Here is a 55,754-nt window from a genome sequence, read left to right on the forward strand (position 1 = left end):
GGCAACGAGCCCCCAGACGAGGCAGTCGAGGAGCGAGCCGGCATAGCGCACCGCCGCCGAGAGCGGGATCGAATAGCCGAGCAGGCTTCCCCCGAGCGCCAGCGCGGCGGCGAGGTTGCCCTCGCGCACCAGGGCGATCTCCCGATGCGCCGTCGCGGTGAGGTAGGTGACGAGGTAGAGGGCGGTGAGGCCGAGGGAGACGACGAAGTAGGCAAGAAAGGCCGGCAGGCCCGAGATCGTCGTCAATCGGATTCCCTCTCAGGTCAGACCAAGCGGCTCTGCTCGATCGCGGCGGCGATGAAGCCCTTGAACAGCGGATGCGGCTCGAAGGGGCGCGACTTCAACTCCGGGTGGAACTGCACGCCGATGAACCACGGATGACCCTCGTGTTCGACCGTTTCGGGCAGGAGGCCGTCCGGCGAGGTGCCGGAGAAGCGCAGACCCTTGGCTTCGAGGCACTCGCGATAGGCCATGTTGACCTCGTAGCGGTGCCGGTGGCGCTCCGAGATCTCGGTATCGCCGTACATCTGCGCGATCTTCGTGCCCTCGGCCAAAGTCGCCTTGTAGGCGCCGAGGCGCATCGTGCCGCCGAGGTCGCTCTCCGCCGCGCGCCGCTCCAGCTCGTTGCCGCGCATCCACTCGGTGAGCAGGCCGACCACCGGCTCCCGGGTCTCGCCGAACTCGGTGGAGTTGGCATCCGTGATGCCGGCGAGCGAGCGCGCCGCCTCGATCACCGCCATCTGCATGCCGAAGCAGATGCCGAAATACGGGATGTTGCGCTCCCGCGCGTAGCGGGCCGCGCGGATCTTGCCCTCCGCGCCGCGCTGGCCGAAGCCGCCGGGCACGAGGATGCCGTGAAGCCCTTCGAGGAAGGGCGCCGGGTCCTCGCGCTCGAACACCTCCGCCTCGATCCATTCGAGATTGACGCGCACGTTGTTGGCGATGCCGCCGTGGGTCAGCGCCTCGGTGAGCGACTTGTAGGCGTCCTTCAGCCCCGTGTACTTGCCGACGATGGCGATGGTGACCTCGCCCTCGGGGTTGCGCACCCGCTCGAGGATGTTCTGCCAGCGCTCGAGCTTCGGCTCTCCCTCGGGCTCCATCTGGAAATGCGCCAGGATCTCCCGGTCGAGACCCGCCTCGCGGTAGGAGAGCGGCACGGCGTAGATCGTGTCGACGTCGCGCGCCTCGATGACCGCGCTCTCCCGCACGTTGCAGAACAGGCCGAGCTTGCGCCGCTCGTCGACCGGGATCGGCCGGTCGCAGCGGCAGAGCAGGATGTCGGGCTGGATGCCGATGGAGCGCAGCTCCTTCACGGAGTGCTGGGTCGGCTTGGTCTTCAGTTCGCCGGCCGAGGGGATGTAGGGCAGGAGCGTCAGATGCAGGTAGCAGACGCTGCCGCGCGGGCGTTCCTGGCCGATCTGGCGGATCGCCTCGAAGAAGGGCAGGCCCTCGATGTCGCCGACCGTGCCGCCGATCTCGACCAGCACGAAGTCGTAATCGTCGTTGCCGTCGAGCACGAACGCCTTGATGGCGTTGGTGACGTGCGGGATCACCTGGATCGTGGCGCCGAGATAGTCGCCGCGGCGCTCCTTGGTGATGATGTCGAGATAGATCCGGCCCGTGGTCACGTTGTCGGCGCGGGAGGCCGGCAGGCCGGTGAAGCGCTCGTAATGGCCGAGATCGAGGTCGGTCTCGGCGCCGTCGTCGGTGACGAACACCTCGCCGTGCTGGGTCGGGCTCATCGTGCCCGGATCGACGTTGAGATAGGGGTCGAGCTTGCGCAGGCGGACGCGGTAGCCGCGGGCCTGGAGCAGAGCGGCGAGTGCTGCTGAGGCGAGCCCCTTGCCGAGAGAGGAAACCACGCCGCCGGTGATGAAGACGTACCGCGTCATGGGCTTTGGTCCATAAAGGGGCTCAAGCGATTCGCCAAACCGCAACGGATGCCGCACCCCGCCGGCCACGCGGGAGGCTGCACGGGGTCAAGCCCCTCATGCCGTTGAAGAATTCAAGTCTCTTCCTCACGGCCGATGCGCCGGCCGCAAGGGTCTTATCCGCAGATTGTGCAGCTCAGCCGTCCCGCCTCAGCGCGACTGCGGCGCCTCGGGGGTCGCCGGCGCGGCCGGCGGTGCGCTCGGGGCGGGCGTCGCCGGGGTGGCGGGCGCATCGGTCGGTACCGAGGCCGGCTGGCCGCCCGACGGAGCGCCCTGGCCCGCGCCACCGCTGCGCAGCGTGTCGAGCAGGTTGTCGGCGTTCACCGGCTTCTGGGTCTGGGTCTGGCCCTGCGGCGTGCCGGCCTCGTCGAGGATCGAGCGGGGGGCGGCGCTGCGGTGGGCGAGGATCGCCAGCGCGATGCTGGTGGTGAAGAACAGGGCCGCCAGGATCGCGGTCGCGCGGGTGAGCGCGTTGGCCTGACCGCGGCCGGTCATGAAGCCGGAGACGCCGCCGCTTCCGCCGCCGCCGAGCCCGAGCCCGCCCTCCGAGCGCTGCAGCAGCACCACGGCGATGAGCGCCAGCACGATGATGAGGTGGACGACGATGAGGACGGTCTGCATAGCGATTCCGGTGCCCGCTCGCGCGGGCGCTGTCGGTGTGCCGGATAGGGGCGGCGCGCGAAAGCAGCGCGCCCGCGTATCCGCTGCACGAAGTGGGGGCTCCTACACCGTTTGCCCACCCGCGCCAACCGGCCTTCGCGCCGCCGGGCGGGACAAAGGCCGTCCGTTCGCCGCGCGCTCGACAGAAAGGCCCCGCGATAAACGCGTACTGAGCAGGGTGATGGCATGGTCATGGGGGCTCGGCCCGTGCAAGGAGTCGGGGATGAGCGATTTCCAGCATGAAGCCGGGCGGCTTGCCGCCTTCATCGACCGCGCCGACCGCGAGGAGATGGCCGCCGTCCAGAACGATCTCCTGCGGATCGCCCTGGAACGGCCCGATCCGGCGGGACGAGCCAAGGCCATGGAGGAGGTGCAGGCCGCTCTCGCCGACCGGATCCGCCCCGAGGGGATGAGCCCGCTGCAGCAGGCCTTCTACGTCGCCGTGCTCTCGATGATCGAGCGGACCAAGGAGGCCGTGGCCAAGGCGCCGGCCCGCTCCGAATAAGCACGGCCCGGACGGCCCACCCCATGGCCCCGGACCGGCAGGCCCTCCTCGTCGTCGATGTTCAGGCGAGCTTCCCGGTGCCCGAGGCGATCGTCGCGGGCATCGCGGCCCTGAGCCGGAGGCTGCATACGGTCGCGACCGTCGAGCGCCACGACGAGGCCGTGACACCGTTCGCGCGGCAGCTCGGCTGGAGGCCGCCGGTCGATGCGAACCCGTTGGTTCCGGCCGACCGGGTCTTCGTCAAGCACGGCTACCTGCCGCCGCCCGCGCTGATCGACCATTTCAGGGCGCGCGGGATCGAACGGGTCCTCGTCTGCGGCGTGCAGGCCGAGACCTGCTGCCTTGCCGCCGGCTTCCTGTTGTTCGATGCGGGCTTGCATCCGACGCTGCTGCGCTGGCTCAGCGTCGGTTCGTCGCTCGACCGGTCGGGCGACCTCGGCGCCGCGCTTTGGCGGCACCATTTCGGCAGCGTGTTGGAGGAGCCCGACGCGCTGGGGCTTACATCCGAGCCCCTGCCCTATCCCTCGTAGGCGCGGCAGATCCCCAAAAAGTCCTCCGCCACGAGGCTGGCGCCGCCGACGAGCGCGCCGTCGACGTTCTCCACCGCCATCAATTCGCGGGCGTTCGAGGGCTTCACCGAGCCGCCGTAGAGGATGCGGATCTTGTGTGCCTCCTCGCCGACGAGCTTGTCGAGCATCTCGCGCAGGGAGGCGTGGACCTCGGCGATCTCCTTCGCCGTCGGCGTGCGGCCCGAGCCGATCGCCCAGACCGGCTCGTAGGCGATCACCGTGTCGTCGCCGGTGGCGCCCTTCGGCAGGCCGATGGCGAGCTGCGCGCGGACGATGTCGAGCGCCCGGCCCTGCTGGCGCTCCTCCATGGTCTCGCCGACGCAGATGATGCCGCGCAGGCCGGCGCGGCGGGCGCCCAGTGCCTTGGCGTGGACGCCGTCATCGGTCTCGTAATGGTAGGCACGCCGTTCGGAATGGCCGACGATGACGTAGGTCGCGCCGAGATCGGCGAACATCTCCGCCGAGATCGAGCCGGTGAAGGCGCCGCTCGGACGGGCATGCAGGTTCTGGCCGCCGATGGCGACGGGCGAGCCGTAGACCGCGGCGACGCAGGAGGAGATCAGGGTCGCGGGCGGACAGATCAGCACGTCGATCTTGTCCGTAAGCGCGGGTGGGAGCCCGTCGCGGATCGCCTCGACGGTCGGAACCGAGGAGCGCAGACCGTTCATCTTCCAGTTGCCGGCAACCAGCGGACGGCGTCCCTCGCTTGCCATGGCGTCCCGGTTCTCCGTGTCTCGGTGGAAGGCTGCAACGTTGTCGGCGCACCTAGCAGAGCAAGCTTGGGCGCGCAAACGACCTTTGGGACATCGCCCCCCGGCCGTCGGCGTGCCATCGACATGCCCTTTGCGCCGCCGCCCCGATCGTCTATCGCGGGGCTCGAATTTGTTCCCCGGTTCCCGAAAGGAGCCGCGGACCGTAGAGATTTAGGCCCGGGCGTCCGATGCTCCAGTCCATTCGCAGCGCCAGCCAGCATTGGCTCGGCAAGGTCGTGCTGACGGTGATCTTCACCTTCCTGATCGCCGGCGTGGCGATCTTCGGTGTGGAGGAGTTTTTCCGCGGCGGTTCGAGCACGACGGTCGCCACCGTCGGCAAGACGCCGATCTCAGCCGAGGAGGTGCGCACCGCCTACCAGAACCAGCTGCAGCGCTATCAGGCGCAGCTCAAGCGGACCCTGACGCCCGACCAGGCGCGGGCGATGGGGCTGGAGCGGCAGGTGCTGGCCCAGCTCATCACCGAGGCGGCGCTCGACCAGAAGACCGCGGATCTCGGGCTCGCGGTCTCCGATGCGGCGGTGCTGCGGGCGATCCAGGACGAGCCGAGCTTCAAGAACGCCAACGGCAGCTTCGACCGTGCCCTGTTCTTCCAGACGCTCCAGCGCGCCGGCCTGAACGAGGCGATGTTCGTGCGCGAGCAGCGCTCGGTCATCGCCCGCCTGCAACTGGCCGACGCCATCGTCGCCGAACTGCCGGTGCCGCAGGCCATGCGCGAGGCGGTGCACCGCTACTCCACCGAGCGCCGCGACGCCGCCGTGCTGACGCTGGCGCCCTCCGTCGCGGGCGAGATCCCGGCGCCGACCGAGGAGGAGCTGAGCGCCTACTACGACAACAACAAGGCGTCCTTCCGCGCCCCCGAATACCGCAGCCTCAATTTGCTGGTGCTCGACCCCGCGGCGCTGGCCAAGCCCGACGAGGTCTCCGAGGAGGAGGCGCGCAAGGTCTACGACGCCAATCACAGCCGGTTCGGCAAGCCGGAGCGGCGCACGATCCAGCAGATCAGCTTCCCCGACGAGGCCGCCGCCAAGGAGGCGCGGGCCAAGATCGAGAGCGGCGAGACGCCATTCGAGACGGTGGCCGCCGCGCGCGGGCTCGACCCGAAGCAGCTCGACCTCGGCACCCTGACGAAGGCCGAATTGTTCGATCCGGCGGTGGGCGACGCCGCCTTCGCCCTGGAGCAGGGCAAGGTGAGCGAGCCGGTGAAGGGCCGCTTCGGCACCGTGCTCCTGCGCGTGACAGCGATCGAGCCCGGCACGGTCAAGCCGTTCGACGAGGTGAAGGACGAGATCCGCCGTGAAATCGCGCTCAAGCGCGTGCGTGACGGCGGCTTCGACAAGGTTCAAGACGCGATCGAAGATGCCCGCGCCTCGGCCAAGCCGCTCGCCGAGATCGCCAAGGACCAGGGCCTGACGCTGCTGTCCATCCCGGCGGTGGACGCCCAGGGCAACGATCCGTCCGGCCAGCCGGTCGCCGGCATCCCGGACAAGGAGACGACGCTGCCGGCCGCCTTCCGTGCCGATGTCGGCAACGACACCGAGGTGCTGCGCACCAAGACCGGCGGGGCGATCTGGTACGACGTCGTCAAGATCGACCCCTCGCACGAGAAGCCGTTGGCGGAGGTCCGCGACGAGGCGGTGAAGGGCTGGACGAGGGCCGAGGTCGAGAAGCGCCTCGTCGCCAAGTCCAAGGAGCTGACCGAGCGCCTGGAGAAGGGCGAGGCGATCGAGACCCTCGCGCAGGAGGCCGGCCTGCCGCTGAAGACGGTCGGCGAGATCGCCCGAAACCAGACCAAGGACGATCTCTCGAGCGAGATCGTCGAGCGCATCTTCGCGACGCCCGTCGGCAAGGCGGCCTCGGCCCCCGCGGGCGAAGGCCGCGCGGTGTTCAAGGTGACGGCGGCCACGATGCCGGCCTTCGTGCCCGGCACGCCGAGCGACACGCAGCTCGTGGCTTCGCTGCGCACGGCGATCGCCGACGACGTGCTGGCCGAGTTCATCGCCGAGGTGCAGAAGAGCGCGGGCGTGAACGTGAACCAGACCGCCCTGCGCCGGGCGCTCGGCGGCGAGTACTGAGGCGTCCCATGACCGAGCCTGGCATGACCGAGCCTGTGCACGAGGCGGTGGCGCGCGCCTACGAGGCCGGCCGGGCGAGCCTGCTCGGCCTGACCCTGGTGGCCGATCTGGAGACGCCGGTCGCGGCCTTTCTGAAGCTCAAGGCGGGCCATGCCGGCCCGGGCTTCCTGCTCGAATCGGTCGAGGGCGGCGCCGTGCGCGGGCGCTACTCGATGATCGGCCTCGACCCCGACCTGATCTGGCGCTGCCGCGACGGGCGCCCGGAGATCGCCCGCGACGCCGGCCTCACGGAGTTCGTGTCCGACGACCGGGCGCCGCTGGCCTCTCTGCGCGCCCTCATCGCCGAGAGCGCGGTGGGCGACGATGCCGAGAGCGCCGCGCTGCCGCCGATGGCGGCCGGCCTGTTCGGCTATCTCGGCTACGACATGGTCCGCGCCATGGAACGGCTGCCCGAGCCCAATCCCGATCCGCTCGGGGTGCCGGACGCGATCCTGATGCGACCGCGGGTCATGGTGGTGTTCGATGCGGTGGCCGACGCGCTGACGGTCGTGACGCCCCTGCGCCCGACCGAGGGCGTGAGCGCACGCGCGGCGCTGGAAGCCGCTCAAGGCCGCCTCGACCGTGTCGCGGAGATCCTCGAAGGGCCCCTGCCGGTCGAGGCGCGCCTCGACGTGTCGAGCCTCCCCCTGCCCTCCCCGGTCTCGAACACCGAGCCGGAGGCGTTCCTCGGCATGGTGGCCAAGGCCAAGGAGTACATCGTCGCGGGCGACATCTTTCAGGTGGTGCTGTCGCAGCGCTTCGAGGCGCCCTTCACCCTGCCGGCCTTCGCGCTCTACCGCTCCTTGCGCCGCACCAATCCGGCACCGTTCCTGTGCTACCTCGATTTCGAGGCGTTCCAGGTCGTCTGCTCGAGCCCCGAGATCCTCGTGCGCGTGCGCGAGGGCAAGGTGACGATCCGCCCGATCGCCGGCACCCGCCGCCGCGGCGCCAATCCGGCCGAGGACCGGGCGCTCGCAGACGAACTCCTCGCCGACCCGAAGGAGCGCTCCGAGCACCTGATGCTGCTCGACCTCGGCCGCAACGATGTCGGCCGCGTCTCGAAGATCGGCAGCGTCACGGTCACGGACTCGTTCTTCCTCGAATACTATTCCCAGGTCATGCACATCGTCTCGAACGTCGAGGGCGACCTCGACCCGAGTCACGACGCGCTCTCGGCGCTCGCCGCGGGGTTTCCCGCCGGCACCGTCTCGGGCGCGCCGAAGGTGCGGGCGATGGAGATCATCGACGAACTGGAACGCGAGAAGCGCGGGCCTTACGGCGGCTGCATCGGCTATTTCGGGGCGCGGGGCGAGATGGACACCTGCATCGTCCTGCGCACCGCCATCGTGAAGGACGGCCGCATGCACGTGCAGGCGGGCGCCGGCATCGTCTACGACTCCGATCCGCATTCCGAGCAGCAGGAATGCGTGAACAAGGCCAAGGCTTTGTTCCGCGCGGCAGAGGATGCGGTGCAGTTCGCGAGCCGGGCGAAGCGCGGGCAATAGGCGCTCCGGCCGGGACCACGTCGTCGGCCTCAGGCCGTCTTCACGTCCGCGAGGAAGCTCGCGACGGTGCGGCTGAGCCCTTCGGAATCCCGGGCGAGCTGGCGGGCCGCTCCGAGAACCTGCGTCGCCGCCGCCCCGGTCTCGCCCGCGCCCTGGCGCATGCCGTCGGCGCTGCCGGTGACGTGTTCGGTGCCGCGCGCCGCCTCCTGAACGTTTCGGGTGATCTCGCGGGTCGCAGCCTCCTGCTCCTCCATGGCCGCCGCGATACTGGCCGAGACCTGCTCCAGGCTGGCGATCTGCCGGCCGATGGCGCGGATCGCGGTGACGGCCGCCTTGGTCGCGTCCTGAATCGCGCCGATCTGAGTGGAGACTTCCTCGGTCGCTTGGCCGGTCCGGGCCGCAAGCTCCTTCACCTCCGTGGCGACGACCGCGAAGCCACGGCCGGCCTCCCCCGCGCGAGCGGCCTCGATCGTGGCGTTGAGCGCCAGCAGGTTCGTTTGTCCCGCGATCCCCGAGATCATGGCCACCACCGTGCCAATGCGCTCGGCCGTGTCGCTCAGGGTGCGGATCGTGGCATCGGCTTCCCCGACGCGATCGACCGCCGCCCCGATCAGGCTGATGGACTGGACCACCTGGGTGGTGATCTCCGCGATCGAGGCCGATAACTCCTCGGCAGAGGCGGCGACGGTCTGGACGTTGGCCGCGGTCTGCGTCGCGGTCGAGGACACCGCCATCGCCTGCGTCGTCGTCTGGTCGGCGATCCCGCTCATCGAGCGGGCGGTCACCTCCATGTCGGCGGCGGCCGTGTTGAGGCCGCTGGTCATCCGCGTGGCGTCGGCCTCGAAGGCGCGGGTCACCGCGTCGAGCCGCTCGGCGCGCATCATCTTGGCCGTGGTGTCACGGGTCTGTTCGGCTTCTAGCCGTTGCCGGGCCAAGGCGCTGTCCTTGAACACCGCGAGCGCCCGGTTGAGGGCACCGACTTCGTCCCGCCGCGCCACATCATCCACGGGCGTGGCGAGGTCGCCGGCCGCGAGCCGCTCGGTTGCCTGAACCGCTCGCCGGATCGGACGCGCGATGCCGAAGACGGTGATCAGGCCCGCCAGCGAGGCCAGCACTCCGATACCGGCGATGGCGACGACGACGAGACGCGTCGTCGTCGCGCCTCCTTCCTCCTTCACGGTCCGGATCGTGGACTCGGTGGTGGCGGCGTTCGTGGTCAGGTGTGACGCTAGGCGCTCCTCCAGGCGTTGACGCGCGGCCCGCCCCTCGCCGTTGGAGATGGCGATCGCACCCTTGTGGTCGCCCTGCATGGAGCGCTCTATGCTCTTGTCGACCGAGTTCAGATAAGCTTCCAGGATACTGCGGGTCTCCGCGTAGCGCCGTTGCAGCTGATTCGTCTCGGCCACCGCGAGGATCTTGTCGATCTGCTGGAAGATCTCCGCGCGGCTCGCGTCGAAAAGCGCCTTCGACTTCCGCATCTCCACCGGATCGGTCTCGATGGCGATGTTCTTCTCGTGGATCGTCGCTTCCTTGATCGCACGATCGAAGTCGCTGACCGCGATGCGGCGCCGAAGGGTGTAGTCCGTCAGGCGCGTCATCCGTTCCAGCGTCCCGTCGATGCCGGCCTTGGCCGTGAGCACGAGGCCGACGCTCAGGCAGATCAGAAGGCCGATCGGGATCGCAAGCTTGAGAGGCAACTTGAGATCGTTCAGGTTGGGCATGACCGTCTTCGTCTATGATTTGAGGTTGCATTTAATCTAAACAAATGATAATGTGGGACCTTTAAGATGTCGTTTCTTTCCTGAGCTTTTTCAGTGTTCAGGTCAGGTGGAGCGCCCTTACTCTGTTTGCTGTATTTGGCTCTTGCGGTCGCGTCGCTTCCTCACGCGTCGACGGGCGGACGCGGTGCGTCCCCCGTCCCCGTTGACCCCGGCTCGATCAACCGTCACATCGGCGGGGAAACGCGGCAAAGCCGGCAGCCATGTCCAACGTCCTCGTCATCGACAACTACGATTCCTTCACGTGGAATCTCGTCCACCTGATCGGCCCGCTCTGCGAGCGGATCGATGTGGTGCGCAACGATCAGATCGATGTCGCCGGCATCCGCGAGCGGGCGCCGGATGCGCTGGTGCTCTCGCCGGGGCCGTGCACGCCGAACGAGGCCGGCATCTGCCTCGACGTGGTGCGGGAGCTGGGTGCGGAAGTGCCGATCTTCGGCGTGTGCCTCGGGCTCCAGACCATCGGGCAGGCCTATGGCGGTGACGTGGTGCGCGCGCCCTCTCCCATGCACGGCAAGATCTCGACCATCCGGCACGAGGCCGAGGGTGTGTTCCGCGGCATCAACGAGGATTTCGCCGCCACCCGCTACCACTCGCTGGTGGTGGACCGCGCGAGCTGCCCGAAGGATCTAGCGGTGACGGCCGAAGCCGATGGCCTCATCATGGGACTGCAGCACCGGGAGCTGCCGGTCCACGGCGTGCAGTTCCACCCCGAGAGCATCCTCTCGAACCACGGCACGCAAATCCTGCGCAACTTCCTCGACATCGCCGCCGCGTGGCGCAAGGACTCGGCCGGCCGAGCGTGACAAGACCGGCCTCGGCGTGCATTGACGGGCAACTTTTCCCTCCCCCTCTACAGTAGAGGGCTCGGACAGAGCCACGATCCCGATGGACGCCTTCAAGACCCATCTCGCGACCGTCGCGTCCGGCGCCGCGCTGAGCCGCGAGCAGGCCCGCGCCGCCTTCGACGACCTGCTCTCGGGCGAGGTCACGCCGATCCAGGCGGGCGCCTTCCTCACCGCCCTCTCCGTGCGCGGCGAGAGCGAGGATGAGATCGTCGGCGCGGTCTCGGCGATGCGGGCGCGGATGCTGCCCGTGACGGCGCCCGCGGGGGCCATCGACATCGTCGGCACGGGCGGGGACCATTCGGGCAGCTACAACGTCTCGACGCTGGCCGCGATCCTCACCGCCGCCTGCGGCGTGCCCGTGGCCAAGCACGGCAACCGCGCCGCCACCTCCCGCTCCGGCGCGGCCGACGTGCTCGTGGCGCTCGGCGTGAAGATCGGTCTGCCCCCCGAGGCCCTGGCGCGCTGCCTCTCGGAGGCCGGGCTCTGCTTCATGTTCGCGCAGACGCATCACGGCGCCATGCGCCACGTGGCGCCGGTGCGCACCGAACTGCCGTTCCGCACCATCTTCAACATGCTCGGGCCGCTCTCGAACCCGGCCGGCGTCGCGGCGCAGGTCTTCGGCGTCTCACGGCCCGCCTGGGCCGAGCCGCTGACGCGGGTGCTCGCCACGCTCGGCAGCCGCCGGGTCTGGACCGTGCACGGCTCCGACGGGCTCGACGAGATCACCACAACCGGCCCCACCGCCGTGATCGCGCTGGAAGATGGCGCGCTCTCGCATTTCACCATCGACCCGCGCGACGTCGGCCTGCCGCTCGCGACCCTCGACGACCTGCGCGGCGGCGATCCCGATCACAACGCGGCCGCACTCAGCGCCGTGCTCGAAGGCGTCCGCAGCGCCTACCGCGATATCGCCGTGCTGAATGCGGGCGCGGGCCTCGTGGTGGCGGGCGCCGCCGGTACGCTGGCCGAGGGGGTTGCGCTGGCGCAGGGTGCGATCGATTCCGGCGCCGCGCGGGCGACGCTGGCGCGCCTCGTCGCCGTTTCCAATGCATGATAGACGGCTTCGAGCGGTTCCAAGGTATCGGTCCGGCGATCGGCGCCGGACCGATGCCTGGGCGTTTCGTTGTTGCATCGTCTCGTTCCGAAAGCCGGAAACCACCTTTCGGGACGATGCTCTAAGGACAAATCGATGGACGACATCGTGGCCGACGTGACCGTCGGGCCTGCCACGACCGCCCCCGAGCGGGCGAGCGTGCTGGCGCGGATCGAAGCCTACAAGCGCCGCGAGATCGCCGAGGCGAAGCTGCGCGTGCCGCTAGCCAAGCTGGAGAAGCAGGTGGCCAAAGCCGAGCCGCCCCGCGGCTTCGCCGACGCCGTCGCCGCCCATATCGCGGAAGGCCGCCCGGCCCTCATCGCCGAGATCAAGAAGGCCTCGCCCTCCAAGGGGCTGATCCGGGCCGATTTCGACCCGAAGACCCTGGCCGAAGCCTATGCCAAGGGCGGCGCCACCTGCCTCTCGGTGCTCACCGATACGCCCTCCTTCCAGGGCGCGCCGGATTTCCTCACCGAGGCCCGTGCGGCCTGCGACCTGCCGGTTCTGCGAAAAGATTTTCTGTTCGAGCCCTATCAGGTCTACGAGGCCCGAGCCTGGGGCGCCGATTGCGTCCTCGTCATCATGGCCTGCCTGGACGACGCGGAGGCCGCCGCCATCACCGAGACCGCGCACGATCTCGGCATGGACGTGCTGGTGGAGGTTCACGACGCCGAGGAATTGGAGCGGGCCCTGCCGCTCGGCACCCGGCTCGTCGGCGTCAACAACCGCAACCTCAAGACCTTCGAGGTCTCGTTCGAGACGGCGATCCGGCTCAAGCCCGGCATTCCCGCCGACCGTATTGCGGTCGCCGAGAGCGGCATCGGCGGGTATGCCGACGTGCTGCGCTTGAAGCAGCATGGGCTCGACACCATCCTCGTCGGCGAGAGCTTGATGCGGCAGGCCGACGTCACTGCGGCGACGCGGGCGCTGCTGTTCGGGGATGCCGGCCGGTGAGCGGCCCGACCCTCACCCATATCGACCGCACCGGTGCGGCCAACATGGTCGACGTCTCCGACAAGGCCGCGACCTCGCGAACGGCCGTGGCCGAGGGCGTCGTGGTGATGCGCCCCGAGACCCTGGCACTGATCCGCGAGGGCGACGCCAAGAAGGGCGATGTCATCGGCACGGCGCGTCTCGCCGGCATCATGGCCGCCAAGCGGACGCATGAGCTGATTCCGCTCTGCCACCCGCTGCTGATCACCAAGGTGCGGCTCACCTGCGAGCCCGACGACGCCCTGCCCGGCCTGCGGCTGACGGCGGAGGTGAAGGTGCAGGGTCAGACCGGCGTCGAGATGGAGGCGCTGACCGCCGTCTCGGTGGCGTGCCTGACGGTCTACGACATGGTGAAGGCCGCCGACCGCGGCATGCGCATCGAGGGCATCCGCCTCCTGTCGAAGGAGGGCGGCAAGTCCGGCGCATGGGCCGCTGGCTCATGAGCCTGCTCCCGGTCGCCGAGGCGCTCGACAGGATCCTCGCCGCGATTGCCGGCCCGGTGGAGGCCGAAGAGGTTCCCATCACTCGGGCAGCCGGCCGGACGCTGGCTGCCGATCTGCGCGCGACGCGAACGCAGCCTCCCTTCCCCGCCTCCGCCATGGATGGCTACGCGGTGCGCGCGGCCGACGTCGCCACGGTACCGGCACGGCTGCGCCTGATCGGCACCAGCGCGGCCGGCCACGGCTTCGCCGGGCCGCTCGGACCCGGCGAGGCGGTGCGCATCTTCACCGGTGCGCCCGTGCCCGAGGGGGCCGACGCGATCCTGATCCAGGAGAACGCCGAGGCCGTGGGAGAGACGGTCACCGCCCGCGAGCCGGTGGCGGCGGGCCGCTTCCTGCGCCGCGCCGGCCTCGATTTCCGCGGGGACGAGACGCTCCTGAGAGCCGGCGAGACCCTGGACGCGCGCCGCCTCGCACTGGCGGCCAGCGCCGGCCACGCAGTGTTGCCGGTGCGTCGAAAACCGTGCGTCGCAGTCCTGGCGACGGGCGACGAACTGGTGCGGCCGGGTGAGCCCGCCGCTTGGGACCAGATCGTCGCCTCGAACGGCCTCGCGCTGGCGGCGCTGAGCCTGGAAGCGGGTGCGGAGACGATCGATCTCGGCATCGTTTCCGACGATCTCGCTGCCCTGCGCGACGCGGTGGGCCGGGCCCGCGCGGCGGAGGCCGACCTGCTGGTAACGCTGGGGGGCGCCTCGGTCGGCGATCACGACCTCGTCCAGGCGGCCCTCGGCGCCGAAGGCATGGAACTCGGCTTCTGGCGGGTCGCGCTCCGCCCCGGCAAGCCGCTGATGCACGGACGGCTCGGGCGGATGGCCGTGATCGGCCTGCCGGGCAACCCGGTCTCCTCGATCGTCTGCGGCCTGCTCTTCGTCGTGCCGGCGATCCGCGCCCTGCTCGGCGACCCGCGCGCCGGCGAGGATCGCAGCGAGCCCGCCCTCCTCGGGCGCGACATGCCGGCGAACGACGCCCGCCAGGATTACCTCCGCGCCCGCCTCGATACCGCGCCGGACCGGCTGCCGGTCGCCCATCCCGAGACGCGCCAGGATTCCTCGATGCTCTCGGTGCTCGGCACCAGCGAGGCGCTGCTGATCCGCCCACCGCATGCGGGTCCGGCCAAGGCGGGCGACCCGTGCCGGATCATTCGCTTGGATCGGCGGATCCTCTAAAGAGGCACGATACCCTCGCAGAAGTTGCTAGACGTCAAACGGGTTGTGGAGTTTTGCGCCATTGACGTATATGACTCACTCCGTCATCTCCCGTCATGGCCGACTCGCTCCATACCGTAATTGAGACCGACATTTATCTTCGGTCGGCCGAGCGCATCATGACCGAATCGGAGCGCATGTCGGTCGTCGATGTCCTTGCGGCCGACCCGTGGGCGGGAGATGTGATCCCCGGCACGGGCGGGCTGCGGAAGGTGCGAGTGCCTTTGGCCGGTCTTGGGAAGCGCGGGGGCGCACGGGTGATCGCGTGCTTCGTGACCGAACGCGGCGTGTACCTGCTCCTCGCCTACGCAAAGAACGATCAGGCCAATCCGACGCCGGCCCAGGCGCAAGCATTGGCACGACTGGTCGAGACTCTGTTTTGAGGATGAAGCCATGGACGACGCGACGTTCCACGAACTGACGCGCAGCCTGGAGCAGGCGGCCGCCCATGCCCGTGGCGAAACCGTTGCTGGAGTGCGCGTGCACGTACCCCACGACATCGACGTGGCAGCAGTGCGGAAAGCGTCCGCCCTTTCGCAGGACGCTTTTGCCCGCCGTATCGGTGTGGCTGTCGGCACCTTGCGGAATTGGGAACAGCGGCGCCGCCGGCCCGAGGGGCCCGCCCGCGTTCTCCTCGCGCTTCTGGAGAAGAACCCGCGCCTCGTTGAGGAAACACTCGGCCGCTGAGCCGACGCTGGCTGCGTACCCGTCCTGGACCATGGAAGTCCCTCCGGCGGCGCAAAAGTCTTGCATCCGCCCGATTTTCTGCCGAAGAGGGCGGCCTTCACCGGATTGAAGGTCACCGGCAAAAGGCACGGGATCGTGCGGCTTATGCCGCCGGGCGAGTATGGGCGGGGAGCGTTGGGACCGATGAGCGAGACGCGGGAGCTGGGTTCGGCCGACATTCAGAAGGTGCTGGAACTGCTGCCCCACCGCTACCCCTTCCTGATGATCGACCGCATCATCGAGATCGACCGGGACGAGAGCTGCATCGGCATCAAGAACGTCACCGCGAACGAGCCGCAGTTCACCGGCCATTTTCCCGGCCTACCGGTTTTCCCCGGCGTGCTCCTGATCGAGGGCATGGCCCAGACCGCGGGCGCGATCTGCTGCCGCCACATCATGACCGACGAGCTGAAGACCAAGCAGGTCTTCTTCATGACCATCGACAAGTGCAAGTTCCGCAAGCCCGTCGTGCCCGGTGACCAAGTCCGCTTCCACATGACGAAGATCAACCAGCGCAAGACGATGTGGTGGTTCCGCGGCGAGGCCCGCGTCGATGGCGCGCTGGTGGCGCAGGCGGAAATCGGCGCCATGCTGGTGACGGAGTGAGCGCGGTGCGGGAGGGCATTCACCCGAGCAGCATCGTCGAGGACGGTGCCCGTCTCGGGGATGGCGTGCGGATCGGTCCGTTCTGCCATGTCGGGCCCGACGTCGTGCTGGGCGACGGCTGCGAACTGATCAGCCACGTCGTGGTCGCCGGCCGCACCACGGTCGGCGCGCGGACGAAGATCTATCCCTTCGCCTCGATCGGCCACCCGCCGCAGGATCTGAAATTCCGCGGCGAGCCCTCGACGCTCGTCGTCGGCTCCGATTGCCTGATCCGCGAGGGCGTGACGATGAACCCCGGCACGGCCGGCGGCGGCCTGGAGACGGTGGTGGGCGACGGCTGCGCCTTCCTCGCCAACAGCCATGTCGGCCACGATTGCCGCGTCGGCAACAACGTCATCTTCTCCAACAACGTGATGCTCGCCGGCCATTGCACCGTCGGCAACTACGCCATCCTCGGCGGCGGTGCGGCGGTGATCCAGTTCGCCCGGGTCGGCGACCACGCCTTCGTCGGCGGCCTCTCGGGGCTGGAGAACGACTGCATTCCCTACGGCATGGCGCTCGGCAACCGCGCCTACCTCTCGGGGCTCAACATCATCGGCCTGCAGCGCCGCGGTTTCTCGCGCGAGGACATCCATGCGCTCCGCCGGGCCTACCGGCTGCTCTTCGCCCAGGAAGGCACGCTGATGGAGCGGGTCGAGGACGTGGCCGCCGAGTTCGATACCCATCCGGCGATCCACGAGATCCTCGCCTTCATCCGCGAGGGCGGCAAACGCTCGATCTGCACGCCCCGCGCCGTCGCCGCTGCGGCCTGAGGCGGCGGTGGTCGATCCCGCCCGGCCCCTCGCCCTGGTGGCCGGCGCGGGCCGCCTGCCGGAACTGGTCGCCGCCTCCCTCGATCGGGCCCGCCGCCCTTTCCGGGTGCTCGCCGTACGCGGCTTCACCGAGCGGGCGATGCGGCGGCGCGCGGACGCGGTGGTCGATCTCCTCGACATTCCCGGCACCTTGCGCATCCTGAAGGACTGGGCGCCCGCGGCCGTGGTGCCGGCGGGCGGCGTCACCCGTCCGAGCCCGGCGGCGCTCCTCAACGCGGCGCATGCGGTGCGCAACCGCGACATCCTGAAGAGTCTCGCGGGCGGCGACGACAGGCTGCTGCGGGCGGTGCTCTCGCTGCTGGAGGAGAACGGGCACCGGGTGCTCGGCGTCCACGAGGTTGCCCCGGACCTGCTCGGCCGGCCCGGACGCCTCGGCCGTCTCGCGCCCGATGCCGATGCGGCTCTGTCGATCGCCACGGGACGCGCCATGCTCGGCGCGCTGAGCCCCTTCGATGTCGGCCAGGCCGCGGTGGTGGCGGCTGAGCGCATCATTGCCGTCGAAGGCCCCGAGGGCACCGACCGCATGCTCGCCCGCGCCCGCGCCCTCAACCGCAAGCCCTTCGGCCGCGGCACTCCTGCGAAGGGGACCGTCCTCGTCAAGCTGCCGAAGCTCGGCCAGGATCTGCGCATCGACCTGCCGGCGATCGGTCCGCGCACGGTGCGCCGGGCCGCGGAGGCGGGCTGTGCCGGCCTCGCCATCGGTGCTGGCCATACCCTGGTGATCGACGGACCCGAGACGGTCGCGGCGGCGGATGCGGCGGGCCTGTTCCTGATCGGCGTGGAGGTCGCCCCGTGACGCACCGGCGGATCTGGCTCGTGGCCGGCGAGGATTCCGGCGACCAGCTCGGCGCCAAGCTGATCCGGGCGCTGCGGATCCTCTCCCCCGAGGCGTTGACCCTCGGCGGGGTCGGCGGCGAGGCGATGGAGGCCGAGGGCTTCCGCTCGCTGTTTCCCATCGATGACGTGGCGGTGATGGGCTATCTGCCCGTGCTCGCCCGCGCCCGCACCCTGCTTCGGCGCATCCGCGAAACGGTGGACGACGTCGTCGCCGGCCGGCCCGACGTGCTCGTCATCATCGACAGCCCCGGCTTCACCCATGCGGTCGCCACCCGTGTGCGCAAGCGGCTGCCGGACCTGCCGATCGTCGATTACGTCTCTCCGAGCGTCTGGGCGTGGCGCCCGTGGCGGGCCAAGGGCATGGTGCCCTTCATCGACCACGTCCTCGCCCTCCTGCCTTTCGAACCGGAGGCGCATCGGAGGCTCGGCGGGCCGGCCTGCACCTATGTCGGCCATCCGCTGATCGAGCGTCTCGCCGAGTTGCGCCCCTCCCCCGAGGAGACGGCGCTCCGCGAAGGCCGCCCGCCGATCCTGGCCGTGCTGCCGGGTTCGCGCCGCTCGGAGATCGAGCGGCTGATGCCGGTCTTCGGCCGAGCGGTCGCCGAACTGGTGCGGCGGGTCGGTCCGGTCGAGGTCGAGCTACCGGCGGTGAGCCGTCACCGCGCCCTGATCGAGCGTCTCGCCGCCGCCTGGGAGCGCCAGCCGCGCATCGTCCACGGCGAGGCGGCCAAGCTCGCGACCTTCCGCCGGGCGCGGGCCGCGCTCGCGGCCTCCGGCACCGTGACGCTCGAACTCGCGCTCGCCGGCGTGCCGATGGTGGTGGCCTACAAGGTCTCGCGGGTCGAGGAGGTGATCGCCCGGCGCCTGATCCAGGTGCCGACGATCGTGTTGCCGAACCTGATCCTGTCCGAGAACGCCATGCCGGAATTCGTGCAGGCGGATTGCACGCCGGAGCGGCTGGCCGAAACCCTGGCTCCGCTCCTCGCGGGCGGCCCGGCCCGACGGACCCAGCTCGATGCGCTGGCCCGCATCGACGGAGAAATGCGGCTCCCCGGCGACGAGGAGCCGAGTCGTGCCGCGGCGCGGATCGTTCTGGAGGCGCGGCGGGCGGCATGAGCGAGGATGCGATGCCGCCGACGATCGCGATCTATGTCGATGCCGACGCCTGCCCGGTGAAGGACGAGGTCTACCGCGTCGCCGGACGCTATGGCCTCCACGTCTATGTCGTCTCGAACAGTTTCATGAACCTGCCGCGCGAGCCCTGGATCGAGCGGGTGATCGTCGGCGACGCATTCGATGCGGCCGACGACTGGATCGCCGAGCGCGCCCGCCCCGGCGCCATCGTCGTTACGGCGGACGTGCCGCTGGCGAGCCGCTGCGTGAAGGCCGGCGCGGCGGCGCTCGCCCCGAACGGCAAGGCGTTCACCGATGCGTCCGTGGGCCTCGCGCTGGCCACCCGAAACCTGATGCAGGATCTGCGGGAGGCGGGCGCGATCACCGGCGGCCCGAAGCCGTTCTCGCCGAAGGACCGCTCGGCCTTTCTCGGCGCGTTGGATCGTGCGGTGGTGCGCCTGAAGCGCGATCTCGGAATCTGAGCCGAAGTCGCCGAAGCATCGATCCCCTGAGCTGGGTCGCGTCGATCCGGCCGACCCTGCGGTTGCATTCGCGCCTGCCTCGCCCATACTGCGCCGGTTGGACGCGAACTTTCCTGTCGCGACGGCCTCGTGGCACGCGGGGCTTACGGCGGCGTAGCCGGCCGTCGTCGTGCGAGTAGGCAGACAGGAAGGGGGTGAAGACGTTGCTGATGATCCCGCTTGTGCGGGACACGATCAAGCGCAGCCCGAGCGGTGAGTGGTCGATGACCATCACGCTCGGACTGATGTGGTAACGTAGGCTTCGTCCACAAAGAGGGCTCGCGGGCTGCCACCTGCGGGCTCTTGAGACGATAATGTAGCGCTGGTTGTGCGATTGCAAACCCATTTGCGAGAGCGCCGGCACACGTCGAACGCTCATGTGCACATCACAGCATAGGTACGAGCGCGATTTGCGCTCAGCTCCGCTGGCCGATCGGCACGTAGTCGCGGCGATCCGGGCCGACATAGAGCTGGCGCGGACGACCGATCTTCTGCGACGGATCCTCGATCATCTCGGCCCACTGCGCGATCCAGCCGACGGTGCGGGCCAGCGCGAACAGCACCGTGAACATCGAGGTCGGGAAGCCGAGCGCCTTCAGGGTGATACCCGAGTAGAAGTCGATGTTCGGGTAGAGCTTCTTCTCGATGAAGTACTCGTCCTTGAGCGCGATCTGTTCGAGCTGGACGGCGACCTCAAGCAGGTCGTCCTTGAGCCCGAGCTCGTTGAGCACCTCGTGGGTGGTCTTCTGCATGATGCGCGCGCGCGGGTCGTAGTTCTTGTAGACCCGGTGGCCGAAGCCCATCAGGCGGAAGGGGTCGTTCTTGTCCTTCGCCTTGGCGACGTATTTCTGCACGTTCTCGGGGTGGCCGATCTCCATCAGCATCTTCAGCGCCGCCTCGTTGGCGCCGCCATGCGCCGGCCCCCACAGGCAGGCGATGCCGGCGGCGATGCAGGCGAACGGGTTAGCGCCCGAGGAGCCGGCGAGCCGCACCGTCGAGGTCGAGGCGTTCTGCTCGTGGTCGGCGTGCAGGATGAAGATCTTGTCGAGCGCCCGCGCGTAGATCGGGTTGATGACGTACTCCTCGCACGGCACCGCGAAGCACATCCGCAGGAAGTTCGACGTATAGTCGAGGTCGTTCTTCGGATATACGAACGGCTGACCGATCGTATACTTGTAGGCCATCGCCGCGAGCGTCGGCATCTTCGCGATCATGCGAAGCGAGGCGACCATCCGCTGCTGCTCGTCCGAGATGTCGGTCGAGTCGTGATAGAAGGCCGAGAGCGCGCCGACGCAGGCCACCATCACCGCCATCGGATGGGCGTCGCGGCGGAAGCCCTGGAAGAAGCGGTTCATCTGGTCGTGCACCATGGTGTGGCGCGTGACCCGGTAATCGAAATCCGCCTTCTGCGCGGAGGACGGCAACTCGCCGAACAGCATCAGGTAGGCGGTTTCGAGGAAGTCGCCCTGCTCGGCGAGCTGTTCGATTGGGTAGCCGCGGTAGAGCAGCACCCCCTCGTCGCCGTCGATATAGGTGATCTTCGACTCGCAGGAGGCGGTCGAGGTGAAGCCGGGGTCGAAGGTGAACTTGCCGGTCTGGGCGTAGAGCTTGCCGATATCGACGACGTCGGGACCGATCGTACCGGTCTTGATGGGCAATTCGACGTTCTTGTCGCCCACGATGATGGTGCTGGCGGAAGCGCTCATGGGATCGCGGACCCTTTCTCGCGACGGGAACAGCACGGGACCGGAAGAACCCGCCTTCCGCTCCGTTGTGGCGCCGCAGCAGAGCGCTGCGCCCGCCCACTGAGGCACCGGGTTAGCGGATCGGTCGGCGCCCAGCAACGGGCGGCCGCCCCGGGTCTCTTCGCATATGCGAAAAACGGGCCGTGTCTGTCACCCTTCGAGGAGGATGACGGTCGCCCCTTCCCGAGATCCGCAGCCCGTCATCCCTATCGTTGCGGCTTCGACGGAAAGAGAATGCCGTGGAAACATCCACTTGTGCAAGACTTTGCGGAGCGGCACCGTCCGATCGGCCCCTCGCTGGGGCTTTGTGCGCTTCGCGCTGTCATTCCGGCCGGATTGTCATTCGACTGCGCCTGGAATCACGTGGAGCGATCCGAACGGGTCGGGAGCGCGCCCGGATCGTGCCGGCTCGGCCGGGATGCGTTGATCCGCCGCGTGGTCGATGGTTCAGGCCGCCAGTCGATCCCGCAGGCGGGCGAGCGCCTCGTCGCGGCCGAGCACCGCCATCACGTCGAAGACCGGCGGCGAGGTAGCACGGCCGGTGAGGGCCGCCCGTAGAGGCTGGGCGACCTGGCCGAGCTTGACGCTCTGGCTTTCCGCGAAACCGCGTACCGCCGCCTCCGTCGATGCCGCACTCCACTCGGGCAGGGCTTCCAGGGCGGGGAGAAGGGCGCGCAGCCGCTCCGGCGCCTCGCCGGCGAGCAGGCCTTCGGCCTTCGCGTCGAGGGCCAGCGGCCGCGGGGCGTAGAGGTAGTAGGCGCTGTCGAGGAGTTCGACGAGCGTCTTGGCGCGCTCCTTCAGGCCGGGCATCGCCGACAGGAGCTTTTCGCGCAGGTCGGGCGTGAGCGATGTCGGCAGGCCGCGCTCGGGTCCGCGGGCCGGCAGGATCACCTCGATCGCATCGACCAGGACCGAATCGGCGCTGTTGCGGATATAGAGCCCGTTGAGGCTCTCCAGCTTGGTGAAGTCGAACCGCGCCGCCGAGCGGCCGATCGCCTTCAGATCGAAGGCGGCGATCATCTCCTCGGTGGAGAAGACCTCCTGGTCGCCGTGGCTCCAGCCGAGCCGCACGAGGTAGTTGCGCAGGGCCGCCGGCAGGTAGCCGCGGTCGCGGTACTCCTCGACGCCGAGCGCGCCGTGGCGCTTCGACAGCTTCGCGCCATCCGCCCCGTGGATGAGCGGGATATGGGCCATGGCCGGCACGTCCCAGCCGAGCGCCCGGTAGATCTGGCTCTGGCGGGCGGCATTGGTGAGGTGGTCATCGCCCCGGATCACCTGCGTGACGCCCATGTCGTGGTCGTCGACCACTACGGCGAGCATGTAGGTCGGGGTTCCGTCCGAGCGCAGCAGCACGAGATCGTCGAGGTCGCGGTTGGCCCAGGTGACGCGGCCCTGCACCGCATCCTCAACCACGGTCTCGCCCTCGGTCGGTGCCCGCAGGCGGATGACCGGCTTCACGCCGGGAGGCGCCTCGGACGGGTCGCGGTCGCGCCAGCGTCCGTCGTAGCGCGGGGCGCGGCCCTCGGCGCGGGCGGTCTCGCGCATCTGCGCCAGCTCCTCGGCGCTGGCGTAGCAGTGATAGGCGTTGCCCGAGGCGAGCAGGCTCTCGGCCACCTCCCGGTGACGCTCGGCGCGGGCGAACTGGTAGATGACCTCCCCGTCCCAATCGAGGCCGAGCCAGCGCATCCCGTCGAGGATCGCGTCGATGGCCGCCTGCGTCGAGCGCTCGCGGTCGGTGTCCTCAATGCGCAGCAGCATCCGCCCGCCGAACCGGCGGGCGTAGAGCCAGTTGAACAGAGCGGTGCGCGCGCCCCCGATATGCAGGAAGCCCGTGGGCGAGGGCGCGAAGCGCGTGACGACCGGTGACGACATCGGTTGCGGGGAAGCTTCTTCTTGGAAAAGTGCGGGATGACGGGCGTGCGGCTGCGGCCGGTCTCGGCGTGCGTGTAGCACGAGCGAGCGGATGCGTTAAGAATTCGTCACGATTGCCCAGCGCACGGGCATCGCAGGTCTCGGGACGTGGCGGGGCATGATGCAGGGCGGCGGCAGGGCGATGCGTGGGGCCGTTCCGGCTCTCCTCGCCGGTCGCGTGATCGCCCCCGCACAGCTGTGGCCAGCCGCGCGCGATCGGCTGCGCACCGGTCTCGCCTGCGAGACCGAGCAGCGGCGGCTGTTCCCCTGGCTCGCCGTCGCCTTCGGCGCCGGTATCCTCGTCTTCTTCACGGCGACGGACGGCGAGCCCGCCCTCGCGGCCCCTCTGATGGCGGCCGGGCTCAGTCTTGTCGTGACGCCCGTCCTGCGGGCGCGTCCGGTGGCGCTTGCGCTGATGCTGGCCCTGACCGCCTTCTTCCTCGGCTTCGCGGCGGGCGTCTGGCGCGTCGCCTCCGTGGCGGGGCCGGTGCTGCCGCGGATCACCATCGCACCGCTCGCCGGCATCGTCGAAGGGCTCGACGAGCGAGAGAGCGGCGCACGGCTGATCGTTCGGGTGGACAGCTTCGGTGAGCTCGATGCGGAACACCGCCCGCGCCGGGTCCGGGTGTCTTACCGCGCCGCACGGACGGTGCGGCCGGGCGACGCCATCCGCGCCACCGCCCGTCTCCTGCCGCCTCCGGAAGCGGCGCGGCCGGGCGGCTACGATTTCGCGCGCGACGCTTACTTCCGCGGGATCGGCGCCGTCGGTTCGCTGGTCGGCAAGGTCGAGGTCGGTCCACCGCCCGAGCGGCTGCCCCTCGCGCTCCGCCTCGCCGCCGCCGTCGATTCGGCGCGCAATGCCTTCACCCAACGGATCACCGACGCGATCGGCGGTCAGGCCGGCGCCGTCGCCGCGGCCCTCGTCACGGGCAAGCGCGGACTGATCTCGAACGAGACCAACGAGGTGCTGCGGGCGGCGGGGATCTACCACGTCGTGTCGATCTCCGGGCTCCACATGGTGCTCGCGGCGGGCGTCGTGTTCTGGCTGGTGCGGGCCGGGCTCGCGCTGGTGCCGGCGCTGGCGCTCGCTTGGCCCATCAAGAAGATCGCGGCCGGTGCGGCCATGCTGGGCGTGACCGCCTACTGCGCCTTCTCCGGCTGGGACGTCGCCGCCGAACGGGCGCTGATCATGACGCTGGTCATGCTCGGTGCAATCCTCGTCGACCGCCCGGCGCTCAGCATGCGCAACCTCGCCCTTGCCGCGATGCTGGCGCTCGCCCGCGAGCCGGAGGCGCTGCTGGGGCCGAGTTTCCAGATGTCGTTCGGGGCGGTGGCCGGCCTGATCGCCTGCGCCCCGCTTCTCGACGGGCGCGTCTTCCGCACCGACAGCCCGTCCCGGATCGCGCGGGCCGCGTCGTGGCTGGCGACGGCGGTGGTCGGCACGCTGGCCACGACCCTGGTGGCGCAGATCGCCACGGCTCCCTTCGCCACCTACCACTTCCAGACGATGCAGCCCTTCGGTCTCGTCGGAAACGCCCTGACCCTGCCCCTCGTCTCCCTCGCGGTGATGCCCGCGGCGGTGCTCGGAATGCTGGCCTACCCTTTCGCCCTCGATCGGCCGGTCTGGTGGCTGATGGGGCTCGCGGTGCGCGGCATGCTCGACATCTCGGCCTGGATCGCCGGGTTCGGGCAAGCCAACGTCGTGCTGCCTGCCTTCGGGACCGGCGCCCTGGCCCTTCTGGCCGTCGCGCTTCTCGTCGCGACCCTGCCGGTGTCGCGGCTGCGCCTCCTGGCCCTCCTGCCGGCGGGTCTCGGCCTCGCCTTCGCCGCGAGTCCCACCCGCTACGACATCTACATCGACCGCGACGGGGCCGGCGCCGCGGTCCGTGGCAAAGATGGCCGCCTCGTCGTCCTCGGGCGTCCGCCCGGCTTCGTACTGGAGCAGTGGCTGAAGGCCGACGGCGACGGACGGCGTCCGGAAACCGTGACCGGAGCGGCCGGACCGCGATGCGACCGCCTCGGCTGCACGGTCCTGGCCCTCGATGGGCGGGCCGTCGCTCTCGTCACCGACAAGCGCGCCTTCCCCGAGGATTGCGCCCGGGCCGACATCCTGATCAGCCACCTGCGCGCACCGCCGGGCTGCGCGGCGCCCCTGATCGCCGACCGCAGCTTCCTGGCGGCGCAGGGGGCCACCGCGATCCGTCTTGGTGCGACCGGGCCCGAGGTCGCCAGTACCCGCGGTGCCGGCCCGCCGAAGCCATGGCAACCCAGACCGCCGGCTACCGCGGCGATGCCGGCTGCCGCACCGGAGCCTTCAGCGGCCGGCGATCCCGGTGCAGCGGATCCGACCGACCCGCTGCCCGCCGAACCGCCTCAGTAGCGGCGCACGAGGCTCACGAGCTTGCCCTGGATGCGCACCCGGTCCGGCCCGAGCACGCGGGTCTCATAGGCCGGGTTGGCTGCTTCCAGCGCGATCGAGGAGCCGCGGCGGCGCAGGCGCTTGAGGGTCGCCTCCTCGTCGTCGATCAACGCCACGATGATGTCGCCGTTATTGGCGGTGTCCTGCTTGTGGATGACCACGAGGTCGCCATCGAGGATGCCGGCCTCGATCATCGAGTCACCGCGTACTTCCAGCGCGTAATGCTCGCCGCCCGTCAGGAAGTCCGGGGACATCGAGATCGTGTGACTCTGGCTCTCGATCGCCGAGATCGGCGTACCGGCGGCGATCCGGCCCATCACCGGCACCATGACCGACTGACCGTTGCCGTCATGGGCCTGGAGCATCGGCGGCTTCGGCGCGGCCGGCTTGCCCGAAAGGCCGCCTTCGACCACGCTCGGGGTGAAGCGGCGCGGCTCGGATGGGACGGGCTTGGCGGCGGGCAGGTCGGGCATCCGCAGGATCTCGATGGCCCGTGCGCGGTTCGGCAGACGGCGCAGAAAGCCTCGCTCCTCCAGAGCCATGATCAGGCGATGGATGCCCGACTTGGATTTGAGGTCGAGCGCGTCCTTCATCTCGTCGAAGGACGGCGGCACACCGCTCTCCTGCATCCTCTGCTGGATGAACTGGAGCAGTTCGAGTTGCTTGCGGGTCAGCATGCGGCACCTGCTGTCAACCGCGGGCCGGGGGCGCCGCAGAATCATTTGAAACAAAGCACGAACAGCCTAGTCGTTCCTCTCCTGTTCCGCAAGCACGCCCAGGCAAGCCAAAGGCGGCAACGCCGCCGCGCTGCCGCCTTTGGCCGTGTCGTCCCCGGGCTCGGATCAGGCGGGGATCACGTCCACGATCTCGTAGGTGTCGGGATCGATGATGACGATGTCGTCGCCGACGAGGATGAATTGCAGCCCGCGATAGGCGGGCACCAGCGTCAGGATCGCCGGCGGCAGCGGATGCAGCGAGACCGAGCGCGGAATCGCGGTACCGACGCGAACCGCGAAGTTGACGTTCGACACGGCCCGGACGTTGGAGCGGGTGATCGACTGGCGGAACTCGGTCCGCTGCGTCGAACTCAGGTTCCTGGAGGCGCCGCGCGCCTCCGTAGCGGCGCCGCGACCGCCCCGCTCGCCGACACCGTCGCGTGTGCTCCGCTCACCGGCACCGTCGCGGCTGCCGCGTTCACCGGCCGCGCCGCGTCCGTCGCGCTCTCCGGCTGCGTCCCGGCCGCCGCGATCGTTCGGTCCCGCGTCCCGACCGCCGCGCTCGCCGGATTCCCCGGTCCGGGCCGCACCGCCCTCGCGGCCACCTTCACGACCGCCGCGAGGGCCGGCCTCTCCTCCTTCGGCGCCGCCGCGCGCGGGGCCACCGGCCGCACCGCCGCTCTCGCCACCGCGAGCGCCGCCGACATCGGCGCCGCCGCGGGCACCGCCTGCGCCGCCGACATCACCCGCTCCGCCGCGGGCACCGCCCGCTGCACCGCCGCCCGCGCCGCCGACGCCACCACCACCGGCGCCTCCGCCGGCAGCGCCCCCTCCGCCGGCGCCCACGCCGGCTCCGCCCGCACCGCCGCCCGCGCCGCCCCCGGCACCACCCGCGCCGCCGCCCTGCGCCAGCGCCGTTGCCGCGCCGAGCACCAGGATCGCTGCTGTGGCCGTACTGCGAAAGAATTTCGTCATGTTCCGTCCCTCTCGACTGCCGGTCGCCGACGCGGCGCCGAAGCCCGGCTCGCAACGGCGACTGGCGGAGAACCGTTCCCCGGCGCATACGATCCGGGTTGTTCTTCGCAACGATCCGGGCAAAGCGTGAGCGCGTGCGGATCCGGGGCGGAAGTGCTGTGAAACGACCTTCCATCTCTCTGAAGATCTGCGTCGGCGCGAAGCGATATTGCCCGTGATGCGCCTCGCGCTGCAGTGGTCGCGTCCCCACCGGGCGCCGCGTCCGGCATCCGCGATGTGGCGGCCCGGTCGATCGAGGACCGGGGGGCGACGTTCGCCGGCATCTGTCACGGAACGGCCGGCTGCCGCATCGGCGCGTCGGGCCGCTCGATTAGGTAGTCACTTTTGTTAAGGCATACGGCCGCCGGGCGGCCGGATCGTCGGGGGAAACGCATGCCGGACATCGCCAAGGCGGCACCATCGTTGGACGACGCGGCCGACCGGCGCCGCCGCATCATGGCCATCGTCGGATCCTCGTCGGGCAATCTCGTCGAGTGGTACGACTTCTACTGCTACGCCTTCTTCGCGCTCTATTTCGCCCCGGTCTTCTTTCCCGAAGGCGACAGCACCGGCCAGCTCCTCAAATCGGCGGCGGTGTTCGCGGTGGGCTTCTTCATGCGGCCCATCGGCGGCTGGTTGTTCGGGCGCATCGCCGACCGCCTCGGGCGCAAGACCTCGCTGATGATCTCGGTGCTGATGATGTGCGGCGGCTCGCTCGCCATCGCCCTGCTGCCGACCTACGCCACCGTCGGCGCGCTCGCACCGGTCCTGCTCGTCCTCGCGCGCATGGTGCAGGGCCTCTCCGTGGGCGGCGAGTACGGCACCAGCGCGACCTACATGAGCGAGGTCGCCGCCAAGGGGCAGCGCGGCTTCTACGCCTCGTTCCAGTACGTCACGCTGATCGGCGGCCAGCTTCTCGCCTCGCTGGTCCTCGTCGTGCTGCAGAGCCTGCTCACGGCCGAGCAGCTCACCGCCTGGGGCTGGCGCATCCCCTTCGTCATCGGCGCCCTGGCGGCGGTGGTCGCCCTGTTCCTGCGCCGCTCGCTCTCCGAGACGATGAGCGAGGAGAACAAGGACTCGAAAGAGTCGGGCACCTTCTCCGGCCTGTTCAAGCACTGGCGCGCCTTTGCCGTGGTGTTCGCCATTACGGCCGGCGGGTCGTTGTCGTTCTACACACTCACGACGTACATGCAGAAATACATCGTCAACACCGCCCATATGGACAAGGTGACCGCCTCGCAGCTCACCACGGTGGCGCTGTTCGTCTACATGGTGATCCAGCCGTTCTTCGGCTGGCTCTCGGATCGGATCGGCCGGAAGAGGAGCATGCTGCTGTTCAGCGGGCTCGGGATGGTGCTGATCGTGCCGCTGATGACGGCGATCGGCGCCACCACCGATCCGATGCTGTCCTTCGGCCTGATCATGCTCGGGCTCGTGGTGATCAGCTTCTACACCGGCATCAGCGGCATCGTGAAAGCGGAGCTGTTTCCAACCCAGGTGCGGGCGCTGGGCGTCGGCCTGTCCTACGCGATCGCCAACTCGGTCTTCGGCGGCACCGCGGAGGCGATCGCGCTCTGGCTCAAGCAGGCGGGCGCGGAGAGCAGCTTCTTCTGGTACGTCGCCGTGATGCTCGCGGCCTCGTTCGGCGCCTCGCTGCTGATGCCGAACCCGAAGCGCCACGGTTATCTCGACGGCGACGGCACCGTCGAGGAGGCGCTCGGGCGCAAGACCAGCCCGGCTCTGGCCTGATCGACGATCCGCTCAGCCGAGGTGCAGGATCGCCCGTGCCTCGGCGGGCGTCGCCGGCCGGGCGCCGTGCTCGGCGCAGATCTGGGCGGCCAGACGGACGAGACCGGCATTGCCGTCGGCGAGCCGCTCCTTCGAGAGGCGCACGTTGTCCTCCAGGCCGGTGCGAACCCCTTGCGCACCGCGGGCGAGCGCCCAGCCCATCACCGGGCTCTGGAAGCGGCCGATGCCGAAGGCGCCCCAGGTGGCGTCCGGCAACAGGCGCCGGGTCTCGGCGAGCAGCATGTCGAGAAGCTGCGGGTCGGCCGGCAGGGCGTTGCGGATGCCCATCACGAACTGCACGTGAGGCGCGGCGCCGATCACCCCCTCGTCCACGAGGCGGCGGGCGTTGTGGATGTGGGTCAGGTCGAAGACCTCGATCTCCGGGGCGACGCCCTCGTCCCGCATCCATCGGGCGAGGGCCGTGAACGAGGCGGCCGGGTTCTCGTAGACGCCGTCGCCGAAATTGACCGAGCCGGTCGTCAGGGAGGCCATGTCCGGCCGGTGGATCAGGCAGGCGCCACGCTCGGCCGGGTCGGAGCCCGCCCCGCTCGTCGAGAACTGTACGATCATCCCAGGGCAGTGCCGGCGGAGGCCCTCCTGCACGGCGCGGAAGCGCTCCGGATCGAGGGACGGGCTCTCGTCGTCCCCGCGGACATGGATGTGGGCGAGCGCCGCGCCGGCCTCGTAGGCGGCGTGGGTCGATTCGATCTGCTCGGACGGGGTGATCGGCACGGTCGGGTTGTCGGCCTTGCGGGCGACCGAGCCGGTGATGGCGACGGTGACAACGACGGGTCTCATCGCGGCCGGCCCCGTCAGCCCAGCGCCTGCTCGACCGCGCGGCCGCAGGCCTGCGTGTCGGCGTTGCCGCCGAGGTCGCGCGTGCGCAGCGTCCGCTCGGCGAGCACACGCTCGATGCCGGCGACGATCTCGGCCGCGGCCGCGCGCTCGCCGAGATGCTCCAGCATCATCGCCCCCGACCAGATCTGGCCGATCGGGTTGGCGATCCCCTGGCCCGCAATGTCGGGGGCCGAGCCGTGTACCGGCTCGAACACGGAGGGGTGGATCCGCTCCGGGTTGATGTTGCCCGACGGCGCGATGCCGATGGTGCCGGTGCAGGCCGGCCCGAGATCGGAGAGGATGTCGCCGAAGAGGTTCGAGGCCACCACCACGTCGAACCGGTCCGGGTTCAGCACGAAATGCGCCGTCAGGATGTCGATGTGGTACTGGTCCCATCGGACATCGGGGAAGCCTTCGGCCACGGCCCGCACCCGCTCGTCCCAGAACGGCATGGTGATCGAGATGCCGTTGGACTTGGTGGCGGAGGTCAGATGCCGCTTGGGCCGGCTCTGCGCCAATTCGAACGCGAACTTCAGCACGCGATCGACGCCGTGGCGGGTGAAGACCGATTCCTGCACCGCGAATTCGCGCTCGGTGCCGGGAAACATCCGTCCGCCCGCGTTGGAATACTCGCCCTCGGTGTTCTCGCGCACGACCCAGAAGTCGATGTCGCCGGGCGCGCGGCCGGCCAGCGGCGACGGGACGCCCGGCATCAGCCGGACGGGGCGCAGATTGACGTACTGGTCGAACTCGCGCCGGAACTGGATCAGCGAGCCCCAGAGCGAGATGTGGTCGGGGACGCGCTCCGGCATGCCGACGGCGCCGAAGAAGATCGCGTCGTGGGAGCCGATCTGCGCCTTCCAATCCTCGGGCATCATCCGCCCGTGGGTCTCGTAGTAGTCGCAGCTCGCGAACTCGAACCAATCCTGCGCGATCTCGAAGCCGTGGCGGGCGGCGGCCCGTTCCAGAACCCGCACGCCCTCCGGCACGACCTCTTTGCCGATGCCGTCGCCGGGAATCACCGCGATCCGGTAGCTGCGCTTGGTCCCGCTCATGCTCGTCGCCTCGTGCCCGCCCCCGGCGCTTCCCTCGCGCCGGAGCCCCACGGCGTCAATGGCGCCGCGGTGACACGGCCGGGCATCGCGTCAGGGCGACGCCCGGGAGAGGATCAGCGGATCGAGCCCGTGGTCTCTCCAGGGCAGGTATCCTGAGCGCGGGCGCGCAGCACGCGCTTCAAACGGAGAGGTTGCGAGCCGTCGGCGCTGTGCAGCGTGCCGATGAGGGCGTCGGGACCGGCGGTGCCGCGGAAGCTGACGCCCCCGGCGCTCGTCTCGACGTGGAAGGCGACATCCTTGGTGGTGTCGTCGACGGTGACCGCCGTCTCGATCGGGGCAGGAAGGCCCGCGCCCTCGTAGACGAGGTTGTCGCCCTTGGGCCAGCGCTTGAGGGTGATGCGCCGCCCGCTCTGTGCGCCGTCCTCCGGCATCGTGCAGAGGTCGGCGTAGACGTAGGTGCCCGAGACCCAACTCGTCCGCGCCGCGGCGGGTGAAGCGGCGGCGAGGACCAAGCCGACGAGCACGCCGAAACGGACGATGGGGCGGGCTGACGACATGGCGATCCTTCTCGAGCGGCGCGGCTCCGGCGCCCCTGACGGAAAGTGACAGACTGGAAGCAGTTCCTGCGCCACGGACGCGGGAGGTGCGCGCCGGCACGTCCCGCGCGTCACGCGTTCGCGCTCTGCCACGCCTCGCGGCCCGCCCGGTCGAGGGTGGCGAAATCCTCGTCGCTCAGGCTGAGGCTCGCCCCGGCGGCATTCTCGGCGAGGTGGCCGGGGTCGCCGGTGCCGGGAATCGGCAGCATCACCGGCGAGCGCTTCAGGAGCCACGCCAGCGCCACCGCGCCGCCGCTCGCGCCGAGGCGCCCGGCGATCGATTCCAGTGCCGAACCGGGGCCGGTCAGCGAACCCTTGTCGAGGGGCGCCCAGGGGATGAAGCCGATGCCGTGCTGCTCGCAATGGGTCAGCACCGCCTCACTGGTGCGGTCGACGAGGTTGTAGCGGTTCTGCACGCTCGCCACGGGGAAGAACCTTTGCGCCGCCTCGATGTCCTCGACCGAGACCTCGGACAGGCCGACATGCCGGATCAGCCCCTCCTTCCGCATGGCCGCGATCGCCTCGAACTGCACCTCGCGGGGGCAATCCGGCCCGATCCGGTGGAGCTGCCACAGGTCGATCCGCTCGAGGCCGAGGCGCCGCAGGCTCATCAGCACGCATTGGCGCAGGTAGTCGGGATGGCCGACGGGGCGCCAGATGTCGGGGCCGTGCCGGGTCAGGCCGCCCTTGGTGGCGATGACGAGACCCTCGTAGGGATGCAGCGTCTCGCGGATCAGATCCTCGCTGACGAAGGGGCCGTAGCTGTCGGCGGTGTCGATCAGATCGATCCCGAGGCCGGGCACCGCCCGCAGGGTGGCCTTCGCCTTCTCACGGTCGGACGGATCGCCCCAAATGCCCGCCCCGGTGATGCGCATCGCGCCGAACCCGAGTCGATGAACGGTGAGATCCCCGCCGATCGCGAAGGTGCCCGATGCCTCGACGGCCGCCATGTCCCCGCTCCTCTCGCAGCGCTCCCGATGAGGAGGGAACGCGGAAGGCCGGTGCCGGGTCCGCCGGACGGGCGCCGTGGCCTCAGAACTCGCGGATCACGCGCATCGCCGCCACGAGTCCGACGTCGCGATCCGTCTGGAATTCGACGCCGAGGCCTGCCTGGATGCTCGTCCGTTCCGTGAGGCGACGGTGGATCTGCGGCATGACGAGGGCACGGGTGCGGTCGTCCCCCGCGATGTCCTGCCTCAGGTTGAATTCGAGCCCGAGCACGGTGTCCGGATCGACATCGTAGAAGACCGAATGGTTGAGGAGCAGCGCGGTGGGGCCGAGCTGCCGCAGGCCGACCTGGCGCAGACCCGCCATGCTCAGCATGCTCCAGCGCCCGTCGGAGCGATATCCGGAGATGTAGAGGAGCGCGTTGCGGACGCTCCCGCTGCCGCGCTCGACCTGACCGATATACTGCCAGCCGTGGATCCAACGCCCGTCCGCCCCCGTCCCGAAGGTGCCCTGGAGCGCGAACTTGAACTGGGTCAGGCGCCCGTCCTCGAACGGCAGTTCCAGCTCCAGCGACTGCCCGTCGGCATAGGCGTATTCGAGTTCGGGCGCCCAGTCGGTCGCGCCCCGGCTCAGCGGCCGGAGCGTGAGGACGTTGACCTCCCGCTCCCCCGCCCGCGCACCGAGGGGGCGGAGCAGGTCGAACACCATCGGCTCGGGAATGCGCGGGCTCTCCGCCGCGAGCGGCTCGGCCCCTGCCGCCGTCGGCAGGGCGGCGGACAGGATCGCCGCGACGGCGCGGCTCCGCGTCGAACCGCGGCCCGCCGTGAGGGCGGGCCGGGCGCGGACCTTACGCTCGGATCGGGGCGGCACCGGTCTCAATGGCCCGTAAGTCTCTTCCGCTGGCGATCCGCCGCGTCGCGAGACCGGCCGTTGGTAGACGCTGAAGGGTGGGCCGCCAATCCGTGCGACGTGCAACCCCGTCAGGCCGCCCGGATCGCGGTGAGGAAATCCTCGACTTCGCGCCGCACGTTCTCCGACTGGGTCGCGAGCTCGGACGAGGCCATCATCACCTGCTGCGCGGCCGATCCGGTCTCGCTCGACAACGCCTGCACCTGCGCCACGCTCATCGACACGTCCTGGGTGCCGCGGGCCGCCTCGGAAGCGTTGCGGGCGATCTCGTTGGTCGCCGCGGTCTGCTGCACGACGGTCGCCGCGATCGAGGCGGTGATGTCGTTGACCGAGACGATGGTCCGGCCGATCTGCTGGATCGCGCCGAGCGCCTGGGTCGAGGCGGACTGGATCGCGGCGACCTGATCGGAGATCGCGTCGGTGGTGCGCGCGGTCTGCGCGGCCAGTTCCTTGACCTCGGTGGCAACGACCGCGAAGCCGCGGCCCGCCTCGCCGGCGCGCGCCGCCTCGATGGTGGCGTTCAGCGCCAGCAGGTTGGTCTGGCTCGCGAGTCCCGAGATCATCGTCACGGCTTCACCGATCTTCTCGGCGGCGCGGCTGAGATCGGACATCGAGGCGGTGGTCGCCCGCGCCTCGTGGTCGGCGTGGTTCGCGACGTCGTTCGATTGCTGCACGCGCCGCTCGATCTCCCCGAGCGAGGCGACCATCTCCTCGGCGGCGGCGGCGACCGTCTGCACGTTCATGGTGGCCTCCTCGGCGGCGGCGCTGGAGGAGACCGCCTGCCCGTTGGTGCTGTCGGCGACCTGCGTCATCGACCGGGCGGTGGAGTCGAGTTCGGTCGCCGCCGAGGTCACGATGGCGATGGAGGCGGCGATCCTGTCCTCGAAGCCGCGCACAAGCTGATCGACCCGGTCGGCCCGGCGCTGGCGGGCGGAGGCCTGCGCCGCCTGCTCCGCTTCGAGCGCGATCCGCGCCACCGCGTTCTGCCGGAAGACTTCCACGGCCTCGGCCATCCGACCCATCTCGTCGGTCGCGTCCTGCGACGGCACATGGATCGCCGTCTCGCCGTCCGCGAGGCGGGTCATGGCGGCGGTCATTCCCGAGATCGGGCGGATCAGGCTGCGGGCGATCAGGACGGCCAGGGCGGCGCCCAGTGCCAGGATCAGGCCGAGCAGTGCGATCTGGACGGATTTCGTCCGCGACATCAGGGCATTGCTCTGTGCCACGCCCTGTTCGAGCGCTGCTTCGAGCTTGCCCCGCACATCGCGTCCGATGGCGTCGATCCGGTCCACTCTCGGCTTCAGTGTCTCATCGAAGAAGGTTTCGCTCTCGACGATGGCCTGAGAGGCGGCGACGATGCTCTTGTTGAGTCGGATCAGGGCCTCGTCGACGGTTTTCGCCATCCTCTGATCGCCGACGCTGAGATCGAGTCGGTTGAGCTTAGTAAGCGCCGCCTCGGCGTTGTTGAAGGCGTTGGCCGAGAGCGCGCGCCCGTTCGGATCCTTGGTGGCGAGGAAGCGCCAGTTCATGACCCGGAACAGGAGGAGCGCGCGTTCGACCTCCACGGCCTGCGCGATGACGGCATCCTGGCCCGTGGCCCGCAACTGCGCGACCAGCAGACCCGAGGCCTTGGTGAGGTCGTCACCGTTGGCGTAGACGCCGGCGCGGTTCTCGCGGATCTGATTTCCGAGTTCGGTCAGCTTCGGCAGCGTCTTGCCGAGATCGATCGACTGGTCGCGCAGCCGCTCGTAGGCCGCACGCCGCTCCGCGCTCGGCGTGTTGGCGATGAGGGTCTCGGAGCCCTGCCGGATTGCGTCGAGCGACGATGCCATTCCGGTGGTATATCCGGGCTCCTGCGTCAACCGATACTCGGCCGCTTGGCCGACCAGCCGGTCGGTCAGGCCATTGATCGTGTAGAGCGTCCGGGCCGCGGATTCGAATTGCGAACGCGCCTGAAACATTTCATCGAGATGACTGATCTGCGTGTACGAGAATACTCCCATTCCGCAGGATAATGCGACAAGCGCAGAAAATCCGCCGTAGAGACGCGTACGAATACCGGTCTTCATGCTGCTGCCGTCACTGGAATAATTGCTGAACCGGTTCTCTCAGCTATCTCTTTCTGTGCTCTTAACATACGCTATTGGCAGATTAAAAATGATGCAATCGTGCAGGATTTGTACAAAGTCCCACTTGAGGATGCAGGTGCAACTTCGCGGCGTGGCATCGTCGCGGCCTTGCCGGATGCGATCGGGGGATGCCGGCGTGCGGCCGACTTGCGGCTGAGAAGGGTCCACCAGGGGCAGCCCGCCCTTTCGTCGCGCGGGCGGAGGCTCACTGGGGTCTGACCAAACGAAAAGACGCCCGCTCGGGTCTGAGCGGGCGCTGAGTCGAGGGAATCCGTAGGAAGGGCAGCGGGGCCCGAGGACGGTCCCGCCGGATTTCGCGAGGGGATCAGCCCTCCTTCTTGCCGAGCGCGACGGCGACGAAGCGGGTCTGCCCCTTGGAACTCTTCACGCGCATCAGCACAGCCTTGCGGCCATTCGACTCCGCGGCGCGGATCTGCGCCTGGACATCGGAGGGCTTCGCGACGCTGGTTCCTGCAACGTCCAGGATCACGTCACCCTGCGCGATGCCCTTGGCCGCGGCCGGGCCGTCGGGATCGACATCCATCACTGCCACGCCCTCGTCGCCGAGGCCGACGTCGTTCGCCGGTGCAAGGCTCAGGCCAAGGCGCGGTTGACCGCCCGAGGCGCCGTCGCCGAGGCTGGCCACCTTGCCGTCCGTCGGCAGGGTGCCGAGCTCGACCGTCGCGATGTCGCTCTTGCCACCGCGCAGATAGGCGAGCTTCACCTCGGTGCCGGGCTTGAGGCCGGCGATGCGGCGCGAGAGGTCGCGGGCATCGTTGACCGGCGCACCGTTGACCGACTCGATCACGTCGCCTGACTTCAACCCGGCCTTGGCGGCCGGTGTCCCGTTCTCGGCGTGATCGACGAGGGCTCCCTTGGCCTTGTCGAGGCCGAGCCCGTCGGCGATGTCCTTCGTCACCGGCTGCACCTGCACGCCGAGATAGCCGCGCACCACCTTGCCGTCGGTGCGGAGCTGATCGACCACCGTCTGCACCGTCTCGGCGGGGATCGCGAAGGCGAGGCCGACCGAGCCGCCGGACGGGGAGGCGATCGCCGTGTTCACGCCCACGACCTCGCCGTTGACGTTGAAGGTCGGCCCACCGGAATTGCCCTTGTTGATCGGTGCATCGATCTGCAGGAAGTCGTCGTAGGGGCCGGCACCGATGTCACGGCCGCGGGCCGAGACGATGCCCGCCGTCACCGTGCCGCCGAGGCCGAACGGGTTGCCGATGGCGACGACCCAGTCGCCGACCCGCGGGGCACCCTTCCCGAACTGAACGTAGGGGTAGCTGCCGCTGTCCTTGATCTTCAGGAGCGCGATGTCGGTCTTCGGGTCCTTGCCGATGACCTTGGCGTCGAGGGTCCGGCCGTCGTCGAGGGTGACCTGCACGGTCTTGGCATGATCGACGACGTGGTTGTTGGTCACCACGTAGCCGTCCGCCGAGATGATGAACCCGGAGCCGACCGCGCCGCGCTCGCCGCGCTGCTGGGGCATGCCGCGTCCGCCCGGTCCACCTTGTCCGTTACCTTGGCCGAAGCGCTTGAAGAACTCGCGCAGCTGCGGCGGCACCTGCTGGAGGTTCGGGTTGCCGGAGCTGTCGTCATCGTCGTCGGCGCTGTTGTCGAGCTTGACCTTCACGGCGACGACGCCCGGCTTCACCTTGTCGACGACGTTGGCAAACGAGCCCGGCGGATGCTCGGGGGCCTCGATCGGGGTCTTGGGCAGGGCCTGAGCGTAGGCCGGCATCGCGGATTCGGTGAGGCCGAACCCGGCTGCACCGCCCGCAACGAGGGCGGCCGCGGCAACGGAAGCGAAGGCGCGGCGGCGGACAGTCATGGTCATGGAGGTCTCCGAGGGAAAATCTTTTGGCCGGCCGCCCGTCTCGCTTCGCGTGTCGGGCGGTGATCCGTGAGACGAGTCCTAGAGACGCGCGCCTGACCGCCGGATGGCGCGAAGATTACGGTTTGGACAGGTCCGGCTCCGCTTCGGGTCCCGCCTGGGCCGTCAAGCCTGCCCGCCAGCGCAGATCGGCCAGCAGCCCGGCCGGATGCGTGTCGAGCACCGGCGTCACCGGCACGCCGGCCGCGTTGAGCAGGCCCGCCGCCCAGTGATTGCAGACATGAGCGAAGGAGAAGCGGCCTTCGGCCGCGTAGAACAGGCTCGGGCCGTAGAGCCCCGGTCCGAGATCGGCGGGCTGACCGTCGATCAGGCGGAAGCTCGCCTCCAGCCGCGCCCGCAGCCGCGCGATGCCTTGCCGGGACAGCCGGATCGGCACGATGTCGGCCTGCGGAAAACTTGTTCGAGCGGGCTGCGCGAGGCCGACCACCTGGATCACGCCGTCGCTTCCGCCGGGGGTGAACAGGGCCGCGAGGGCGAGGCGCCAGTCGAAGGCGGCGAGCGTCGGCGTCGCCCGGTAGAAGCGCGCCTCGCCCCAGCCGAATTCCAGCGCGTCGTAGGCGCGGAAGCGGGTGGCGAGGTTGCGCAGGGCCGTGCCCGTCCCCTCCCCCGTCAGATCCTCCCGGCGCAGGACGAGGCCGGAATGCCAGCCGTGACTGACGAGGGCCACACCGACCGCATCGGCGTCGCGGGGCGGAAAGAGCGCAGGGTCGCCGGGGCGCGCCGTCCAGAAGGTGAGTGCGAGAAGCGCGGCGGCCAGCCCGGTAAGAGTCCAGCCGAGCCGCCGCAGCAACCTCATGCGTCGCTGAGCCGGGCCAGCGCCTCCTCGATCTTGGCCAGCCGCGCGGCTTCCGCGTCGCGGCGCTCGCGCTGCTCGTCCACCACCTCTTCCGGCGCGCGGGCGAGGAAGTCGGCATTGCCGAGCTTGCCCTCGATCTTGCCGATCTCGGCCCGCGCCTTGCCCGCCTCCTTCTTGAGGCGCGCGACCTCCGCCGCGAGATCGACGATGCCCTCCAGCGGCAGCGCGGCCACGCTGCCGCGCACGAGGAGCTGCACCGCGTTCTTCGGCGCGGTGTCGGCAAAGCCGATCTCCGAGAGCCGGGCGAGACGGGTCAGGGTCTCGCTCCAGAGCTCGACCCGGGCGCGCACCGACGCATCGGCGGCGACCAGCACCAGCGGCACCTGAGCGCCGGCCGGCACGTTGGTCTCGGAGCGGGCGGAGCGGATCTCGGAGATCAGATCGACCAGCCAGCCGATCTCGGCCTCGGCCTGGGCGTTCTGATAGGCCGACAGCTCCGGCCAGGATTCGAGCGCGAGCAGGCCGCGGGACGTCGGCAGCGCCTGCCCCTTGATCGCCCACAGCTCCTCCGTGAGGAAGGGCATGAACGGGTGCAGCAGCTTGGCGATCTGGTCGATCAGGAAGGCGACCGTCGCCTGCGTCTCGGCGCGCGCGGCCGGATCGACGCCCTCGCCCTGAAGCACCGGCTTGGCGAGTTCGAGGTACCAGTCGCAGAAGACGTTCCAGACGAAGCGGTAGGCGGCGGCGGCCGCATCGTTGAAGCGATAGACGGTGATGGCCTGCGCCACCTCGGCCACCGCCTTGGCGGCCTCGGTCAGCGCCCAGGCGTTGAGCGTCTCGCGCACGGCTTCGGGCCGGTAATCGGCCTTGAGTTCGCAGCCGTTCATCTCGGCGAACCGCGCCGCGTTCCAGAGCTTGGTCGCGAAGTTGCGGTAACCCTCGACCCGCTGCGGCCCGAGCTTGATGTCGCGGCCCGGCGCGGCGAGCGCGGCCAGCGTGAAGCGCAGGGCATCCGCGCCGAAGCGGTCGATCAGATCCACCGGATCGACCACGTTGCCCTTCGACTTCGACATCTTCGCACCCTTCTCGTCGCGGACGAGGGTGTGCAGGTAGACCGTGTCGAAGGGGGCCTGATCGGTGAGGTGCAGGCCCATCATCATCATCCGAGCGACCCAGAAGAAGATGATGTCCTTGCCCGTCACGAGCGTGTTGGTGGGGTAGAAGCGGGCCAGCTCCGGCGTCTTGTCCGGCCAGCCCAGCGTCGAGAACGGCCAGAGCGCGGAGGAGAACCACGTGTCGAGGACGTCGGGGTCGCGGGTCAGGGCGACGTCGGCGCCGTGCTTGGCCTTCGCCTGGGCAAGGGCCTCCGCCTCGCTCTCGGCGACGAAGATGCCGCCCTCGCCATCGTACCAGACCGGGATCTGGTGGCCCCACCAGAGCTGGCGCGAGACGCACCACGGCTCGATGTTCTCCAGCCACTGGAAGAAGATTTTTTCGTAGTTCTCGGGCACGAACTTGGTCTTGCCGTCGCGCACCGCCTGGAGCGCACGCTCGGCCAGCGGCTTCACGTTCACGTACCACTGGTCGGTGAGATAGGGCTCGATCACCACGCCCGAGCGGTCGCCATGCGGCACCGCATGGGTGTTGGGCTCGACCAAGCGCAGCCTGCCGCGCTCCTCCATCAGGGCGACGACCGCCTTGCGCGCCTCGAACCGGTCGAGGCCATCGAGCGCCAGCGCCGCCGCCTCCGGCGCGGCGCCCTCCAGAAAGTCGGCATTGCCGGCGATCTGGATCCGCGCTTCCGGATCGAGCACGTTGATCGGCCGGCAGCCGTTGCGGCGCCCGACCTCGAAGTCGTTGAAGTCGTGGGCCGGGGTGATCTTGACGGCGCCGGTGCCCTTCTCCGGATCGGAATAGGCATCGGCGACGATCGGGATCAGCCGGTTGACCAGCGGCAGCCGCACGCGCTGGCCGACGAGGTCGCGGTAGCGCTCGTCGTCCGGATGGACCGCGACCGCCGTGTCGCCGAGCATCGTCTCGGGGCGTGTGGTCGCCACCGTGATGACCGCGCCCGTCTCGGCGCCGGCCTCGTCCACGACCGGATAGTCGAAGTGCCAGAGATTCCCCTTCACCTCGATCTGCTGGACTTCGAGATCCGAGATCGCGGTCTGGAACTTCGGATCCCAGTTCACGAGGCGCTTGTCGCGGTAGATCAGTCCCTGCGCGTGCAGATCGACGAAGGTCTTGAGCACGGCGCGGCTCAGGCCCTCGTCCATGGTGAAGCGCTCCCGCGACCAGTCGCAGGAGGCGCCGAGCCGCTTGAGCTGGCCGATGATCGTGCCGCCGGATTCCTCCTTCCAGGCCCAGACCCGGCGCAGGAACTCCTCGCGGCCCAGTTCACGACGGCCGGGCTGCTGCGTCTCCATGAGCCGGCGCTCGACCACCATCTGCGTGGCGATGCCGGCATGATCCGTGCCCGGCTGCCACAGCACGTCGCGGCCGCGCATCCGCTCGAAGCGGACGAGGATGTCCTGGATCGTGTTGTTGAGCGCGTGGCCCATATGCAGCGAGCCCGTCACGTTCGGCGGCGGGATCACGATGCTGAACGGCTCGGCGCCGGCGCGCTCGGGACGGCCGGCGCGGAAGGCCTCGCCCTCTTCCCAGGCCGCGGAGACGCGCGCCTCGACGGCGGCGGGGTTGAAGGTCTTGTCCATCATGGGCAGGGCGGGCTTTTCGAAGCGGCTAGGTCGAGAACAGTCGCCGCCGCTATCGGCCCGCCGCGGTGCTGCCGTCAACCGTCGGCCCGCTCCGGGCGAGGCCGATCACCCTGCAAACCGACACCCTTTGCGACGGGGCTCGGCGCGATCAGCGCCCGCGGGTGACCCGCTCGATCTCGCTGCGCACCAGGCGCTCGACCATGTGCGGGAGGTTGTCGTCGAGCCAGCTCTTCAGCATCGGCCGCAGCATCTCCTTGACGAGATCCTCCAGCGTGCGCGCGTTCTGCGACAGCACCGTATGGGCGAGAAGCTGGAAGTTCTGACCGACGCTGTCGACGGTGGTCGACGAGACGAGCCGTTCCGTCACCTCCTCCTCGACCGCTGCGCGGACCCGCTGGGTCACCTTCGGAGCCGGTTCCGGCTCCGGCTCCGGCTCGAAGTCGAAGGGGTCCGGCTTCGGTGCCGGCGGAGGCTCGAAGTCCGGCTCGGGCTCCGGCTCGAATTCCGGCATGCGGAAATCGATCTCCGGAAGGTCGAAGGCCACCGGCTCGGGCTTGCGCACCGGCTCGGCGACCTCGGCGAGATCGAGCACGTCGTCGTCCGCAGGCGGCGGCGCGGGGGGCGCAGGCGGCGCCTCGGCGGGCTTCGGGGCTTGGTCGTCGGCGATGATGCGGCGGATCGAGGCGAGGATCTCCTCCATGGAGGGTTCCTGCGTCTTGTCCTGAACCTTAGGGCTCGCTGCGCTCATCGGGACGATACTCGGTGACGATTGACAAGACGATGATTAGGTTAACGAACTATTTCATCGCCGCACCGGGCATCAACCATGGTCCGCCGCCGGCCAACAGGAAAACGTCGTCCGGGGCCGAGGCGTCAGCGCCCGTCAGGCGTGCGCACGCCGAACCAGAGATCGCGCACCTGATCGAGGTGCTCGCGGGCTGAGTAGGGCGTCACCGGCAGGCTGGTAAAGCGGACCGTGAGCCGGCCGACCGCCTGGACCACGTCGTAGGAATTCACCACCCGGTCGCGCTGGGCGCGGATCAGGGCGACGCGGGCGGAGAGCAGTTCCTGCTGCGCGTTCAGCACGTCGAGGGTGGTGCGCTGGCCGACGCGCGCCTCCTCGCGCACGCCGTTGAGCGCCACCTCGTTGGCCTGGACCTGCGCCTGCGAGGCGATCACCTGCGCCTTCGAGGCTTCGAGGTTGCCCCAGGTCCGCACGATCGAGGCGCGGATCGTGTCGCGATCCTGGTCGGCCACAAGGCGGGCGCGCCCGACATTCTCCTTGGCCTGCCGGATCGCGGCATACTCGCCGCCGCCCTGGTAGAGCGGGATGTTGACCCGGCCGACGATCGAGGCGGTGACGCCGTTGTCGCCGGGGAACTGCTGATCGTAGCGCTGCTGCACCGCGCCGGTGACCTGCGCCTGGGGATAGAGCGCGCCCTCGGCGATCTTCACCTGCAGCTCCGCCACGTCGACGGCGTGCAGCGAGGACAGGATCTGCGGATGCTCCTTCAGGCCGATCAGGATCGCCTGATCGAGCGAGGTCGGCACGTAGCGGTCGAGCGGGCGGCCCGGGGCGAGCTGGCGCGGCTCGACGCCGACGATCTGGCGGAAGATGCCGATCGAGGCACGCAGCGCGGCTTCCGCCGCGCTGACCTGCGAGCGGGCACCGGCGAGGCGCGCTTCCGCCTGCGCCACGTCCGTGCGGGTCACCTCGCCGACGTTGAAGCGGTCGCGGGTCTGGCGGAGCTGCTCTTCAAGCACCTCGACGTTGTTGCGCTGCAGTTCGAGCGTCGCGGTGTCGCTCAGAACGTTCATGTAGGCCTGGGCCGCGTTGAACAGGGTGTTCATCTCGGTGAGGCGCAGGCCCTCGCGCGTACCGAGCACGGTCGATTCGGCCGAGCGGACGCGGTTGTCCGTCTGAAAGCCGTCGAAGACATTCTGGTTGATGGTGAGGCCCGCGCCGCTCGGCACCGTCAGCCCCCGCCGACCGGACAATTGCGAGCCGGCGATCGAGCCCTGGAACTGCTGGACGCCGATATCGGCGGAGAGCGCGGCGTTGGGGCGGTAGCCGGCCTGGAAGCGGTTCACGTCCTCGTCCGTCGCGCGCAGGTTCGCCCGCGCCGCGTTCAGCGCCGGGTTCGCCTGATAGGCGCGGGACAACGCGCTCTCGAGGGTCTCGGCGGCGGCCGGACTTGCGACAGCCAGCGCCGTTGCGACGGCACCAGCCAGCCGAAGCGCAGACCGCGCCGCAGGGTTCCGTTCTTTCACGTCGATCAGCCCTTGCGGTTTCTCGATTTGCCGTCCCGCCGCACCGCCGTGTCCGCTCCGGTTCGTCATCCCTGCACCTGTCCCGTTGGACATCTGCCGGACGATCCGTTCCGTGAGGGGCGCGACAGGGGTGCCGCATGCACGCCCGTGCGATGGAATAGCCAGCCCGCCTCGTGCCGGAGAGTAGCCGAGCTTGAGCGGATGGCGACAGACTTTCCCGCACCGCGTCGTCGGATTGCCGCCGGGTGCCTCAAAAAAGCGACACCCCTGCGGACTTAATCCGTCTTCGACGCGCACGCGTCGCCGCGCCCGCTGCGGCTCGGGTGCGGCCGTGTGGAGACGGCGGGTTGCTCAGGGCCGGCGGCCGTATCGGACCGGGTGTCGGGCTCGGCCCGGCCGGCCTTAGAACGCGAAGCCGGGTTCGTTCGCGAAGCTCTTGAGGGCAGGCAGCGACGCGTCGAACAGCGAGCGGGAGCCGAACGCATCGCCCGCCCGCACGAACAGGGTCGCCTTGGCGCTGCGGTGCGGACCGAGCACGCAGACCAAGCGTCCCTCGTCGCGCAACTGGTCGAGCAGGGCCTGCGGTCGCACCTCGACGCGGCCCTCGACGAGAATCGCGTCGAAGGGGCCGTCCTTGACCGGAGCGGACAGGCTGCCCTGGACGATCGCGGCGTCGCCGCCCAGGCGCTCGCGGGCGGCGCCGACGAGATCCGCGGCGGATTCGAGGGCGACGACCTCGGCGCCGAGGCGGCGCAGGATGGCCGCGCCGTAACCGTAGCCGGTGCCGACATCGAGGGCGCGGTCGCCGGGGCGGATCTTGAGGGCCTGGATCATGCGCGCCAGCACCATCGGTGCCGGCATCGCGCGAGTCCCGTCCTCGCCCGCGTCGAAGGTTAGCGTCTGGTCGATATAGGCGAAGTCCTCGCGGCCCTGCGGGACGAAGCGCTCACGGGGCACGGAGTCGAACGCGTCGAGCACCGCGACGTCGTTCACGTCGAAGGTCCGGAGCTGGCAATCGACCATGAGGCGCCGCGCCTGGGCATAATCGAGCATGAGCCGTCCATCCCTCGCCGTCGCAACAGACCGTTTCTGCGCCCGCCCGTCGAGCGGCGCCGGCCCGAGCGGGTCGGTTTGTCGTGGATCGCTCCCGGAATTGCAAGGCTCGCGCGCGCGTCCCGACCCGCAGGAGCGCACAGATTATTCGGGGATGACGACCGTCGGGAAAGTTCGGTGAGTTTGGAGGCCTCGCCCGGAATCGAACCGGGGTGCAAGGATTTGCAGTCCTCTGCGTAACCACTCCGCCACGAGGCCTCGTCGCACCGACGCACGACGCTCCGGGCCGGGCGGCCGCTCCGGAGCGAGGCGTCTCTAGCAGAGGCTTTGCCCGCTCGGCAACGGTCTTATCGACCCATTGAGAGAAAGCCCGCCGCTTTGCCCCGCATCGGTGGAAAAATCGCTTCGCCGGCTCGGAAGGCGCAAAAAGCTCGGACAAGACCCTTGCGTCGGTCACCGGCGAAGGCTAATGACCCGCCAGCGCCGCCGAGGCGGCCGGGTGATCCCCGATAGCTCAGTTGGTAGAGCAAGCGACTGTTAATCGCTTTGTCGCAGGTTCGAGTCCTGCTCGGGGAGCCAAATCTTCCAAGCACTTAGCTAGACATCGGCAGAGGCGTGTTACCGCGCCTGTTACCGCCGTTGTTCTCGGGGTGTTTTCAGCCCGCGGGCTTCGCCTTCCGCCTCGCCGTTCGTAGCTCGGCCACGCGCCCCGACTGAACCACCGATCCCCGATTATAGAGCATCGTCGTCGACATCTGCGTGTGCGTGGCTGTGCGCATCACGTCCGCCGGTGATGCCCCGGCCTCGAATGCCTCGCTGACCGCCCCTGCCCTGCTGTCCATGTTCCAGATGCCGTCCGGCCAGCCGGAGGCGCGCGCGATCTCGCGGAAGGTGCGGCTGAAGTGCGAGCGCCGCCACGGCAGGCCGGACCGCTCATCAATGACCAGGGGGCCAACGCCGCGCGGCGGCAGTTCTGCGAGAAGCTCGGGATAGTGGCTGAGATCGTGCTCGGCGACCTCGTTGCCGTTCGACTTCGACGTCGGCTTGCGCAGGATCGTCCCGTCGATGTGGTTCCAGACGAGGCCCCAATCCCAAACCCATGCGCCGTCCGTGATGGCCCCGGCGATGCGCGCACGTGCCTCGGCGTCAGGACGGTCCCACTCGCCGATCACATCCTTCTGGCGGAGCCCAAGCTCGAACTGGAGCGTCACCGCGAGCGCGATGCTCGGCCGACCTGCTTCGTGGGCGGCGGCACGTAGAGCGACGATCATCTCGTGGCTCGGCCGGAGCTTGCGGGCACGCGGCTGCCGGAACGTCGTCTTGGTAAGGACGGTGGCCAGCTCGATCGCGTCGCGGTCGCGGAGCTCACAGCCGTAATTCACGACACGGCGAAGGGTCTGAATGCAGGCGTAGGCGCCACGCTCGCCGAGTTCGTCCGTCCAGGTCCGGTGCCAGCGGCGCACGTCGCGACCGATGATGTCGGCCATGTGCTCGTCGCCGGCCGCTTCGACCAGGTGGCGGATATATTTGCCGTAGAAGACGCGGGTGTCTCGACGCCGCTCGTGGATCGGCGAATCGTCGTCGGTCTCGAAGGCGCGGCAGATCCAGCCGATGGTGCCGAGTGCGAATGCGTTCCGTCCCGGTTCGCGGCCGGCGGCCCATTCCAGCATTTCGGCCTGGAGGATCGCGCATCGCGACGCGATCTCCTGCGACGGCCACTCGCCGAACAGGCGGACCGTCTTCGGCGTGAAGCCTTTGGCGACGAGCTTCTCGTCGGCCACCCAATAGAGATCGACGCGCCCGTTGTGACGCTTCATCCGTTTAAGACCGGGCGCGTGCAACGCGTGCTCCGCTGGCATGGACACCTTCCTCGCTCCGGCCCTGGCGCCGGCTGGAGGCATGGTCGCCCGTGTGATGGTAGCGGTCCAGAAATTCCCGAACGGCGGGCCAGTACCGGCCGCCCATCATCGGATCGACCTTCGGGAGGCCGCTGCGCTCGAGGACGGCAGCGAGGCCGCCCCATGCCTTCGCGCGCTTCGGTCCGAGCACGACTCGCGCGAGTTCGGCCTCGTCGGGATACAGGCAGGATGGCTCCTGGGCCGGAGCCGAGGCGCGGACGCTACCCACGGGAACCTCGTGCGGTGGTGTTGCTGGATGGGGTCGAAGCGAGCGCCGCGTGCAGCATCTCCGCTGATCGCCGGTAGCGCAGACCAAGCTCTGGAGGCGCTGACGGCAGGGCTCGCGCAGGGTCGAGGTTGTCCTCGTTATCGGACAGCTTCACGATCATCGCGAGTCGGTCCCCGCTGGCTATGATGCCGGCGACGCATTCGAGGTACGGCTTACCCGCGGGCCGGGTGACCAGTTGGACAGCCTGCACGACGGCCGGGTCGAATCCGGCATCAAGAAGGTCGTCAGCGGTGGTGCTGGTGTCCTCGATCGTGTCGTGCAGCCAACCGATCTGCTCGCACCATTCGCCATGCTGGCGCGGCAGCCCCAGCGCGTCGGCGTGCGCGCGGGCCCGGGCTGCGACCCGGCCGAGGTGCCCGGTGTACGGCGCTCCGCCCTTGTCGACTTGGCCAGCATGAACGCGGCGGGCGAATGCCTCGGCCGCGGAGGAGAGGAGCGCCTTCATCGGTCGCCCTCCCCGAGGTACGGCAGCAGCGGCGTACTGCTCTGGGTCTCGTGTGCGATCCGCATGGGCTCGCGCATCGCCTCGCCGAGCGTCACGCTGGAGCCCGGCGGGACGGTGTTCGCGAGGAACTCGTCCTCGAACATAACGATGCCGACCTCGACCGCTTCGAGCTTCGCCTTGATGACCAGGGCGAGCGCCCGCCAGCTCGCGCGGCAGGCCTGCTCCCATGCTGCCTCGGCGACGTTCGCCGCCCGCGGCTTGCCGGTCTCGGTGTGCGTGAACGCGCGGTCCTTCTGGTCGGGCATCGGCACCCGGAAGAGGATGCGGCGCCCGCGCATCGAGAACGAGACGGCGGCGCGCTCGTCGCTCTCCATGTGCATGAACTCGTTGGCGCCATAGCGCCGGACGGTCGTCCGGATCTCGGCGATGCTGCGGTCCATCGAGACCGACGTGTCGGCGGCAAAACGGCGGGTCACGCGACTGCTCCCTTGCTCGTCGCCTCGGTCGGCCGCATGCCGTGCTCGGCCAGCGCCTCGAGGTCGGGGATCATCTCGGCGACGATCTCGCGCCGGGTGTAGGTCCAGCCCGGCAGGCAGGCGTGCCAGTAGTGGCCGCCGTACCCGTTCACCCGGACGAAGCCGGGCAGGTTCGCCCAGGTCGTCCACCACTCGCCGCGGCGCGGGCGAGCGAGGTCGATGTGCACGACGGATTCGGCGCCTCTCGTGGTCGGATCGGCGATCGCCGCGCGGAGGGCGCGGGCCGCCTCACCGGCGACGCGGCGCTCCTCGTCGGTCGGCGGCGGAAGAGGCTTCGGGGCGCGCTTCATCGCGATCCCCTCCGCCGCTTATGCGAGGTCGGCTTCGGAGCCGCCGGCAGGTTGAGGGCTTCGAGCGCCTCCTCAATCCTCCCAGCCGACTCCCGCAGCGTATTGGCGCAGTGCTGGAGGCCTTGATAGGTCTGGTCGACGCCACTCTTCATCACTGCCGACACAGCGCGGCCAGTTTCGGCCGCGCTGCTCGCCCAGCCGCGAAACTCGCTGATCTGGATGCCTGCCGCAGCCTCGAACGCCTCAATGTCCTTCAAGGCTGCGTCCCGATCCCCGAGTCGCATCTCGACGGCCCGGTCGACGCGCCGCTGAAAATCGGCTTCATTTGCCTCCATCCGGGCCGCCACTTCAGCCTCATAGTGGGCTCCGTCACTAGTGGACGCGCGGCGCAGCAAAGCGGCGAGGAAGCGTCGATCACACACCTTGGCGTCGGTGCGGGCTGGCTCCTTCTGCGTCGTCAGGCGCTCACCCTCGCAGAGGATCCAGCCCCAAGCCGGCGGGATTTCGTCGATGCTCTCGACCACCCCGGGCCCGGTCACGAGACTCCAGCGATCGCAGTAGGCTGCAATCGTCTCGGCCTTCTCCGGGTTGGCGCGCTCGCTACGCCAGTCGGAGCGGCTCACCTTGATCTCCATGCCGTAGAGCTCAAGTCCCCGGCTCGGCCAAAGGCTCATGGCGACCGCATCGGTGAACCGGGTGTGCCGCGCGCCAGTTGCGTCGCCCACCTCGAAAAGGAGCGCCCATTCGGGAGCGCAGAAGCGACGGCGCAAGGCGCGGCAAACATCGACCGCTGTGACCCGCTTCGGAGCGATCAGAGCCGGGGCCGGCTGCAAGACTTGCTCGCTCATATCCGCAGCTTCCAGCCCTTCGAGAGCAACATCGACCGCATGCCCGAGCGGCAGGCGGCGCCCGTCCCCGCCGCAGCGGAGTAACTGTCATGGCTCAGAGCACTTCCATCGAATGGACCGAGGCCACATGGAACCCGGTTCGAGGCTGCACCCGGGTCTCGCCTGGATGCGGTGGCCCCGGCCCGCACGGCGGCTGCTACGCCGAGGGCATCGCCGCCCGGTTCTCAGGCGCCGGCATGGCCTATGAAGGCCTCGCCGAAATGCGAGGCGGCAAGCCACGCTGGACCGGCAAGCTGTCGTTCGGCCACGACCTCGACGCGCCGCTCCGCTGGCGCCGGGCACAGCGGATCTTCGTCAACTCGATGTCGGACCTCTTCCACGAGGGGCTCGCCGTCCACGAGATCGCGACTGTCTACGCCGTGTGCGTCGCAGCTCATCATCTGCGCGGGCACGTCTTCCAGATCCTGACGAAGCGCAGCGCCCGGATGCGCGAGGTTCTCGCATCGGAGGAGTTCTGGGATCAGGTCAATGCCGAAGCCGGCATGCACGTCATGGAGCGGACCGACGCGCTGTCCCGGCGCTCCGACGATGCTCGGGCGACGCTTGGAGAATACGGCCCTGATGCCCCGCCGCCTGGGATCTGGCTCGGCGTCTCGGCGGAGGATCAGCGCCGCGCCGACGAGCGCGTGCCGGATCTGCTCGCGACGCCCGCGGCCATCCGCTTCGTCAGCGCGGAGCCGCTGCTCGGGCCGATCGACTTTCTCTCAATCGAGTGGCCCGGACTGAAGGGACACCGCGTTGACGTGCTCCGCAACGGGTTCTGGACTGAGCCGGGAGCACACCCCCTCTCTGCGAAGGCTGCAGGAGCGGGAGAGCCCAAGGGCTGGTTTACGAACCACAGCGATATGCCCGGCCGCCTCGACTGGATCATCGTCGGCGGAGAGAGCGGCCCGAACGCCCGCCCGATGCACCCGGCGTGGGCGCGTAGCATCCGCGACCAATGCGCGGCGGCCGGAGCGGCGTACCTGTTCAAACAGTGGGGGGCATGGAGCCCAGGCGGCGATCATCTCGAGGAGGATCGTCCCGAGTTCCTCCGCCTCAGGCGATGCGACCGCACGCACATCTTCCCGGATCACCAGACGATGGTGCTGGTCGGCAAGAAGGCCGCTGGCCGCCGCCTCGACGGCGTCGAGCACAACGGCATGCCGGAGGTGACCGCCACGACCCACGGGGAGGTCGCGAAGGCGCCCTCGCCGTGCAGGCTGTCCCAGAGGTCGGAGAAGCGGGCGCGGGCCGTGTGTTGCGCGAGGCCGAAGTACTGCTCGCCCTTCTCGACCACGTAGCGGCCCGACGCGGGCAACTTGATCAGGCCCTCTGCGACCGCATCCGCCTCGGAGATCGTTGCCAGCCGCTCGACCCGGACGTCGGTGACGAGGAGCGTCAGGCGCGAGGCCCACCGCGGCATGTGGATCGACGGGCGGAGCTTCCGGTGCCGGGCCTTCGTGTCGGCCGGGAACGAGGCCGGCAGGGCGTCGAGGGCCGCCAGATGCTCGCGCACCGCCGCCTCGTCGCAGGCGTAGACCGCGAACTCTTCGTCGCCGTCGTCGGTGCGGTATCCGGATCGACAATTGCCCAGCCGCAGGTCAAAAGCCGTCGAGTAGCGCGGAGGAGGATCAGGGTGTCGAGTAATTCGCGATCGGGGCTACCCATGGTCCGGCTGGAACCCACGACCGAGTTGGACACGCTCAAGGCTCGGCTTGCCGTGGCAGAGCAGCGAGAAGAAGCTGTGCGTTTAGTGCTCCGCGCGCTCGTCATCAGCCTTCGACCCTTCGGGTTCAATCGGCAGCGTTTCCTCCGCTGCGTGCGAGAAGAAGGACGGGACACACCGAGCCAGGGGCCAGCCGCCATTCGGCACACGGTGCTTGAACAAGAGGCTCGGCGCGTTCTCCGGGAAGCACGCTGAGGGCAGCCCGCGCCGCCCGTGAAGCTGTCGATGATGAGGGGGCGCATCACAGGGCTCCGAGCAGAAGCGGTTGCACGGTGCCGTCGGCGAAGACGGCATCGAGCGGGGTGTCAGCGGTGGGCTCGGTGCCCTCCCAGCCATCAGGCCAGGTCTCTAGGGTGATCAGCTCGCGGATGCGCGCCTCCTCCTCGTCGTTGAGGAGGTCGAGGCCGGGCCGGCCCCGCGCAGCGGCCGAGGCGTTCACCTCCGCCTGGACGTCCAGGATCTCGGCGAGCGCCCAGAGCCGCGCGGCGAAGGTCAGAGGCCCCATGCGCTGCGGGTTCTTGGCGATCGAACCGTCCTTCAGCCGTTCGATGCCCGCCTTGCGCAGCCGGTTCTTCGGCAGGCGGAGCGTGCGGTAGATCGGCTTCAGGCGCTTGAGCGGAGCGTAGTGCGACCACGCGGGATCGGCGACGGTCCGGTCGAGGGCGAGATCCTTGCTCGCGAGCGGACAGCCGCAGCACCCGGTACGTGCGTTCAGCTCCTCCGCCTCGTCGCCGCCGTAGGCGTTGGCGATGCGCGACGTGGACCAGCCTCCGTAGGACGGGTGCGGGGCGAAGATCTTCAGCCAGTCCCAGACGTGGCAGACGCGCCAGTGCAGGATCGGGGCGAGGGTGTTGATCCGGCCGCGGATGCCCTTCGACTCGGGAAGGGACTGTTGATACCAGCCCTGCCCGCACTCGGCGCCGTCCTTCGAGCACGACATCTCGATGCGACGGTCGCGCATCGCGCTCTCGCCCTGCCGAACGCCGGTGATCATCAGGACGGTTTCGCCCGGCCCGATCATGCCGTCGTCGTCTAGCGCCAGGCCGCCGTTATAGCCGAGGCCATCCACGTCGGCCGGCGCGAGGTCGGCCGCAATCGCGGCGGCCATCGGGTCAACCTTGATCTGCCGCGTGCACCAGCGGAGCGTGTTGTTGTTCGGCGGCGGCACGCCGCGGCCGAGGATGTAGACGAGGAAGCGCTTGTCGAGCGGCGCCGTGACGACCCGCATCCGGATCCAGGGGAAGCGCGCGAGCTGCGCCATCAGATCGACGGCGGCCAGGGCCAGCGGCGGCAACTCCTGTCGCGTGTCGGCATAGTAGACCGTCAGCGACTTCGGTCTCGGCACGCGACCGGTCTCGATCAGGTGAATGACGAGGGTCAGCGTCGCGGTGCTGTCCTTCCCGCCGGACCACGCGATGCACCAGTGCGCGTGCCGCGCGCCGTAATCGGCGAGCGACGCCACCGTCAGCTCGACGGCCTCGTCGTATACCAGCCGCGTCGCGCTGCCGGCGAAGAAGTCGGATTGAGCGCGCATCCCCTCACTCCGTAGCGACGGTGAAGAGTGGCATGTCGGCGGCGTGGAGGCGCGCGTGCACAGGCATGCGCACCGAAGCTCTTGAGCGAGCGCTGTTCCTCGCGCGATGAAGGCGCGGGGGTGCTCGATGGATCAGTGGTCGGATCGCACGCTGAAGGCGTGCTTCTACGTTGCGATCGCTGCAGTCTCGCTTGCAGGATTGTGGCTCAACGCCGAGCCGTATATTTGTCCCATCCCAACAGCGGTGTTGAGCGGCGAAAAGCCTGCGCAGCCACCTTGCTTCGAATTTTGGTTCAACCGCTATCAAACCCTGATTGGATCTTTGGTCGCCATTGGTGCAGCTGGCCTCGCATGGAAGGCGACATCTAAGACAATTGCATTCGGCCGTGAGCAAGTTGCCATATCTAATCTTGACCGTCTTGAAGCTAGATTGCTGGCTTTTCAAGATCTGGGAAGCAAAGCAGTTGCCGTGCACCATGATGCCGTACAGCAAGTCATAGAGCATATGGAGGTTCGCGCATTGCTCGCCGAACTCCGATGGATGCCATTCTTCGTCGGAGGGCGCGCATCTGCGGATGCAATGCAGAAGCGCGAGCGTGTAAAAGAGCTGGTGAAAGCGTCTGACCGCTTCCAAGAAGCTGTCATGCAGTTTGAAGCTGCCTGCAAAAATGTACAGCTTCCTATCGCTGTGTCGCAGCAAGCTTACGAGGCTTTTGTCGCGATTTCTCACTTCAGGCGACAAGTGCGCAGCATGAACGACGCCGTCGCAGGAATAATGGATCACAATTACATCCCGACCGATGTTCAGGGTATGATTGAAAGGTTTTTCAAGTCGCATCCGGAAGCGGCGAAGCTCAGCCCTGAGGCATTCATGCTGCTGGATGTTTCGATAGTGAAGCAAGCACGCCTTGTTCGTGCGATGCGCGAGAAGGTGGCAGCCCTGGCGGACGGATACGTCTCTGCGAGCGAGATCGGGGGCATTTGATCGCGCGCTCGCGCGATCGCCGCTCGCCAAGCTGACGGAGGCGGCGCTGGCGCCTTCGCGGGCGGCCTGCTCGATCAGGCCGATGCCGTCATCGAGCGAGCGCAGCGCGCCCTCGGCCTGCGAGGCGCCGCCGATTAGGAGGCCTGCGGCGAGGCCGAACGTGCGAGCGGCGTCGCGCTCGGCCTGGATGATGACGGAGAGGGGCGCGCCGGTGTCAGCGACGGTGCTGCTCATCACAGCCGCCCCGTGATCACGAGGCGGACCAGCCGGCCCGCGTCGTAGACGAAGAAGGCGACCGCGAGCCCGGCAACCGGGGCGCCGATGCCAGCGACCGCGAGGGCCTGGAGCGGCGGGAGGGTTTCGAGGAGCGCGACCATGTCAAACGACCTCTTTCCTGAGGCATGGAAAATTCAGGACAGCGAATTCGCCAAGCATCTCGAAAGCGACACGGTCGCGCGCAAATGCAGCTTCAACCGCCGTTTTGTATTGGCCGAGATGCTTGTTCTTGCCTTTGACGTAGACGACTGCGTCGAAGATGTTGCGTCGCTTGCAATAATGGACGCCGCGAAACATGCTTGGCCCGACAGGACAAGCTTTGTTGGCGTTGTTTTGTGACGCCGTTGCTATGCGAAGGTTTGCCCGTCGGTTATCCAGGCTATCGCCGTTGATGTGATCAACGCAGGTTCCCGGACCTGCGCCGAGCACCTCGCGATGCATGTAGATCGTTCGACGACCGGACGTGCGGTAAGCGTACCAGCGGTCGCCCGACTGATCGGAAGGCTTCGCGGCCCATGAATGGGCGGCAATTCGAGCATGATCGCCATCGTCTACGAAGGCGGTTTGCGAGCGGCTCAGACGGATCGCGCCCATCCTACGCCGCCTCGGCGAGCTGCTGGGCCTCGAAATCGTCCTGCGCGGCCCCCTCCTCCTGGGTCGCGACGCGGTCGCGCTCGATCAGGTCGAGGATGTGGTTCTGCGCGTCGCCGCGGCTCTCAATGCCCTCAAGCTCGATGCCGGAGGCAGAGAAGACGGCGAAGGCGCCGTCCAGGCGGTCGATCCAGTAATCGGTGGGGTGGGGCACCCTGCGGCTCCATCGGCTCGGTGAGCGGCGATGAGCCATATTCCCCTCAAAGGGGCAGTTCGGTCAACCCCTTTGAGGGTAAGTTTGGGAAAAGTTTGGGCTCCCTTTTCTACAGCCCGACGCCCGCGATCTGGCTCGACAACCTCACATCATCCCCCCATCATAGAACGAACAGGGAACATGTGCCTATTTGGATGCGAGTGGGATCAAGGCTTGCTACTGGCGACTCGAGGCTCTCTGAAATCTGTTACCTAGCTATAACATGTGATGATTGTGGCCGTCAGAATTGGTGGACGCGCGCTGATCTCGACAGTGCCGAACGATGTGGATTTAAATCGCTTTCGTCCTTAGGAGATACGCTACGATGCATTTACTGTGCAGAACGCGGCGGAGGCGGACGAAATTTGAGCGTGCGCGCTGCCATTGAAGAGTGTGAGTGAATTCAATGGCAGCTCACGGGAAAAGTATCAGAGATTTACCTTCTGATATAGGACTTACGCATCTGCAATTTTGGCTGAAGCAGATGTATCGCCGACAGCCAATTCCTCTATGCCATGAAAATCTTTGTCTTCTCTGGCATAGACCTCAACCTCATCAAGGCTTAAATATCCGTTTTCGAGCAGTCCGATCCGGATTGTGTGCGCTCGTTCTTCAAGTTTAAGGATGAACGGTCTGCAGTCTACTCCCCCGACGTACTCGTCCTTGAATTCGATCCGTTTGCAGGTGCCGTCAACCAGAAAAAATTCGATATAGAAATCTTTGAAGCGAACTCTTGCGTGGTCCATTCTGTTAAAGATGCGGATTTCCACTATTTCATGTTCAGAACCTAGGTCTACCTCCCACCAAGATAATCCGTAGTTTGTGTGAAAGTTGTGTAGACCGGTTATTTTACCGTTATTTGCGCCCGACGCATCGCGTTCGATTGATGGATGGATGGACCACTCGGATACTGAGCTTTGGGCAGCGTTTTTGCCGAGGGCGACGTTGTGGCAGCCAGCGGGCTTCGGAGGTGACGTATCCGTTGCTAGGCCTGCATGTACCGTTTCGCGCCAGAAGTCGCGCAGGTATAGATCCTCGGCGTCGCTCAAGGTGCGGATCACATGATCGGCGTGCCCGGTATCATGCCAGCTCTTCCACGCTGTTTGTGTTGCAAACTGCCCTGACAATCCCCTTTGAGCCCTACGGATGAAGTCCTGTTTCGACTTGATTCCGTAATGATATATCGACGCAATCGATAAAACTTTTTCGGATATGTTATTTACTGTCGGTACTGTTATTCCAGCGTAGTCGTCAAAAATGTGCGTCCAATCATCCCCTAAAACATTTGTCCTGCGGCCATCACAAATCTCAGTGTTGACGAAGTGCCAGAAACCTGTTCCTGGTATCGTGAGGAACCGATCAATATCAATTATGTCAGTCCTCATCATAACTTTTGTTCCAGTGTGTAGAACATTTTGGCGACGAGTATACTGCAGCAGAACGCTTCCGTGAGGACGGGTCTCGAACTCGCCGGGCCCAAAGAACGCCCAATTGAAGTGAAGAATATCGGTATCCTGAGACTTCATAAATTCCGATATGTTGTTTATATTCTTCAAACAGAGAAATTCATCCACATCCAAGAAGAACACCCATTCAGAGTCATTTTTGTATTTCCTTAAGCAGTCCATGTACATATAGTACTGCTGCCCTTGGTATGGATAGTGGTGAAATGTAACGAACCCGCTTGCGATAAAAGGCAGGCAGGCTGTGTAGAGTTCAGTTGGATCATCGTCGTTACAATAAAGATAAACATGGTCAAATCCAATTATGGAATGATAAGTTAGCCACTCCACAACATGCTCGGTTTCCCATCGAGCGCATGCAATAATCGAGAATTGATGTTTTGCCATTTTGGTCCGGCCTCCGCCGGCATCTATATCAATTGGTTGAGTGTTCATTTTGCTTGAGCGCCTCAGCATGAAGGCGGGCTTAGGGTCTGGAGGCCAACACGCGCGGCTTTCCTAGACGCCAATCAATTCAAGCCATGGGATAACCCGGTGGACGCGAAGCACGTCACGCTCGTCGATCGGCTCTAGATGTTTGGCAGGGTTGTGCTGCTCGAGCTTCAGCTTTCCGCTCCCCCGGGAAACA

General features: G+C 68.4%; 53 protein-coding genes and 2 tRNA genes (2 of these 55 only partly in view). 21 read left to right on the top strand and 34 right to left on the bottom strand.

All coding sequences use genetic code 11. The annotated features are described in order from the left end of the window. From HNR51_RS05320 to secG, 3 genes are all read right to left on the bottom strand, one after another. A protein-coding gene (locus HNR51_RS05320; RefSeq protein ID WP_182554213.1) for a DUF350 domain-containing protein crosses the window boundary here: on the bottom strand, positions 1-246 show its 5' portion. Its footprint begins 153 nt before the window's first position; the window shows 246 of its 399 coding nt (coding positions 1-246); the start codon lies at positions 244-246; the stop codon falls past the left edge of the window. A gap of 17 nt (positions 247-263) precedes the next feature. Beyond that, positions 264-1,892, bottom strand: a complete 1,629-nt coding sequence (gene pyrG, locus HNR51_RS05325) for a CTP synthase (RefSeq protein ID WP_152278798.1) — start codon at positions 1,890-1,892, stop codon at positions 264-266. A 189-nt stretch (positions 1,893-2,081) separates the two neighbouring features. Beyond that, complete coding sequence (gene secG / locus HNR51_RS05330; RefSeq protein ID WP_012456893.1) at positions 2,082-2,552, bottom strand: preprotein translocase subunit SecG; 471 nt, start codon at positions 2,550-2,552, stop codon at positions 2,082-2,084. 262 nt (positions 2,553-2,814) lie between these two features. On the opposite strand from secG, the gene HNR51_RS05335 reads away from it, so the two are divergent. Together HNR51_RS05335 and HNR51_RS05340 are read left to right on the top strand one after the other, a co-directional pair. Further along, positions 2,815-3,096, top strand: a complete 282-nt coding sequence (locus HNR51_RS05335) for a hypothetical protein (RefSeq protein ID WP_012456894.1) — start codon at positions 2,815-2,817, stop codon at positions 3,094-3,096. 23 nt (positions 3,097-3,119) lie between these two features. Next, on the top strand, positions 3,120-3,626 hold the full coding sequence (locus HNR51_RS05340; protein WP_182554214.1) for a cysteine hydrolase family protein: 507 nt from the start codon (positions 3,120-3,122) through the stop codon (positions 3,624-3,626). On the opposite strand, the gene tpiA is transcribed toward HNR51_RS05340, so the two are convergent. Beyond that, the gene (gene tpiA / locus HNR51_RS05345) at positions 3,614-4,378 is read right to left on the bottom strand and encodes a triose-phosphate isomerase (protein ID WP_141954370.1); all 765 of its coding nucleotides are present in this window, start codon (positions 4,376-4,378) and stop codon (positions 3,614-3,616) included. The genes HNR51_RS05340 and tpiA overlap by 13 nt on opposite strands. Positions 4,379-4,605: 227 nt before the next feature. On the opposite strand from tpiA, the gene HNR51_RS05350 reads away from it, so the two are divergent. Together HNR51_RS05350 and trpE are read left to right on the top strand one after the other, a co-directional pair. Beyond that, positions 4,606-6,510, top strand: coding sequence for a peptidylprolyl isomerase (locus tag HNR51_RS05350; protein ID WP_182554215.1), 1,905 nt, complete (start codon positions 4,606-4,608; stop codon positions 6,508-6,510). A 23-nt stretch (positions 6,511-6,533) separates the two neighbouring features. Further along, positions 6,534-8,054, top strand: coding sequence for an anthranilate synthase component I (gene trpE, locus HNR51_RS05355; protein WP_182554216.1), 1,521 nt, complete (start codon positions 6,534-6,536; stop codon positions 8,052-8,054). A gap of 29 nt (positions 8,055-8,083) precedes the next feature. Here the strand turns inward: trpE and HNR51_RS05360 are convergent, their stop codons facing one another. Continuing rightward, complete coding sequence (locus tag HNR51_RS05360) at positions 8,084-9,775, bottom strand: methyl-accepting chemotaxis protein (RefSeq protein WP_182554217.1); 1,692 nt, start codon at positions 9,773-9,775, stop codon at positions 8,084-8,086. 260 nt (positions 9,776-10,035) lie between these two features. On the opposite strand from HNR51_RS05360, the gene HNR51_RS05365 reads away from it, so the two are divergent. The 12 genes from HNR51_RS05365 (at position 10,036) to HNR51_RS05420 (ending at position 19,107) form a co-directional block, all read left to right on the top strand. Next, complete coding sequence (locus HNR51_RS05365) at positions 10,036-10,638, top strand: anthranilate synthase component II (protein ID WP_012456900.1); 603 nt, start codon at positions 10,036-10,038, stop codon at positions 10,636-10,638. An 82-nt stretch (positions 10,639-10,720) separates the two neighbouring features. Then, the gene (gene trpD / locus HNR51_RS05370; RefSeq protein ID WP_141954376.1) at positions 10,721-11,734 is read left to right on the top strand and encodes an anthranilate phosphoribosyltransferase; all 1,014 of its coding nucleotides are present in this window, start codon (positions 10,721-10,723) and stop codon (positions 11,732-11,734) included. Positions 11,735-11,869: 135 nt separating this feature from the next. Next, a complete protein-coding gene (trpC, locus tag HNR51_RS05375; protein WP_182554218.1) occupies positions 11,870-12,727 on the top strand; it encodes an indole-3-glycerol phosphate synthase TrpC in 858 nt (285 codons plus the stop codon). Then, positions 12,724-13,209 carry a cyclic pyranopterin monophosphate synthase MoaC gene (gene moaC, locus HNR51_RS05380; RefSeq protein ID WP_012456903.1) on the top strand — a complete coding sequence of 162 codons (486 nt, stop codon included), beginning with the start codon at positions 12,724-12,726 and terminating at the stop codon, positions 13,207-13,209. The genes trpC and moaC overlap by 4 nt, the downstream gene beginning before the upstream one ends. Next, a complete protein-coding gene (locus HNR51_RS05385; protein ID WP_182554516.1) occupies positions 13,206-14,432 on the top strand; it encodes a molybdopterin molybdotransferase MoeA in 1,227 nt (408 codons plus the stop codon). Before moaC ends, HNR51_RS05385 begins: the two co-directional genes overlap by 4 nt. A gap of 95 nt (positions 14,433-14,527) precedes the next feature. Then, positions 14,528-14,854 carry a type II toxin-antitoxin system RelE/ParE family toxin gene (locus tag HNR51_RS05390; protein ID WP_182554219.1) on the top strand — a complete coding sequence of 109 codons (327 nt, stop codon included), beginning with the start codon at positions 14,528-14,530 and terminating at the stop codon, positions 14,852-14,854. 10 nt (positions 14,855-14,864) lie between these two features. Continuing rightward, positions 14,865-15,158: a helix-turn-helix domain-containing protein gene (locus tag HNR51_RS05395; RefSeq protein ID WP_182554220.1), complete on the top strand. Its 294-nt coding sequence runs from the start codon at positions 14,865-14,867 to the stop codon at positions 15,156-15,158. A 183-nt stretch (positions 15,159-15,341) separates the two neighbouring features. Continuing rightward, positions 15,342-15,803 (top strand): 3-hydroxyacyl-ACP dehydratase FabZ, encoded by a 462-nt coding sequence (gene fabZ / locus HNR51_RS05400; RefSeq protein WP_012456907.1) that lies wholly within the window; start codon positions 15,342-15,344, stop codon positions 15,801-15,803. 5 nt (positions 15,804-15,808) lie between these two features. Continuing rightward, entirely contained in the window at positions 15,809-16,615 is an 807-nt protein-coding gene (gene lpxA, locus HNR51_RS05405; protein ID WP_012456908.1) for an acyl-ACP--UDP-N-acetylglucosamine O-acyltransferase, read from the top strand. A 7-nt stretch (positions 16,616-16,622) separates the two neighbouring features. After that, on the top strand, positions 16,623-17,471 hold the full coding sequence (locus tag HNR51_RS05410) for an LpxI family protein (protein ID WP_182554221.1): 849 nt from the start codon (positions 16,623-16,625) through the stop codon (positions 17,469-17,471). After that, positions 17,468-18,628: a lipid-A-disaccharide synthase gene (gene lpxB / locus HNR51_RS05415; RefSeq protein ID WP_182554222.1), complete on the top strand. Its 1,161-nt coding sequence runs from the start codon at positions 17,468-17,470 to the stop codon at positions 18,626-18,628. Before HNR51_RS05410 ends, lpxB begins: the two co-directional genes overlap by 4 nt. Further along, positions 18,625-19,107, top strand: a complete 483-nt coding sequence (locus HNR51_RS05420; protein ID WP_182554223.1) for a YaiI/YqxD family protein — start codon at positions 18,625-18,627, stop codon at positions 19,105-19,107. The genes lpxB and HNR51_RS05420 overlap by 4 nt, the downstream gene beginning before the upstream one ends. Positions 19,108-19,562: 455 nt before the next feature. Here the strand turns inward: HNR51_RS05420 and gltA are convergent, their stop codons facing one another. Both gltA and gltX read right to left on the bottom strand, forming a co-directional pair. Next, entirely contained in the window at positions 19,563-20,852 is a 1,290-nt protein-coding gene (gltA, locus tag HNR51_RS05425) for a citrate synthase (protein ID WP_012456912.1), read from the bottom strand. 486 nt (positions 20,853-21,338) lie between these two features. Further along, positions 21,339-22,763: a glutamate--tRNA ligase gene (gltX, locus tag HNR51_RS05430; RefSeq protein WP_182554224.1), complete on the bottom strand. Its 1,425-nt coding sequence runs from the start codon at positions 22,761-22,763 to the stop codon at positions 21,339-21,341. A 157-nt stretch (positions 22,764-22,920) separates the two neighbouring features. On the opposite strand from gltX, the gene HNR51_RS05435 reads away from it, so the two are divergent. Then, complete coding sequence (locus HNR51_RS05435) at positions 22,921-25,182, top strand: ComEC/Rec2 family competence protein (protein ID WP_182554225.1); 2,262 nt, start codon at positions 22,921-22,923, stop codon at positions 25,180-25,182. Here HNR51_RS05435 and lexA read toward each other — a convergent pair. The 3 genes from lexA to HNR51_RS26925 form a co-directional block, all read right to left on the bottom strand. Further along, positions 25,176-25,898 carry a transcriptional repressor LexA gene (gene lexA / locus HNR51_RS05440; RefSeq protein ID WP_012456915.1) on the bottom strand — a complete coding sequence of 241 codons (723 nt, stop codon included), beginning with the start codon at positions 25,896-25,898 and terminating at the stop codon, positions 25,176-25,178. The genes HNR51_RS05435 and lexA overlap by 7 nt on opposite strands. Before the next feature lie 165 nt (positions 25,899-26,063). Further along, on the bottom strand, positions 26,064-26,312 hold the full coding sequence (locus HNR51_RS26920) for a DUF1236 domain-containing protein (RefSeq protein ID WP_273289012.1): 249 nt from the start codon (positions 26,310-26,312) through the stop codon (positions 26,064-26,066). Next, entirely contained in the window at positions 26,309-26,824 is a 516-nt protein-coding gene (locus tag HNR51_RS26925; RefSeq protein ID WP_239681453.1) for a hypothetical protein, read from the bottom strand. Before HNR51_RS26925 ends, HNR51_RS26920 begins: the two co-directional genes overlap by 4 nt. A 520-nt stretch (positions 26,825-27,344) precedes the next feature. On the opposite strand from HNR51_RS26925, the gene HNR51_RS05450 reads away from it, so the two are divergent. Next, positions 27,345-28,700 carry an MFS family transporter gene (locus HNR51_RS05450; RefSeq protein ID WP_182554227.1) on the top strand — a complete coding sequence of 452 codons (1,356 nt, stop codon included), beginning with the start codon at positions 27,345-27,347 and terminating at the stop codon, positions 28,698-28,700. A gap of 12 nt (positions 28,701-28,712) precedes the next feature. On the opposite strand, the gene HNR51_RS05455 is transcribed toward HNR51_RS05450, so the two are convergent. From HNR51_RS05455 to HNR51_RS05515, 13 genes are all read right to left on the bottom strand, one after another. Next, a complete protein-coding gene (locus HNR51_RS05455; RefSeq protein WP_182554228.1) occupies positions 28,713-29,537 on the bottom strand; it encodes a 3-oxoadipate:acetyl-CoA acetyltransferase in 825 nt (274 codons plus the stop codon). A gap of 14 nt (positions 29,538-29,551) precedes the next feature. Next, positions 29,552-30,631 carry a tartrate dehydrogenase gene (locus HNR51_RS05460; RefSeq protein ID WP_182554229.1) on the bottom strand — a complete coding sequence of 360 codons (1,080 nt, stop codon included), beginning with the start codon at positions 30,629-30,631 and terminating at the stop codon, positions 29,552-29,554. 113 nt (positions 30,632-30,744) lie between these two features. Beyond that, positions 30,745-31,188: a hypothetical protein gene (locus HNR51_RS05465; protein WP_182554230.1), complete on the bottom strand. Its 444-nt coding sequence runs from the start codon at positions 31,186-31,188 to the stop codon at positions 30,745-30,747. A gap of 110 nt (positions 31,189-31,298) precedes the next feature. Continuing rightward, complete coding sequence (locus tag HNR51_RS05470) at positions 31,299-32,177, bottom strand: aldo/keto reductase (protein WP_182554231.1); 879 nt, start codon at positions 32,175-32,177, stop codon at positions 31,299-31,301. Positions 32,178-32,259: 82 nt separating this feature from the next. Further along, the gene (locus tag HNR51_RS05475) at positions 32,260-33,045 is read right to left on the bottom strand and encodes a hypothetical protein (RefSeq protein ID WP_239681452.1); all 786 of its coding nucleotides are present in this window, start codon (positions 33,043-33,045) and stop codon (positions 32,260-32,262) included. Between the two features lie 110 nt (positions 33,046-33,155). Beyond that, positions 33,156-35,087 carry a methyl-accepting chemotaxis protein gene (locus HNR51_RS05480; RefSeq protein ID WP_182554232.1) on the bottom strand — a complete coding sequence of 644 codons (1,932 nt, stop codon included), beginning with the start codon at positions 35,085-35,087 and terminating at the stop codon, positions 33,156-33,158. 451 nt (positions 35,088-35,538) lie between these two features. Further along, a complete protein-coding gene (locus HNR51_RS05485; protein WP_182554233.1) occupies positions 35,539-37,056 on the bottom strand; it encodes a Do family serine endopeptidase in 1,518 nt (505 codons plus the stop codon). 115 nt (positions 37,057-37,171) lie between these two features. Next, positions 37,172-37,909: a DUF2459 domain-containing protein gene (locus tag HNR51_RS05490; protein ID WP_182554234.1), complete on the bottom strand. Its 738-nt coding sequence runs from the start codon at positions 37,907-37,909 to the stop codon at positions 37,172-37,174. Beyond that, entirely contained in the window at positions 37,906-40,626 is a 2,721-nt protein-coding gene (locus HNR51_RS05495) for a valine--tRNA ligase (protein WP_182554235.1), read from the bottom strand. Before HNR51_RS05495 ends, HNR51_RS05490 begins: the two co-directional genes overlap by 4 nt. 148 nt (positions 40,627-40,774) lie before the next feature. After that, on the bottom strand, positions 40,775-41,374 hold the full coding sequence (locus HNR51_RS05500) for a PopZ family protein (RefSeq protein ID WP_283215059.1): 600 nt from the start codon (positions 41,372-41,374) through the stop codon (positions 40,775-40,777). Between the two features lie 125 nt (positions 41,375-41,499). Continuing rightward, the gene (locus HNR51_RS05505) at positions 41,500-42,966 is read right to left on the bottom strand and encodes a TolC family outer membrane protein (RefSeq protein ID WP_012456929.1); all 1,467 of its coding nucleotides are present in this window, start codon (positions 42,964-42,966) and stop codon (positions 41,500-41,502) included. 333 nt (positions 42,967-43,299) lie between these two features. Further along, on the bottom strand, positions 43,300-43,950 hold the full coding sequence (locus HNR51_RS05510) for a protein-L-isoaspartate O-methyltransferase family protein (protein WP_012456930.1): 651 nt from the start codon (positions 43,948-43,950) through the stop codon (positions 43,300-43,302). A 184-nt stretch (positions 43,951-44,134) separates the two neighbouring features. Further along, a tRNA-Cys gene (locus HNR51_RS05515) sits at positions 44,135-44,208 on the bottom strand. A 245-nt stretch (positions 44,209-44,453) separates the two neighbouring features. Between HNR51_RS05515 and HNR51_RS05520 the strand changes: the two genes are divergently transcribed. Beyond that, positions 44,454-44,529: transfer RNA gene (locus HNR51_RS05520), tRNA-Asn, on the top strand. A gap of 77 nt (positions 44,530-44,606) precedes the next feature. Here the strand turns inward: HNR51_RS05520 and HNR51_RS05525 are convergent. The 5 genes from HNR51_RS05525 to HNR51_RS05545 all read right to left on the bottom strand — a co-directional run bounded on the left by HNR51_RS05525 (position 44,607) and on the right by HNR51_RS05545 (position 48,256). Next, on the bottom strand, positions 44,607-45,809 hold the full coding sequence (locus HNR51_RS05525) for a site-specific integrase (RefSeq protein ID WP_239681451.1): 1,203 nt from the start codon (positions 45,807-45,809) through the stop codon (positions 44,607-44,609). A 260-nt stretch (positions 45,810-46,069) separates the two neighbouring features. Further along, positions 46,070-46,582 (bottom strand): phosphohydrolase, encoded by a 513-nt coding sequence (locus HNR51_RS05530; RefSeq protein ID WP_182554236.1) that lies wholly within the window; start codon positions 46,580-46,582, stop codon positions 46,070-46,072. Then, entirely contained in the window at positions 46,579-47,058 is a 480-nt protein-coding gene (locus tag HNR51_RS05535) for a hypothetical protein (RefSeq protein ID WP_210279855.1), read from the bottom strand. Before HNR51_RS05535 ends, HNR51_RS05530 begins: the two co-directional genes overlap by 4 nt. Continuing rightward, positions 47,055-47,408: a hypothetical protein gene (locus HNR51_RS05540; protein ID WP_182554237.1), complete on the bottom strand. Its 354-nt coding sequence runs from the start codon at positions 47,406-47,408 to the stop codon at positions 47,055-47,057. Before HNR51_RS05540 ends, HNR51_RS05535 begins: the two co-directional genes overlap by 4 nt. Further along, positions 47,405-48,256: a hypothetical protein gene (locus HNR51_RS05545; RefSeq protein ID WP_182554238.1), complete on the bottom strand. Its 852-nt coding sequence runs from the start codon at positions 48,254-48,256 to the stop codon at positions 47,405-47,407. Before HNR51_RS05545 ends, HNR51_RS05540 begins: the two co-directional genes overlap by 4 nt. 89 nt (positions 48,257-48,345) lie before the next feature. On the opposite strand from HNR51_RS05545, the gene HNR51_RS05550 reads away from it, so the two are divergent. Beyond that, positions 48,346-49,599 carry a DUF5131 family protein gene (locus HNR51_RS05550; RefSeq protein WP_182554239.1) on the top strand — a complete coding sequence of 418 codons (1,254 nt, stop codon included), beginning with the start codon at positions 48,346-48,348 and terminating at the stop codon, positions 49,597-49,599. Positions 49,600-50,265: 666 nt separating this feature from the next. On the opposite strand, the gene HNR51_RS05555 is transcribed toward HNR51_RS05550, so the two are convergent. Continuing rightward, a complete protein-coding gene (locus HNR51_RS05555; protein WP_182554240.1) occupies positions 50,266-51,558 on the bottom strand; it encodes a phosphoadenosine phosphosulfate reductase domain-containing protein in 1,293 nt (430 codons plus the stop codon). 127 nt (positions 51,559-51,685) lie between these two features. Between HNR51_RS05555 and HNR51_RS05560 the strand changes: the two genes are divergently transcribed. Beyond that, entirely contained in the window at positions 51,686-52,543 is an 858-nt protein-coding gene (locus HNR51_RS05560; RefSeq protein ID WP_182554241.1) for a hypothetical protein, read from the top strand. A 233-nt stretch (positions 52,544-52,776) separates the two neighbouring features. On the opposite strand, the gene HNR51_RS05565 is transcribed toward HNR51_RS05560, so the two are convergent. The 5 genes from HNR51_RS05565 to HNR51_RS05585 form a co-directional block, all read right to left on the bottom strand. Continuing rightward, positions 52,777-52,920: a hypothetical protein gene (locus tag HNR51_RS05565; protein ID WP_182554242.1), complete on the bottom strand. Its 144-nt coding sequence runs from the start codon at positions 52,918-52,920 to the stop codon at positions 52,777-52,779. Position 52,921: 1 nt separating this feature from the next. Beyond that, complete coding sequence (locus tag HNR51_RS05570; protein WP_182554243.1) at positions 52,922-53,413, bottom strand: HNH endonuclease; 492 nt, start codon at positions 53,411-53,413, stop codon at positions 52,922-52,924. 1 nt (position 53,414) lies between these two features. Beyond that, positions 53,415-53,624 (bottom strand): hypothetical protein, encoded by a 210-nt coding sequence (locus tag HNR51_RS05575; RefSeq protein WP_182554244.1) that lies wholly within the window; start codon positions 53,622-53,624, stop codon positions 53,415-53,417. A 494-nt stretch (positions 53,625-54,118) separates the two neighbouring features. Further along, positions 54,119-55,561, bottom strand: coding sequence for a glycosyltransferase family 92 protein (locus HNR51_RS05580; RefSeq protein WP_182554245.1), 1,443 nt, complete (start codon positions 55,559-55,561; stop codon positions 54,119-54,121). Positions 55,562-55,624: 63 nt separating this feature from the next. Then, a protein-coding gene (locus HNR51_RS05585) for an XRE family transcriptional regulator (protein WP_239681450.1) crosses the window boundary here: on the bottom strand, positions 55,625-55,754 show its final stretch. It continues 680 nt past the right edge of the window; only the last 130 of its 810 coding nucleotides appear in the window; its start codon lies beyond the right edge, outside the window; its stop codon occupies positions 55,625-55,627.

It is taken from the genome of Methylorubrum thiocyanatum (assembly GCA_014138645.1).
Classification (GTDB): Bacteria; Pseudomonadota; Alphaproteobacteria; order Rhizobiales; family Beijerinckiaceae; genus Methylobacterium; species Methylobacterium thiocyanatum.

Excerpts from the sequence above, each read along its gene's own strand:
- HNR51_RS05560 (WP_182554241.1), top strand. The coding sequence starts at position 51,686 with ATGGATCAGTGGTCGGATCGCACGCTGAAGGCGTGCTTCTACGTTGCG.
- HNR51_RS05580 (WP_182554245.1), bottom strand. The coding sequence starts at position 55,561 with ATGAACACTCAACCAATTGATATAGATGCCGGCGGAGGCCGGACCAAA.
- HNR51_RS05545 (WP_182554238.1), bottom strand. The coding sequence starts at position 48,256 with ATGAGCGAGCAAGTCTTGCAGCCGGCCCCGGCTCTGATCGCTCCGAAG.
- HNR51_RS05340 (WP_182554214.1), top strand. The coding sequence starts at position 3,120 with ATGGCCCCGGACCGGCAGGCCCTCCTCGTCGTCGATGTTCAGGCGAGC.
- HNR51_RS05565 (WP_182554242.1), bottom strand. The coding sequence starts at position 52,920 with ATGGTCGCGCTCCTCGAAACCCTCCCGCCGCTCCAGGCCCTCGCGGTC.
- HNR51_RS05420 (WP_182554223.1), top strand. The coding sequence starts at position 18,625 with ATGAGCGAGGATGCGATGCCGCCGACGATCGCGATCTATGTCGATGCC.
- HNR51_RS05495 (WP_182554235.1), bottom strand. The coding sequence starts at position 40,626 with ATGATGGACAAGACCTTCAACCCCGCCGCCGTCGAGGCGCGCGTCTCC.
- HNR51_RS05460 (WP_182554229.1), bottom strand. The coding sequence starts at position 30,631 with ATGAGCGGGACCAAGCGCAGCTACCGGATCGCGGTGATTCCCGGCGAC.
- HNR51_RS05540 (WP_182554237.1), bottom strand. The coding sequence starts at position 47,408 with ATGAAGCGCGCCCCGAAGCCTCTTCCGCCGCCGACCGACGAGGAGCGC.
- HNR51_RS05555 (WP_182554240.1), bottom strand. The coding sequence starts at position 51,558 with ATGCGCGCTCAATCCGACTTCTTCGCCGGCAGCGCGACGCGGCTGGTA.
- trpC (WP_182554218.1), top strand. The coding sequence starts at position 11,870 with ATGGACGACATCGTGGCCGACGTGACCGTCGGGCCTGCCACGACCGCC.
- HNR51_RS05395 (WP_182554220.1), top strand. The coding sequence starts at position 14,865 with ATGGACGACGCGACGTTCCACGAACTGACGCGCAGCCTGGAGCAGGCG.
- HNR51_RS05465 (WP_182554230.1), bottom strand. The coding sequence starts at position 31,188 with ATGTCGTCAGCCCGCCCCATCGTCCGTTTCGGCGTGCTCGTCGGCTTG.
- HNR51_RS05455 (WP_182554228.1), bottom strand. The coding sequence starts at position 29,537 with ATGAGACCCGTCGTTGTCACCGTCGCCATCACCGGCTCGGTCGCCCGC.
- HNR51_RS05570 (WP_182554243.1), bottom strand. The coding sequence starts at position 53,413 with ATGGGCGCGATCCGTCTGAGCCGCTCGCAAACCGCCTTCGTAGACGAT.
- HNR51_RS05510 (WP_012456930.1), bottom strand. The coding sequence starts at position 43,950 with ATGCTCGATTATGCCCAGGCGCGGCGCCTCATGGTCGATTGCCAGCTC.
- HNR51_RS05480 (WP_182554232.1), bottom strand. The coding sequence starts at position 35,087 with ATGGGAGTATTCTCGTACACGCAGATCAGTCATCTCGATGAAATGTTT.
- HNR51_RS05485 (WP_182554233.1), bottom strand. The coding sequence starts at position 37,056 with ATGACCATGACTGTCCGCCGCCGCGCCTTCGCTTCCGTTGCCGCGGCC.
- HNR51_RS05385 (WP_182554516.1), top strand. The coding sequence starts at position 13,206 with ATGAGCCTGCTCCCGGTCGCCGAGGCGCTCGACAGGATCCTCGCCGCG.
- gltA (WP_012456912.1), bottom strand. The coding sequence starts at position 20,852 with ATGAGCGCTTCCGCCAGCACCATCATCGTGGGCGACAAGAACGTCGAA.
- secG (WP_012456893.1), bottom strand. The coding sequence starts at position 2,552 with ATGCAGACCGTCCTCATCGTCGTCCACCTCATCATCGTGCTGGCGCTC.
- HNR51_RS05365 (WP_012456900.1), top strand. The coding sequence starts at position 10,036 with ATGTCCAACGTCCTCGTCATCGACAACTACGATTCCTTCACGTGGAAT.
- HNR51_RS05350 (WP_182554215.1), top strand. The coding sequence starts at position 4,606 with ATGCTCCAGTCCATTCGCAGCGCCAGCCAGCATTGGCTCGGCAAGGTC.
- lexA (WP_012456915.1), bottom strand. The coding sequence starts at position 25,898 with ATGCTGACCCGCAAGCAACTCGAACTGCTCCAGTTCATCCAGCAGAGG.
- HNR51_RS05490 (WP_182554234.1), bottom strand. The coding sequence starts at position 37,909 with ATGAGGTTGCTGCGGCGGCTCGGCTGGACTCTTACCGGGCTGGCCGCC.
- HNR51_RS05470 (WP_182554231.1), bottom strand. The coding sequence starts at position 32,177 with ATGGCGGCCGTCGAGGCATCGGGCACCTTCGCGATCGGCGGGGATCTC.
- HNR51_RS05505 (WP_012456929.1), bottom strand. The coding sequence starts at position 42,966 with ATGACGAACCGGAGCGGACACGGCGGTGCGGCGGGACGGCAAATCGAG.
- HNR51_RS05550 (WP_182554239.1), top strand. The coding sequence starts at position 48,346 with ATGGCTCAGAGCACTTCCATCGAATGGACCGAGGCCACATGGAACCCG.
- HNR51_RS05500 (WP_283215059.1), bottom strand. The coding sequence starts at position 41,374 with ATGAGCGCAGCGAGCCCTAAGGTTCAGGACAAGACGCAGGAACCCTCC.
- HNR51_RS05360 (WP_182554217.1), bottom strand. The coding sequence starts at position 9,775 with ATGCCCAACCTGAACGATCTCAAGTTGCCTCTCAAGCTTGCGATCCCG.
- HNR51_RS05530 (WP_182554236.1), bottom strand. The coding sequence starts at position 46,582 with ATGAAGGCGCTCCTCTCCTCCGCGGCCGAGGCATTCGCCCGCCGCGTT.
- HNR51_RS05390 (WP_182554219.1), top strand. The coding sequence starts at position 14,528 with ATGGCCGACTCGCTCCATACCGTAATTGAGACCGACATTTATCTTCGG.
- gltX (WP_182554224.1), bottom strand. The coding sequence starts at position 22,763 with ATGTCGTCACCGGTCGTCACGCGCTTCGCGCCCTCGCCCACGGGCTTC.
- fabZ (WP_012456907.1), top strand. The coding sequence starts at position 15,342 with ATGAGCGAGACGCGGGAGCTGGGTTCGGCCGACATTCAGAAGGTGCTG.
- pyrG (WP_152278798.1), bottom strand. The coding sequence starts at position 1,892 with ATGACGCGGTACGTCTTCATCACCGGCGGCGTGGTTTCCTCTCTCGGC.
- trpE (WP_182554216.1), top strand. The coding sequence starts at position 6,534 with ATGACCGAGCCTGTGCACGAGGCGGTGGCGCGCGCCTACGAGGCCGGC.
- trpD (WP_141954376.1), top strand. The coding sequence starts at position 10,721 with ATGGACGCCTTCAAGACCCATCTCGCGACCGTCGCGTCCGGCGCCGCG.
- HNR51_RS05335 (WP_012456894.1), top strand. The coding sequence starts at position 2,815 with ATGAGCGATTTCCAGCATGAAGCCGGGCGGCTTGCCGCCTTCATCGAC.
- tpiA (WP_141954370.1), bottom strand. The coding sequence starts at position 4,378 with ATGGCAAGCGAGGGACGCCGTCCGCTGGTTGCCGGCAACTGGAAGATG.
- HNR51_RS05450 (WP_182554227.1), top strand. The coding sequence starts at position 27,345 with ATGCCGGACATCGCCAAGGCGGCACCATCGTTGGACGACGCGGCCGAC.
- HNR51_RS05435 (WP_182554225.1), top strand. The coding sequence starts at position 22,921 with ATGATGCAGGGCGGCGGCAGGGCGATGCGTGGGGCCGTTCCGGCTCTC.
- HNR51_RS05525 (WP_239681451.1), bottom strand. The coding sequence starts at position 45,809 with ATGCCAGCGGAGCACGCGTTGCACGCGCCCGGTCTTAAACGGATGAAG.